This window comes from Streptomyces sp. NBC_00483 (genome assembly GCF_036013745.1).
Lineage (GTDB): Bacteria > Actinomycetota > Actinomycetes > Streptomycetales > Streptomycetaceae > Streptomyces.
In genome coordinates, this window is the sequence record NZ_CP107880.1 from 6,197,360 (window position 1) to 6,255,030 (window position 57,671).

Here is a 57,671-nt window from a genome sequence, read left to right on the forward strand (position 1 = left end):
GTCCGTCGTGGAGGCGAGCGCCGTGCGGACCGACTGCAACAGGGACTCGCAGTGCTGGTCGAGCAGCGCCAGGTAGAGCTCGAGCTTGCCGGGAAAGTGCTGGTAGAGCACCGGCTTGCTGACGCCGGCCCGCTCGGCGATGTCGTCCATCGCGGCCGCGTGGTACCCCTGCGCGACAAAAACCTCCTGGGCAGCTCCCAGAAGTTGATTGCGTCGGGCACGGCGCGGCAGGCGTGTGCCCTTGGGGCGCGCTGCCTCCGTCTGCTCGATGGCTGTCACGCCGCCTCCCAAGATTGTCCGTGCGCGGTGTGCGCCGCGACGCCATCGTACTTTTGGGTAACCCTGATGTGCGCGGTGCGAGCGCAGAATTTCACGGACCGGACTCCTGTGAAAACCGCATGTAGTGAGCCCGATGTCACATCTGTGGTCACAAATGGGTGGATCGTGGCACACCGCTCACCGGTAGTCGTCCTCGTCGATCACGACGACGCGGGCCTGCTCCGCCCGGTCCGCCTCGTTCGCGGTGTCCGGGTCGGCCGCCGCGTCGGGCTCGTCGTCCCGCTCGGGCGCGAGGTCCGTGTGCTGCTCCGCGGCGTCGGCCTCGGGTGTCTCCACGCCCGCCTCGGCGGGGCGGTGCTCCGCGAAGGTCTCGGGGTCGCTCGGGTCGACCGTCATCGATGGCTCCCTTCCTCACCTGTCCGTGCGTGGGCGGGTGCCCTGATTCGAGCGTAGGAGACACCTGATCGGGCCGCTATGCGACCTTTCGTGGATCCCTTGAGTGACGCGGGGGCCTCCTGGGCGAATCCGCCCGGCCGTGCGGCGTTTGGATCTGTGACAGCGAACACGCGATCCACTGCGTGATCGTCTCGTAACATATGTCGCATGTCTTCGACCGAGTCGCCGCGCGTGCCTGCCGTCATCGCCGCCGCCGCGACGCCCACGCCGGGCGCCGTCGAAGTCGCGGAGGGGGAGCGCTTGCGATCGGTCGGGCTCCCCGGCCTGACGCTGTCGGTCAGGGCCCGTCCCGGAGCGTACGAGGGGCTGCCGCCCGCGCTGTACGTGCACGGGCTCGGCGGCTCCTCGCAGAACTGGTCGGCGCTGATGTCGCTGCTCGACGACGCTGTCGACGGGGAGGCGGTCGACCTGCCGGGGTTCGGCGACTCGCCGCCACCGGACGACGGCGACTACTCGGTGACCGGGCACGCGCGCGCGGTCATCCGTTATCTCGACGCGCAGGGGCGCGGCCCCGTGCACCTCTTCGGGAACTCGCTGGGCGGAGCCGTCGCCACGCGCGTGGCCGCCGCGCGTCCCGATCTCGTCCGCACACTGACCCTGGTGTCGCCTGCGCTGCCGGAGATCCGGGTGCAGCGCACCGCCCTGCCGACCGGCCTGCTCGCGGTGCCCGGCGTCGCCCCGCTCTTCACGCGTCTGACGAAGGAGTGGACGCCGGAGCAGCGGGTGCGCGGCGTCATGGCCCTTTGTTACGGGGACCCGAACCGGGTGACGCCCGAGGGCTTCAGAGTGGCCGTGGGGGAAATGGAACGGCGGCTCCAACTGCCGTATTTCTGGGACGCGATGGCCCGCTCCGCGCGCGGCGTCGTGAACGCCTATACGCTCGGCGGGCAGCACGGCCTCTGGCGGCAGGCCGAGCGTGTGCTCGCGCCGACGCAGCTCATCTACGGAGGGCGTGATCTGCTGGTCTCGTACCGGATGGCGGCCCGCGCGGCGCGTGCCTTCCGGGGTTCGAGGCTGCTCACGCTCCCGGACGCGGGGCATGTTGCGATGATGGAGTACCCGGGGACGGTCGCGACGGCGTTCCGGGAACTCCTCGCCGACACCGAAGCGTTGAAGAAGAGGCGCGGGAGCGCCAATAGTGCCGGTGACGCCGCGAGTGACGCGTCCGGCACCGACGACCACACGACATTGGGGAGCTGAGGCGGCCTGTGGGACGGCATAGCCGCCGAGGATCGGCAGACGGCACAGAGGACGCTGTCGACGTACAGGTCGACGTACAGGTAGAGACTGAGGCGCATGCTCCGTCCCGGCCGGGCGTGGGTACAGGGCGCAGGCGAAGGGGGCCCTCCGAGGCGCCGCCCGAGTCGGCTCCGCCGTCGGCGCCCGGACGTTCCCCCTTCTCGGGGCACATGTCGGCGCGTCCGGGGGCCGGGCCGGTGCGTGGCGGCCACCCCGAGGCGCGGGAGCCGGGCGGCGGCTGGGGCGCGTCCGTGCCGCGGGTCGCGGGCCCCGTCGCGTCGGCGCGCGGGCCCGAGCACGGTGTGACGGCTCCCGCCGATTCGGCGCTGCCGGGGCCGCGGCCCCGGCAGGAGCGATCGGATCAGGGCGCATCGGATCAGGGTGCGCAGGGTCAGGGTGCTCCGGGTCGGGGTGCGCCGGGTCGGGGGCACCCGCGGCAGGACTACATCGATGCGTTCGATGCTCCTGCTCATGCTCCTGCGGGTGCGGGCTTCAACGCCCCCGTGGGTAATGCCTCCGCGAGTTTCGAGGCATCCGCGGGTACGGACCCGTACGCGCGCGTGAGTGAGTGGGACGCCGAGCCGCCCGCGCCGCCGGAGGACCAGGACCGGATGTCGGCCGAGTCCGGCGGCGGGCGCGAGAAGCGTGGCAGGGGTATGACCTTCACGGGCATCGCCGCCGCGGCCGTCACCACCGTGCTCGCCGTGGTCGTCGCGGGGCAGGTCGCCGACAGGGACGGCAGCTCCGCGCACGGCGCTCAGGCGCAGGCCGCCGAGGGCGGTCGCCCGGGCGGCGGCTCCACCTCGCGTACGGACGAACGGCCCGCACCGAAGAAGACGGCACAGGCCGCCCCGGCGACGTACGGGCAGAAGATGGCCAAGAAGTACCCGCTCGCGGCGGATCTGAAGGCCTCCGGTGCGTTCACGACGATCCCGGGGGACGACAAGGCGCCGGGCAGCGGGCAGAAGTTCCGCTACCGCGTCGATGTGGAGAAGGGGCTCGGGCTCGACGGGTCGCTGTTCGCTCAGGCGGTGCAGAAGACCCTGAACGACAAGCGGAGTTGGGCCCACGACAGTGCCCGCACCTTCGAGCGGGTCTCCTCCGGGACGCCGGACTTCGTGATCACGCTCGCGAGCCCGGGTACGACGGCCGACTGGTGCGCGAAGTCGGGCCTCGACACGACGGAGGACAACGTGTCGTGCGACTCCGCCGCCACCGACCGCGTGATGATCAACGCGTATCGGTGGGCCCAGGGCTCGAAGACGTACGACGACGTGCTCGGCGACACCGCCATCCACCCGTACCGGCAGATGCTCATCAACCACGAGGTCGGGCACCGGCTCGGTTTCAACCACGTGACCTGCTCGCAGGACGGCTCGCTCGCGCCGGTCATGCAGCAGCAGACCAAGTTCCTGAAATCCGGCGGGATCACGTGCAAGCCCAACCCCTGGGCCTTTCCCAAGGGTTGACGCTACGTAGCTATCCGTAGCCGTTCGATCTCTTAGCGCGACCAAACGTCGCGCGTGCGGGAAAGTTACGCCCGTTCACCCCTTTTGGTGGCGTGATGGACAACCGTCCATCACGCCACCGGCATGTCCGCATACGTTCGTCCCGCTGCGAGCCGCCAATCCAACGGCGGCTCCCTGTACGGGAGATCGGGGGTGTGCGCGTGCGCATCGGAATGCTTACCGAGGGTGGCTATCCGTATGTGAACGGTGAGGCCGGACTCTGGTGCGACCGGCTTGTGCGCGGGCTCGAGCAGCACGAGTTCGACATCTACGCGCTCGCCACCAGCCAGGAGCAGGAGGACGCGGGGTGGCTCGAACTGCCGCCTCAGGTCATGCGCGTGCGGACCGCGCCGATGTGGGCGGCCGGGAGCGAGAGCGGCGCGCGCGACGGCGTGTTCGGGCGGCGGGCCCGGCGCCGGTTCGCCGCGTTGTACCGGGAGCTGGTCGAGGCCGTGGTGTCGGCCGGCGCGACCTCGGATGACCTGGGGGTGAGCGAGGCGGACCGTTTCGCCAACGCGTTGTACGGGCTTGCCGAACTCGCCCGCGACGAGGGCGGTCTCGGCGTCTCCCTTCGTTCCGAGGCTGCCGTGCGCATCCTGGAGCGCGCCTGCCGTGCGCCGGGCGCGCTCCGGGCGGTACGCGCGGCCCGCGTGCCCGATCTGCTCTCCTTCGCCGCGCACGTGGAGCGTGAACTGCGGCCGCTGTCCCTTGACTGGTACGAGGACGGGTCCGGGTTCGATGCCTCGGCGTCGGCCTCGACCTCGGGCCACTCGGCGGGTTCGGCGTCGGTGGCGGTTGCCGGTTCGGCGGCGGGGGAGGCGTCGGGGGCCGGGGCGGGGTCAGGGTCGGTGTCGGGAGCTTCGGCGTCGGCATCGGGTCTGTCGTCGGGTTCTTCTTCGTCTTCGTCTGTGTCTTCGGGTTCGGCTTCGGGCTTCTCCGCGGGGCTGTCCGGAGGGGGCGGGCTCGCGTCCGTCGATCTCTGCCACGCGGCCTCCGGCGGCGCGGCCGCCCTGCCCGGCCTGATCGCCAAGCACTTCTACGGGGTGCCGCTGCTCGTCACGGAGTACGGGGTTCAGCTCAGGGCCCGGTACATCGCCGCGGGCGACGCCGAGTTGAGTGCGCCGGTGCGCGCGCTCCTCGCCGCCTTCCACGGCCGGCTCGCCGCCGAGGTCTACCGGCAGGCCGCCGTGATCACCCCCGGAAACGCGCACGCGCGGCGCTGGCAGGAGCGGTGCGGTGCCGACCGCGCCAAGCTGCGCACCATTCACCCCGGCATGGAGGCCGGCCACTTCGCCGAGGTGGGCGAGCGGGAAGGGCCGGGCGACCCGGACACCCTCGTCTGGGTCGGGCGTATCGACCCCTCCAAGGACCTGATCTCCCTGCTGCACGCGTTCTCCGAGATCCGCAAGGAAGAGCCGAAGGCCCGGCTGCGCATCGTGGGGGTGCCGGAGGCGGGATCGGTTCCGGGCGCCGGAGCGGGCGCGGGCGCGGGACTTGTGGACGGCGGCGGATGGCCGGCCGACGGGTTCGTCTCCGGAAGGCCGGTCGGTGGGCACGGCGGCGGCGCGGACGCCTCGGATCTCACGGCGGACCGCGAGGCCGCGCTGTACCTCGGGCATTGCAAGGCCCTCGCCGCGCAGCTCTTCCCGGACGAGGCGGAGGGGATCCACGCCGTGGGCGAGAACCCCGTCACCTTCGAGGAGCTGGGCGCCCCCGAGGCCCCCGACCTCGCCGATGTCTACGGCTCCTGTGGCGTCGTCGTCCTGTCCAGCGTCGTCGAAGGCTTCCCGATGAGCCTGGTCGAGGCCATGTTCTGCGGGCGCGCGACGGTGTCCACGGACGCGGGCGCCGTCGTCGAGGTGATCGGTGGCACGGGTCTCGTGGTGCCGCCGCGCAATCCGCGCGCGCTCGCCGAGGCGTGTGTGGCGCTGCTGCGCGACCCCGCACGGCGCGAACGGCTCGGTGCGGCGGCACGGGCGCGCGCCCTGGAGCTGTTCACCGCCGAACAGAACATCGCGGCATTTCACAGCATTTACCTGGAGATCGTCTCGCGCTGCCCGGTGCGCCGGGACGTCGTCGACGACGCGGGCGCCCCGTTGCCGTTCGCCTACCCGCCGGAGGCTCATGTGCCGGGCCGCTGGACCACGCAGAGCACGGGTGAGCGGGGCGGTGCGTGGCTGGCCGGGCGCTCGGGCAGTGCTGCCGGGACCAGTTGGGGAGCCGATGGCGGTGCGCGTGAGCAGTTGGCCGGGATGACACAGGGCTGCGGGGAGGCGGACGGATGACCGGGCGTATCAGCGAACGCACAAGTGAGCGTGCCGCGTTCGGCGCCACCGATACCGGGGGCGACGCCGATGCGCCCCGAGTGCCGGTGAGCGCCGGAGCGTGGGGCGCCGGGTCGGCGGAGGCGCTGGGCGGCGACCCGGCCTCCACGGAACAGGTCGACCTGGAGGTCTCGGAGGACTTGGAGGATCTGGAGGACCTGGATGTGGGATTGTTGCGTGATCCCGCTGCGTGGCGGTCGTCCGTTCTTGAGGACGGGGACGGGGACGGTGCCCGGGGTCGCCCCGGTGGTGCGGGTGATGCGGGTGGCGACGGAGCGGGTGGTGGTGCCGTTGCCGGTGTCGCCGGCTTCTTTGGCGCCGGGCCCCGCGACGTGGAGCGGAGTGGCGTCGAGCTCAGTGACGTCGAGCCGCGCGGCATCGAGTCCGGTGGTGCCGACACCAGTGGTACCGAAACCCGCAGCGCCGATTCCCGCAGCGCCGATTCCCGCAGCGCCGATTCCCGCAGCGCCGATTCCCGCAGCGCCGATTCCCGTGACGACGACTCCCGTACGGAGGCCGACCACCGTGCCGATGTCGCGCGGATCGTCGGTCCGCGCGGCGCCGACTCCCGTGACGCCGACTCTCGTGGCGCCAACTTCCGCCCCGCTCACCGCCGTTCCGGTGCCGACCCGGTCAAGGGGCTGATGCACCGGCACCATGAACTGTGCGAGCGGGCCGTCGACCCACTGGAGATCGCCGCGGGTCTTGAGGCCCACGGCGTCACCGACAGGACCGCCGCCCGCTTCCGCCACAAGGACGTGTTCTCGCTCGCCGAGGAGATGTACGCCCGTGCGTCGAGGGACGGCGACCCGTACGAGCCCGTCGTCGAGGTCTCCGGATCCGCCCCGGGCCGGCGCGGACTGTGGGCCGGACTCGCGCTGCTGCCGGGCGCCGTCTGCGCGCTCACGCTGTTCGGCCTGCACGCCACGGCGGGCACCGCACGCCTGGCCATCGGCCTCGCCGGGGCGCTCGCCACCCTCGTCGCCCTGCGCGCGACGCTGCGCCACGGGCCGCTGCGCGCGGTCGACGGCCCCTCCGCCCCCTCGGCCCGGCTCTGGTCCTGCTGGCTGCTCGCGTACGCGCTCCTCGGCGACGGCCTCCTCGACGCCGCGCTCGCGGGCGGGCCCGACGAGCCCTGGGCCCCCGCGACCGCGCCGCTGGTCGCGCTCGCCGTCGCCGTGGCACCGGCCACCTGGTGCGCCCAGCTCTTCTCGGGCGGAGCGCGGCGCCGCCTCGCCACGAGCCACGGGCTCGCCGAATTCGCCGCCTCCGTACGCCCGTTGCTCCTCGGGGCCGTGACCCTGTTCGCGCTCTCCCTCGTCGCGCTCCTCGTGTCGGCCGGGGTCGTACTCGACGAGAAGGTGGACTACGCCGGAGTGGGCGCCCTGGGCGTTCTGCTGCTGCTCGCCCGCCTCCTCGCCGCGCACCGACGTACGCACGCACCCGCTGTCGCGCTGGGCGCCGCCGTCGCCGTCGAAGTCCTGGCTGTCGCCACGGTCTTCGCCGCACGGCTGCCCGGTTGCGACGTCCTGGGCCTGCCCGTCGAGACCGCGGTCGACGCGGTCGGCACGGGCGTCGTGCCGACGGTCGCCTGCGCCGTCGCCGCCCTCGTCCTCCTCGTGCACGCCACCCGCACCCTGACCCGGGCCTCCGCCCACGCGAACGCGGGCGACCCGATCGGCTGGGCGCCATGACCGCCATCCCCGGCTTCGCCGCCTCCATCGAGCGCGCCGTGCCACCGCGTCCAGTACTCGCCAGATGACCAGGACCACCCGGGGCCCGCGGGGCCGACACCGCGGGCCCATCCGAAGACCCAGGGCAAACCCCATAAGGAGAACGCCAGATGACCACCCCTCCTCCCGGAGGCGCCGGATACGCCGGATACTCCGGACCTCACGGGCAGCGCGGAATCCACGACCGGTGCGCCCCGCGCGCGGCGCGCGGAGTGCGCGGCGCCCTCGGAGCGCACCGAGGGACCGGAGCGCGACCCCTGGGAGGCACCCGATGAGAGTTCTGCTGATCGGAGCCAACGGGTATCTGGGCCGCTTCGTCACCGACCGCCTGCTGGCCGACCCCGCCGTGCAGCTGACCACGCTCGGCCGGGGCGACGACGCCGACGTCCGCTTCGACCTCGCCACCGGCAGCCCGGGCGCCCTCACCCGCTTCCTGGACGCCGTCCACCCCGGAGTGGTCATCAACTGCGCCGGCGCCACCCGCGGCGGTGCCCGCGAACTCACCCGGCACAACACCGTCGCCGTCGCCACCGTCTGTGAGGCCCTTCGGCGCAGCGGCTGCGGTGCCCGTCTCGTGCAGATCGGCTGCGGCGCCGAGTACGGGCCCTCGCAGCCCGGCTCGTCCACTGCGGAGGACGCGGTGCCCCGGCCCGGCGGCCCGTACGGCGTCAGCAAGCTCGCCGCCACCGAACTCGTCCTCGGATCCGGCCTCGACGCCGTCGTCCTGCGCGTCTTCTCGCCCGCAGGGCCCGGCACCCCGGCCGGATCCCCGCTCGGCCGGCTCGCCGAGGCGATGCGCCGCGCCATGCAGGCCGGCGACGGCGAACTGAAGCTGGGCGGTCTCGGCGCACAGCGCGACTTCATCGACGTACGAGACGTGGCGCGCGCCGTGCACGCCGCGTCGCTCTCCGCCGCGCAGGGCGTCATCAACATCGGCTCGGGCCGCGCCGTGCGCCTGCGGGACGCCGCCGCCGTGCTCGCCCGCGTCGCCGGTTTCGGTGGATCCCTCCACGAACTCGATGGCCCCGCCGTCGGGATGAGGCCATCCGTAGGCCACCCCCGAACCGAATCAGACCACGGGATGCCTCCCGGGCCGAGCGCGTATCCGTACCCCGACGGCTGCGGCGGTTGGCAGCAGGCCGACGTGCGTACGGCCCGCGACCGGCTCGGCTGGCGTCCCCGCATCAACCTCGAAGAGTCCCTCGCCGACATCTGGATGGAGGCGGCATGCCGTATCTGACCCCGACCGCGACCGGCCTGGCGAGCACCGACGTACGACTCGGCTTCGGCATCCCCGGTTTCGCGCACCCCCTCGTCGCACCCGCGGAGTGGGCCGAACTCACCCGTCCCGCAACGCCTTTGCACTGGGTTGTTCTGAATGTCGCCAATGGCCCGGGATCCCGCCCCGACCAGCACTGCCTGGAAGCGGCGGGACGGCTCCGGCAGGCCGGGGTGCGTGTCCTTGGTCACTTGGACCTGATCCATGGCGCCCGCTCCTTCGGTGAACTCGTCTCCGACGCGCACCGCTTCCTCGACTGGTACCAGGTGGACGGCTTCTACTTCGACCGCTGCCCCACCGAGCGGGCCGCGCTCCCCGAGGTCCGGCGCGCCGGCACGACCCTGCGCGCCCTCGTCGACGACGCGCACATCGTGTTCAACCACGGCACCCACCCGTACCCCGGATACGCCGAGAGCGCCGACCAGTTGGTGACCTTCTCCGGCCCCTGGAGCGACTACCGCTGGTCCCAGGTCGCCGAGTGGACCGCCGACTATCCGCACGAGCGGTTCTGCCACTTCGTCCACGGAATGCCCCTCGGCCACCTCGAGGAGGCGCTGCGCATCGCGCGTTGGCAGGGTGCGGGCACGATCTACTTCACCGATCACACGGACCGGGGCGGCTCGACCGACCCCTGGGAGGCGATGCCCGGTTACTGGGACGAAATCGTCTCGCGCATCGGACGCGGTGTCTCGGAATGAAGGGGGGCGTGGCAGTGTTACAGACGGAACAACCGTACGTAGATACCGACCAACGGAGTCCCCGTGTCGCTGCCACCCCTGGTCGAGCCAGCTGCTGAGCTCACCGTAGACGAGGTCCGCAGGTACTCCCGCCACCTGATCATCCCGGATGTCGGGATGGACGGGCAGAAGCGGCTGAAGAACGCCAAGGTGCTCTGTGTGGGCGCCGGTGGCCTTGGCTCGCCGGCCCTCATGTACCTGGCCGCTGCTGGCGTGGGCACGCTCGGCATCGTGGAGTTCGACGAGGTCGACGAGTCGAACCTGCAGCGCCAGATCATCCACAGCCAGGCCGACATCGGCCGGTCCAAGGCGGAGTCCGCGAAGGACTCGGTCCTCGGCATCAACCCGTACGTGAACGTGATCCTTCACGAGGAGCGGCTCGAGGCCGACAACGTGATGGACATGTTCAGCCAGTACGACCTGATCGTCGACGGCACGGACAACTTCGCGACGCGCTACCTCGTCAACGACGCGTGCGTGCTGCTCAACAAGCCCTACGTGTGGGGTTCCATCTACCGCTTCGACGGCCAGGCCTCGGTCTTCTGGTCCGAGCACGGGCCGTGCTACCGCTGCCTGTACCCGGAGCCCCCGCCCCCCGGCATGGTCCCCTCCTGCGCCGAGGGCGGCGTCCTGGGCGTGCTGTGCGCGTCCATCGGCTCCATCCAGGTCACCGAGGCGATCAAGGTCCTGGCCGGCGTGGGTGACCCGCTGGTCGGCCGCCTGATGATCTACGACGCCCTCGAGATGCAGTACCGCCAGGTCAAGGTCCGCAAGGACCCCGACTGCGCGGTCTGCGGCCCGAACGCGACCGTCACCGAGCTCATCGACTACGAGGCCTTCTGCGGCGTCGTGTCCGATGAGGCGCAGGAGGCCGCCGCCGGTGCCACGATCACTCCCAAGCAGCTCAAGGAGTGGATCGACGACGGCGAGAGCATCGAGATCATCGACGTCCGCGAGCCGAACGAGTACGAGATCGTCTCCATCCCGGGCGCCAAGCTGATCCCGAAGAACGAGTTCCTCATGGGCACGGCCCTGGAGAACATGCCGCAGGACAAGAAGATCGTCTTGCATTGCAAGACGGGTGTCCGCAGTGCGGAAGTTCTCGCCGTGCTGAAGTCCGCGGGCTTCTCGGACGCCGTGCACGTCGGCGGCGGCGTCATCGGCTGGGTCAACCAGATCGAGCCGGACAAGCCGGTCTACTGAGCCTCGGCTCGGTCGCTGTGAGCTGATCGGACGGGCCTCGCGCACTGTGCGCGAGGCCCGTCCGCCGTTTCGGGACGGACGCTCGCGGTCAGGAGCACACCTTGCCGTCGCGCGGTATTCGCCCCTCCAGGAGATACGCGTCGACCGCCGAGTCGACGCAGGCGCTGCCGGAGCCGTACGCTCCGTGCCCCTCGCCCTTCCACGTCAGCTCGATGCCGACGCCTTTGCCCAGCTCATCGGCCATGCGGCGGGCTCCTTCGTAGAGAGTCGCCGGATCGCCGGTGTTGCCCACGACAAGGACCGGCGCCGCGCCCCGCGCGCTCACGTCCGGGTCGTCCCACTGGCCCGGAACCGGCCAGTCATGGCACCAAACTCCCGTGTCCCAGCCCATGTACGGCCCGAACACGGGCGAGATCTTCCGGAACTTCGCGAGCCGCTCCTTCGTCTCCCGCACCGTGGGACGCGCCTTGTCGTCGAGGCAGGAGATCGCCCGCTGAGAGTGGCTCGTCGTGTCGTAACGCCCGCTCGCGTCACGGTTGTTGTACGAGTCGGCGAGCGCGAGCAGGGTGGTGCCTTCGCCCCGCTCCGCGTCCCGCAGGCCTCGCGTCAGGGCGGTCCAGCTGGTCTCGCTGTACAGGGTGGTCGCGATGCCGGTCGTCGCGAGCGACTCGTTCAACTCGCGGCCGCCCGGGACCGGCAGAGGTTTCGCGTCGAGCTTCTTGAGGAGCGCGGCGACCTCACGCGTACCCTCCCGGGGGTCCTTGCCGCGTGACCTGAAGTAGCTGTCGAGGGCCCGCCGGAATCCTCGGGCCTGATTCTCGGCCTGGCCGATGCGTCCAACGGTCGGGTCGACCACGGCATCCAGGGTGAGGCGACCGACCTTGTCGGGGAACAAGTGGGCGTAGATTCCGCCCAGTTCGGTGCCGTAGGAGACGCCCATGTAGTGCAGCTTCTTGTCCCCGAGGGCCTGACGCATCAGATCCATGTCGCGCGCGGCCTCGGTGGTCGACACATGGGCGAGCAGTGCGCCGGCCTGCTCGCTGCAGCCCTTGCCGAACGCGACGGCATCCTGGAGATACGCCGTCTCCTCCGCTTTGGTGTCAGGGGTGAGGTCGAGGGACTCGGCGGCCTGCGTCTCCTTGTCGCTTCGACACCGCAGCCCGCGGCTTGCCGAGACGCCGCGCGGATCGAAGCCCACCAGGTCGTAGCGCTCGCGCAGCTTGGCGTACTGCGGGGCGAGGGCCGGCAGCAGATCCATTCCGGAGACGCCGGGGCCGCCGAAGTTGAACAGCAGGGACCCGATCCGCTCGCCCCGGTCGCCCCGAGCCTTGGTGCGGATGAGGGCGACGTCGATCGTGGGCCCGGTCGGCTCTGCATGGTCGAGTGGCGCCTTGAGCGTCGCGCACTGCCAGTCGGAGCCGGGCGCGGGCGAGCCCGCGTGCGCACGGCAACGGCCCCAGTCGAGGTGCTGGTCGGTGAGTGACGAGGGGAGGGCGGGGGAGTCGCCGTCGCCCGGTGCCACGTCGGCGGGGTGTGAGGCGGAGGCCGACGGTGGCTTCGCCTCGCCTCCGTCGGCGCTCTCGCCCGAACCGCTGCAACCCGCGACCGGACCGGCCGTCAGTACGACGGACGCGGCCAGGGCGAGCGCGCGGACGGCCCTTCCCCAGCGTGTGCGTGCGCCCGCGGGCGCACACGAATCCTGTGCCGCCATGGCACCTCCCCCCTCAACTGCCCCCGTTCGAAAGACAGTCAAGCCATCGTAGGAGCGCCCACGGGCATCCGGCTCGGCCTGTGGACAACTCCTGGATCACTTGCAGACCGTTCCCTCGTTCGGGGGCTTCCCGCTGAGGAGGTAGGTGTTCACGGCGCCGTGCACGCACTTGTTTCCGCTGTCGTAGGCCCCGTGCCCCTGGCCGTCGTACGTCAACTCGACGCCCACGTCCTTGCCGAGCGCGTCGACCATCTTCCGCGCCCCCTCGTACGGGGTGGCCGGGTCGCCGGTGTTGCCGACGACGAGGATCGGGGCGGAACCGGTCGCGCTGACGTCCGGGTGCTCGGCGGCCCCGTCGACGGCCCAGCCGGAGCAGTTGAGCATGCCCCAGGCCAGGTAGTCGCCGAACATCGAGGACGCCTCGCGGAACTCCGGCAGCTTCGCCTCGACGTCCTTCGCCGTGTAGCGGGGCTTGTCGTCGGCGCAGTTGATGGCGATGTTGGCGGCCTGCATATTGCTGTACCTGCCGTCCTCGTTGCGCCCGTTCATCGAGTCGGACAATGCCATGAGGATCTTGCCGTCACCGTTGTAGGCCTGCTGGAGGCCCTCGGTCAGGTACTCCCAGAAGTCCTGCGAGTACAGGGCCTGCGCGACCCCGTTGGTCGCCGCGGTCTGCGTGAGGTCGCGCGGGAAGATGCCCGGGATCGGCTTCTCCTCGAGCTCGTCGAACAGCTTGGCGATCTTGGTCTTGACGTCCTGCGGAGTGTCCCCGACGGGGCAGTCCTCGGCCTGGGAGGTGCAGTGCTTCGCGTAGTTGTCGAGGGCGAGCTGGAACCCCTTCGCCTGGCCGAGCGCCCCTTCCTCCGGGTCCTGGGTGGGGTCGACGACGCCGTCGAACACGGCGCGGCCCATCTTCTTGGGGAACAAGTGGGCATAGACGCCGCCCAGTTCGGTGCCGTAGGAGATGCCGAAGTAGTGCAGCTTCTTGTCGCCGAGGACCTGGCGCATGAGATCCATGTCGCGGGCCGCGTCCGTGGTGCGTACGTGGGGGAGGACCTTGTCGGAGTTCTTCTCGCACGTGCCGTTGAACGTCTTGATGTTGTCGACGAGCTTCTTCTGCTCCGCGGTGTCGTCCGGCGTCGAGTCCTGTTGGAAGTACTCGTCGAGCTGTTTGTCGTCCTCGCATGTGACGCCCGCGCTGCCGCCCACCCCGCGCGGGTCGAAGCTGACGAGGTCGTAGCGGGTGCGCAGCTTCGCGTACTCGGAGCCGAAGGCCGGGAGGGTGGTGACCCCGGAGCCGCCGGGACCGCCGAAGTTGAAGATCAGCGAGCCGATCCGCTTGTCCTTGTCTCCGCTCGCCTTGGCACGGATCAACGCCAGGTCGATCGTGTCGCCCTTTGGTTCGTCCCAGTCGAGTGGCGCCTTCATGGTGGAGCACTGCCACTCGGCGCCGCCGGGAAGCGGGGAAGGCGCGTCTCCGCCGCCCTGGGACTCCGCGGGCGCGGGGCAGTCCTTCCAGCTCAGCTCCTGGGACGGAAGATCCACGTCGTCCTCCGTGTCGCTGCTGCACGCCGCGAGCGAGACGGACAGCAGGGTGGCGGCGGTCAGGGCAGCGGTACGGGACCAGGACGGATTGGGCATGCGTCCATCCTGCGGCGGCGGGGTGCGGGGCGCTCGGGCTGCGGGCTGTGCGAGTGAGGTTCCTCGCCGCCCGGGGGATGTCCAAGTCCCCTAGAGAGCGCCCTTCCTTGTCAGGTGGTTGAAGAACAGCCATCCGGGGAGGACGGGGAGCCACAGAGTGAGTAGCCGGTACAGCAGCACCGCGGGTGCCGCCACTTCCTTGGGCAGGCCGACCGCGATCAGACCCACCGTCAGGGTCGCCTCGACGGCGCCCACGCCACCCGGTGTCGGGGCGGCCGAGCCGAGCGCGTTACCGGCGAGGAAGACCACAGCGACGCTGGCCAGGCTGATCGTGGTGGTTGTCTCGTCCCCGAAGGCGCGGATCGAGGCATCCAGGCACATCACGAAGCAGGCGGTCAGCAGCAGCATGCCGCCGATGCCGGTGAGCAGCTTCCGAGGCCGCTGCAGCACATCGAGCATGCGCGGCACGACACCGGCGAAAAGTGAGCGCACGCGCGTGACGACGAATTTCCGCAGGAACGGAATCGACGTCACTACAAGGACGAGCACAGCGACGGTCAACAGGCCCGCGATGACCGTGCGGGACGGCGACAAGGAAGGCGTCTTCTCCGTCCCTGTCAGGTAACCGAAGGTCAGCAGCAGCAGGATGTGGCTGCCCATGCCGAACAGCTGCGAGGCGCCCACACTCGCCACGGCGAGCCCCGGACGCACCCCCGCACGCTGCAGAAAACGTGTATTGAGTGCCACTCCGCCGACAGCCGCCGGTGCCACGATCTTCACGAAGGACCCGGCGACCTGGGCCGCGACGGCTCGCATGAAGGGGACGCGTTCCGGCACGAAGCCGAGCAGGCTCATCGCGGCGGCTACGTAGCTGAGCGCGGAGAACAGCACCGCGAGGCCGACCCAGCCCCACTCGGCCTCGCCCACGATCGCCCCGAAGTCGATGTGCGTGAGCTGCGACAGCAGGAAGTACGCGCCGATCGCACCGGCGATGAAACTGATCAGCGTGCGCGGCCTGATGCGCTCCAGGCGAGCCGGTTCGACGGGCGCCTGTGGCCGGATGCGCAGCACCTGGTGGCGGATCTGGGTCAGCAGATCCTCCTCGCGGGCCTCGTCCAGAGCCTCGTCGAGGGCCCGCTTCTCGGCCTGTCGCTCCGCCTTCTCGGATTTCTTCTCGGCGCGTACGGACGCCTTGCCGGTGTCGCCGTCGGTGGTCTCCTCGATGCGCGCCTGCTTGGCCTTGCTGGATGCCTCCAGGACGGCCTCGCGCTCGCGCTGGGCACGCTCACGTCCGAGCTTGCGCAGCGTCGCCCTGGTGGTGCGAGTGAGCGCGATCGGCTGCAGCAGCGGCAGACAGTCCGCGATGGTGTCCGGGCCGAGCACTCCCACGGCGGACGCGACGGTCCGCTCGGCGCCCGCCCGAAGGCCGAGCGTCGTGAGCAGCTGGGCGATGTCCATGCGGAGCACCAGGTCGCCCGCGGCGATCTCGCCGCCGCGCAGATCCGTGAGAATCACGGTGCCGGAACGATCCACCAGAATCGCGTCGCCGGCCAGCCTGCGATGCGCGATCCGCCGTGACTGGAGCGCCTGGACCTGGTGCCAGGTGTCGCGCATCAGCTCATCGGTGATCTCCTCGTCCGGCAGCGAGTCCAGGGACCGGCCGCCGACGTGCTCGTAGACGAGCATGACGGCATCGGGGCCGAGCTCGGACGTCGCGATCAGCTTCGGCGCGTTCGCCCCGGCGGCGATCGCCGCATAGGCGAGCAACGCTTCCTGTTCCAGGGCCTGGCGCAGCGACTGGAGGCTGCGGCGCTGCGTGATGCCGCGCAGCGTCAGGCGTCTCCACACGCGGTAGAAGAAGCCCTGCGCCTGCTGCTCCCGGTCCACCACGGTGACGTCGAGCGGTGGGCCGTCCTCCAGGGTGACGAAGTAGCGCCGCCCCCGGTCGCCGTTCTCCGTGGTGCCCTCATGGGCTTCCTCGCGGGAGGCGTTGACGGGGTGGAAGCCGACGTGGCGCAGGCCGGCGAGGAGCGTCTGCCCTGTAGGACGCACGTTCGGGGAGCCGACGGCGTACAGCGTTCCGTAGGCGACGGTCCAGCCGATGAGGACCGTCAGGATGATCGAGAACGGTGTCGTGTAGCCGGTGACGAGCATCGCGAAGGCGTCGAGCAGCAGCACCACCCACAGCACGACGCGCCACCGTGGTCGCCGGGACATGCCGACGGCCGTCATGTAGGCGATGACGGGCGCCAAGTAGCCGTGCACCGGGTCGGTCAGCGCGTGGATGTCGCCGGGCGACACCGTGGTGAGCGCTTCCTGGATGGACTGCGGGGCGGCCTTGGCGACCCAGAGGTCCGTCGCGAGCGTCACCCCGTGCGCGAGGACCGCGGCGAGCACTCCGTCGGCGATCCGTAGGCCGTCGCGTTTGATGAGCCGCTCGATGGCGAACGCGACCGGCACCAACAGGATGGCGATGCTCGACGCGAGACCCGCGAACTTGGTCAGCAGGTCGGGCGCCTGGCCGGTGCCCTTGTCGATGTCCTGGGCGAAGCCCGAGGTCGTGCCGTGCGCGAACGCCGCGATCGCCAGGATCACGACGACGGCGAGCAGGCCGACGAGGAGCCGCATGAGGTCCGAGGGGCGGTGCACGCGCGCGGGGAGCAACGGTTCGTCGCCGTCGACCTGCTCGGCGTGCGCGTCCCCCTCGGCACAGTCGGGGTCGTGCAACGGTTGCTCGTGCTTCGTTTCGGCGGCCTGATCGGCCGATTCGTCAGGGCGCGCCGGTGCCACAGAGGTGCCCTCCGCCTTGTCGGGGTGCACGCTCTGCTGCTCCGTGGTCTCTTCTTGATCTCGTATCACCAGTCACCGCCCGCACGATGGTGGCATGCCGCACCGTCATAGGGGGGCATCAGGGTGCATTCGAGGAGGCGGGAGTCCTCGGTAGGCGTCGCCGTCCGCCTCTGCCCGGGCTGCCTCCCGCACGTCCCTCCGCACTGTCGGTGCCGTGCGGCAGGATGGGTCGGATGAGCAAGGAGAGCGAACCGGCGGGAGAGCTTCCCGCGTACGCGGAGCGGGTCCTGGACGTCGCGGAACTGATTCCGCGCGGGCGGGTCATGACGTACGGGGACGTGGCCGAATGGCTCGAGGAGGGCGGGCCCCGCCAGGTGGGGAGAGTGATGGCTCTCTACGGAGGCGCGGTTCCGTGGTGGCGTGTGGTGCGCGCGGACGGGCAGCTCCTGCCGGGGCACGAGCTGCGTGCGCTCGACCACTACAGGGAGGAGGGCACGCCCTTGCGCGAGGCCTCCCGGGCCGCCGAAGGGCACGTGCCGCGCCTCGACATGAAGCGCGCGCGGTGGGACGGCCGGGCGGGTACGGAAGCTCACAATTGACAGCTTCGGCCATCCCGCGCGCGGGTGGGGTGCCGGTGGCCCGTATGGGGGAAACGGGGCATGCGGGGCACTTCGGAGCCCCCGTGTCCGTTGGTGAGACCGGGCACATCTGCGCCCGGAGGAGTGCGGGAGAGGCACCGGAAGCCCGGCTTCCGCCACACTCGACGGCGTAGCGTCGACGGCACCGTCGATGGCAGACACCTCCTTCACCCCACGGCCACCGCTTCGCGCGGACGGCTCTTCGACCACCAGCAAACCCACCAGGACCAGCGATCCACGTGAGCTCCTCCTCGTCCACCCGGCACCTGTCGCAGCACCAGGTTCGACAGGGGCTCCCCGGTGCGTACCGACTGGTGCGTACTCCGCCGGCTCAGGTGGACCCCCCTCGTCTGGACGCACATCAGCGTGCGGTGGTTGACCATGCCCACGGGCCGCTCCTCGTTCTGGCCGGTCCCGGAACGGGCAAGTCCACGACGCTCGTGGAGGCCGTATCGGCGCGCATCGCCAAGGGCACCGACCCCGAACGCATCCTGGTGCTCACGTTCAGCCGGAAGGCCGCGGTCGAACTGCGTGACCGCATGGCGCAGCGCATCGGCGCCGCACACGCCCCACAGGCCACGACGTTCCACTCGTTCTGTTACGCCCTGGTCCGCGCCCACCAGGACGCGGACCTCTTCGTGGAGCCCTTGCGGCTGCTGTCGGGGCCCGAGCAGGACGTCGCCGTACGGGAACTGCTCGCGGGGCAGATCGACCTGGAGCAGGCGGGGCTCGCGCATGTGCGCTGGCCCGACGAGCTGCGCGCGTGCCTCACCACGCGGGGCTTCGCCGACGAGGTGCGCGCGGTCCTCGCCCGGAGCCGGGAGCTGGGTCTGGGGCCGGCCGCCCTGGACGCCTTCGCTCGCCGCATCGGCCGCCCGGACTGGCGGGCGGCCGCCACCTTCCTTGCCGAGTACCTGGACGTCCTCGACGCACAGGGAGTGCTCGACTACGCGGAACTGGTCCATCGCGCCGTGCTCCTCGCGCGCCGCACGGAGGTCGCGGACCGGCTCGCCACGCAGTACGACGCCGTGTTCGTCGACGAGTACCAGGACACCGACCCCGCCCAGGTGCGGCTGCTGCACGCGCTCGCGGGCGGGGGGCGCACGCTCGTCGCCTTCGGCGACCCGGACCAGTCGATCTACGCGTTCCGGGGCGCGGACGTGAACGGCATCCTGGACTTCCGCGGGGACTTCCCGCAGGCGGACGGCGCCCCCGCCCCGGTCGAAGTGCTCACCACATCCCGGCGTTCCGGCGCCGGTCTCCTGGAGGCGACGCGCCGCATCACCCAGCGGATGCCCCTGACCCGGCTGCCCGCGCACAAGGTGCGTGCCCACCGTGAGCTGTCGCCCGTACGCGACGGAGGCAGGGCCGAGGTCTACACGTATCCGACGTCCGGTACGGAGCTCGACAACATCGCGGACATCCTGCGGCGTGCCCACTTGGAGGACGGCATCCCGTGGAGCGACATGGCCGTCCTGGTGCGCGCCGGCGCGCGCAGCATTCCGGGGGTGCGGCGCGCGCTCACGGCGGCTGGCGTCCCCCTCGACATCGACGGCGACGATCTGCCGCTGCGCCACGAACCGGCGGTCACGCCGCTGCTGACGGCGCTCAAGGTAGTGGCCCGGACGGATGGCCCGGACACCGAGGCCTCCCCGGACACCGAGGACGCCTCGGACTCCCCGGACGCCCCGGAAAACGAGTACCGGCTCGACACCGAGACGGCTCTCGAACTCCTGGCCTCGCCGCTCGCCGGGATGGACACGGCCGATCTGCGCCGCCTGGGGCGCGCGCTGCGCGAGGAGGAACGCGCGTCCGGGAACGCGCTGCCGCCGCCCTCGGACGAGCTGCTCGCGCGTGCTCTTGTCGAGCCCGAGCGGCTCGCCCTGCACGACCCGGCGTACGCCCGCGGCGCGCAGCGTCTCGGGGCGCTCCTCGCCACCGCCCGCCAGAAGCTCGCCGACGGCGGCACCGCCGAGGAAGCCCTCTGGGAGCTGTGGAACGGCACCCCCTGGCCGAACCGGCTCGAGCGCGCCGCCCGTCGAGGCGGCGCGGCCGGGCGCAACGCGGACCGTGATCTGGACGCCGTCTGCGCCCTGTTCGCCGTCGCCTCGCGCGCGGAGGAGCGCACCGGAGGCCGTGGCGCCCGCAACTTCCTGGAGGAACTGGAGGCCCAGGACATCGCGGCCGACACCCTCGCCGGACGCGCCGTGCGCCCCGACGCCGTGCGCCTGATGACCGCGCACCGCTCCAAGGGCCTGGAGTGGCGGCTCGTCGTCGTCGCGGGCGTCCAGGAAGGGCTGTGGCCCGATCTGCGGCGCCGCGGTTCACTCCTGGAGGCCGACCGCATCGGACGCGACGGCCTCGCCGAACCCCTCACCCCCGGGGCGCTGCTCACAGAGGAACGACGCCTGTTCTACGTCGCCGCCACGCGCGCGAGGGAGCGGCTCGTCGTCACCGCGGTGAAGGCGCCCGCGGACGACGGCGACCAGCCGTCCCGGTTCCTGACCGAGCTGGGCGTGGAACCCAAGGACGTCACCGGGCGCCCGCGCCGCCCCCTGGCGGTGGCCGCGCTCGTCGCCGAGCTGCGCGCCACGACGGTCGACCCGCGCGTCTCCGAAGGGCTGCGCGAGGCCGCCGCGCGCCGCCTCGCCCAGCTCGCGGCGCTCAGCGACGACGACGGAAGACCGCTCGTGCCGTCCGCCCACCCGTACCGCTGGTGGGGCATGTACGAGCCGACCGAGAGCAAGGTGCCGCTGCGCGACCGGGACAAGCCCGTCGTCCTCTCCGGAAGCGCCCTCGACCAGCTGGCCAACACCTGCGCCCTGCAGTGGTTCCTCGGCCGCGAGGTGAAGGCGGACGCCCCCGCCACAGCGGCGCAGGGCTTCGGCAACGTCGTGCACGTCCTGGCCGACGAAGTCGCCTCCGGGCGCACACCCGCCGACCTCGCCGTCCTCATGGAGCGCCTGGACTCCGTGTGGGACTCCCTCGCCTTCGACGCGCCCTGGAAGTCGGCCCAGGAGAAGGAGAACGCCCGCGCCGCGCTCGAACGGTTCCTTCAGTGGCACGTCATGGACCGCACGGGCCGCACTGCCGTCGCCAGCGAGCACGACTTCGACGTGACGCTCGAAGCAGGCTCCTACGAAGTGCGCATTCGCGGCTCCATGGACCGTGTGGAGCGGGACGCCGAGGGCCGCGCCTACGTAGTCGACTTCAAAACCGGCAAGCAGACACCGAGCGCCGCGGACGTCGCCCACCACCCACAGCTCGCCGTGTACCAGCTCGCCGTGAACGAAGGCGTGGTCGACGAGGTCTTCGACGGAGCTCGTCCGCACTCCGGAGGAGCGGAACTGGTGCAGCTTCGCCAGGGCGCCGCCAAGAAGGACGGCGGCGAGGCCCTGCCGAAGGTGCAGGCACAAGAGCCCCTCGAGGGGGAGTGGGTCGGTGACCTCCTCGCCACCGCGGCCGGCAAGGTCCTCGACGAGCGCTTCGTGCCGACCACCGGGCAGCACTGCGCGCACTGCGCCTTCCGTGCCTCGTGCAGCGCGCGTCCGGAGGGCAAGCACGTCGTCGAGTGACGTGTGCCTCCACTGGGCCGGAACAGGACGGCGCTGTCAGTGGTGCCCGTTAGCCTCGATGAGGTGACCACGCGCCTCACCGACCCCGAGCAGCTCAAAGAGCTGCTCGGCATCCCGTTCACCCCGGAGCAGACGGCCTGCATCACCGCGCCGCCCGCCCCGCAGGTGATCGTGGCCGGAGCGGGCTCCGGCAAGACGACGGTGATGGCCGCCCGCGTCGTCTGGCTGGTCGGTACAGGGCAGGTCGCCCCTGAGCAGGTCCTGGGCCTCACCTTCACCAACAAGGCGGCCGGGGAACTGGCCGAGCGGGTCCGCAAGGCCCTGATCAAGGCCGGCGTCACCGACCCCGACGCCATCGACCCGGACAACCCTCCGGGCGAGCCCGTGATCTCCACGTACCACGCCTTCGCGGGCCGGCTGCTGACCGACCACGGCCTGCGCATAGGGCTCGAACCCACGACGCGGCTGCTCGCCGACGCCACCCGCTTCCAGCTCGCCGCTCGCGTGCTGCGCGAAGCCCCCGGCCCCTATCCCGCTCTCACCCGCTCCTTCGCCGACCTGGTCAGCGACCTGCTCACGTTGGACGGCGAGCTGGCGGAACACCTCGTACAGCCAGGCAAGCTGCGCGCGTACGACCATGAGCTGCTGCGCGCCCTCGAAGGCGTCAAGCTCAGCAACGCAGACCTGCGGAAGGTGCCCGAGGCGGCCGCCGCGCGCCTGGAGCTGGCCGAGCTCGTGGGGCACTACAGGGAGGCCAAGCGCTCGCGGGACCTCCTCGACTTCGGCGACCAGATCGCCCTGTCGGCGACGCTGGCCGACACGCGGCCCGAGGTCGGCGAGATCCTGCGCGACGAGTTCCGCGTGGTCCTGCTCGACGAGTACCAGGACACCTCGGTGGCGCAGCGGATCCTGCTCGCGGGCCTCTTCGGCGGGGGAACGGGCCACGCGGTGACCGCCGTCGGCGACCCTTGCCAGGCGATCTACGGGTGGCGCGGAGCCTCCGTCGCCAACCTCGACGACTTCCCGCGCCACTTCGCGTACGCGGACGGGCGCCCGGCCACCCGCTTCTCGCTGAGCGAGAACCGGCGCAGTGGCGGCCGCCTGCTCGACCTCGCCAACGGGATGGCCGAGCCGCTCCGGGCGATGCACGCGGGCGTGGAGGCCCTGCGCCCCGCCCCCGGGGCCGAAGGGGACGGTGTCGTGCGCTGCGCCCTGCTGAGCACGCACAGCGAGGAGATCGACTGGCTCGCCGACTCCATCGGCCACCTCGTCGCCACCGGAACGGCGCCCGGCGAGATCGCCGTGCTGTGCCGCACTGCGACCGACTTCGCCGAGATCCAGGGCGCCCTGGTCGCCCGTGACATCCCGGTCGAAGTGGTCGGCCTCTCCGGCCTGTTGCACCTCCCGGAGATCGCCGACCTGGTCGCCATGTGCGAGGTCCTCCAGGACCCCGGTGCCAACGCCTCCCTCGTGCGGCTCCTGACCGGACCGCGCTGGCGCATCGGCCCGCGCGACCTCGCCCTCCTCGGGCGCCGGGCACGCTTTTTGGTCTCCCACGCGCGCGGGGGAGAGGACGACGACCCGGACCGGCGCCTGGCCGCGGCCGTCGAGGGGGTCGATCCCTCCGAGGTGATATCGCTGGCGGACGCGCTCGACACGTTCCTGGAGACCTCGACCGACACCGAGGAGGACGACGACGGGCTGCCGTTCTCCCCGGACGCGCGCGTGCGCTTCGCCCGGCTCGCCACCGAACTGCGCGAGCTGCGCCGCTCGTTGTCCGACCCCCTCATGGACGTGCTGCACCGTGTCCTGGCGGTCACCGGCCTGGAGGTCGAACTCTCCGCGTCCCCGCACGCGTTGGCGGCCCGGCGCCGCGAGACGCTGTCCAACTTCCTCGACATCGCCGCGTCCTTCGCGGCCAACGACGGCTCGGCGACGCTGCTCGCCTTCCTCGGATTCCTGCGCACCGCAGCGCAGTATGAGAAGGGCCTCGACAACGCGCTGCCCGGTGGCGAGGACACCGTGAAGGTGCTCACCGCCCACAAATCCAAGGGCCTCGAATGGGATGTCGTCGCCGTTCCCGGCCTCGTCAACGGCACGTTCCCGAGCACGCAAGGCCGTGAGAAGTGGACGGCACAGGCCAAGGTGCTGCCCCACGAACTGCGTGGTGACGGCGCCACGCTGCCCGAAATCGAGACGTGGGACTCCAAGGGCATGAAGGCCTTCCACGCCGACATGAAGGACCACCAGCACACCGAGGAACTGCGCCTGGGATACGTCACGTTCACGCGTCCGCGCTCCCTGCTGCTCGGCTCCGGCCACTGGTGGGGACCGTCCCAGAAGCGCACGCGTGGCCCTTCGGACTTCCTTCAGGCGCTGTACGAGCACTGTGCCGCCGGGTACGGCGAGATCGAGGCCTGGGCGGACGAACCGGCGGAGGACGAGGAGAACCCGGCCCTCCAAGAGAATTCGGCCGAGCACGCCTGGCCGCTGCCGCTGGACGAGGAGGCGCGGGCGCGACGCCGGGCCGCCGCCCACACGGTCCTCGCCCACCTGGAGCGCGCCGCGGGGCCCGAGGCCGCGCACGCCCACACGGAGACGCACCCCGCCGTCCTCGACGAGCCGCCCTTCGAGGACCCCGACTGGCCCCCGCCGCCCGAGGACGACGAACCGCCCTACGACCCTTACGAGGACGACTACGTCCCGGACGGGGGCGACCACGACCCCTACGAGGACGACCACGCCCGCTACGAAGACGACGCGTCCCCGGCCGGTGCCGTCGCGCGCGTGGCCGAGCCCGAGCGGGCGGCCGCGGTCGTGCCGCATCCCGCTCCCGCCCCGGAAGCGGAGCTCACCCCGGAGGAGGCGCGCACCATCGCCTCCTGGGACCGCGACCTCGACGCGCTGACGGGCGAGCTGTTGCGCGCCCGCGCCGCCGTGCGCGATGTTCCCGTCCCGCACACGCTCACCGCGTCCCAGCTGCTGCGGATGGCCGCCGACCCGGACGCCTTCGCCCAGGAACTCGCCCGCCCCATGCCCCAACCGCCGCAGCCGGCGGCCCGCAGGGGCACCCGGTTCCACGCCTGGATCGAGGCGCGCTTCGAAGAGCTGCGGCTGCCCATGCTCGACCCCGAGGAGCTCCCCGGCAGCGATGCCGAGATCGCGGACGAGCGCGACCTGGAGGAGCTCAAGGAGGCCTTCGAGCGCACCCCGTACGCCCATCGCTCTCCCTACCGGGTCGAGACGTCCTTCCAGCTGGCCATCGCGGGCCGCGTCGTTCGCGGCCGTATCGACGCCGTCTACAAGGAGGGCGACGGCGACGAGGCGACGTACGAGATCGTGGACTGGAAGACGGCCCACCGGAAGTCCGCCGACCCCCTCCAGCTGGCCGTCTACCGGCTGGCCTGGGCCGAGCAGCAGGGCGTGCCCCTGGAGGCGGTGAGCGCCGCCTTCCTGTACGTACGCACCGGGGAGACGGTCCGGCCGCGTCGGCTGCCCGGCCGGGAGGAGCTGGAGCGGCTCCTGCTGGAGGACCCGCAGCAGCCGGCGGAGCCCGTGGAGGAACCGCCGGACGAACACGTGAGGGCGGGCGGATAGGCTCGTGACCATGAGCAAGCCCGTTGACACTGCCGTCAGCACAGTCCGTGCGTATGTCGAGAACAACCGTGAGGCGTTCCTCGACGACCTCGCCGCGTGGTTGCGGATCCCTTCCGTGTCCGCCCAGCCCGACCACGCACCGGACGTACGGCGCAGCGCCGACTGGCTTGCCGCGAAGCTCGCCGGGACCGGCTTCCCGACCACGGAGGTGTGGGAGACGCCCGGCGCCCCCGCCGTGTTTGCCGAGTGGCCCTCGGGCGACCCCGAGGCCCCCACGGTCCTCGTCTACGGACATCACGACGTGCAGCCCGCCGCTCGCGAGGACGGCTGGGACACCGACCCCTTCGAGCCGGTCGTCGTCGGAAACCGGCTCCACGCGCGCGGGGCGGCCGACGACAAGGGTCAGGTGTTCTTCCACACCCTTGGCGTGCGCGCCCACCTGGCCGCGACCGGCCGCACCGCACCCGCGGTCAACCTCAAGCTCCTCGTCGAAGGCGAGGAGGAGTCGGGTTCCCCGCACTTCCGTGCCCTCGTAGAAGAGCGCAAGGAGCGCCTGGCCGCGGACGCCGTGATCGTCTCCGACACCGGCATGTGGTCCGAGGACACCCCCACGGTGTGCACCGGCATGCGCGGCCTCGCCGACTGCGAGATCGAGCTGTACGGCCCCGACCAGGACATCCACTCCGGCTCCTTCGGCGGCGCCGTCCCGAACCCGGCGACCGCGGCCGCCCGCCTCGTGGCCGCGCTGCACGACGAGCACGCGCGCGTGGCCGTCCCCGGCTTCTACGACGGCATCGTGGAGCTCACCGACCGGGAGCGCGAACTCTTCGCGGAGCTTCCGTTCGACGAGGAGCAGTGGCTGCGTACGGCGAAGTCCCGCGCCACCTACGGAGAGGCCGGGCTCACCACTCTGGAGCGGATCTGGGCCCGCCCCACCGCCGAGGTCAACGGGATCGGCGGCGGCTACCAGGGCCCCGGCGGCAAGACGATCGTGCCGTCCTCCGCGATGCTCAAGCTCTCCTTCCGGCTGGTCGCCGGGCAGGATCCGGACCTGATCGAGAAGGCCGTCACCGCCTGGGTCGCCGAGCAGCTGCCCGCGGGGATCCGCCACACGGTCACCTTCGGGGCTGCCACCCGCCCCTGCCTCACGCCGCTCGACCACCCGGCGTTGAAATCCGTCGTACGCGCCATGGGACAGGCCTTCGAGCAGAAGATCCGCTTCACGCGCGAGGGCGGCTCGGGTCCCGCGGCCGACCTTCAGGACGTCCTCGACGCCCCGGTGCTCTTCCTGGGCATCTCCGTGCCCTCCGACGGCTGGCACGCCCCCAACGAGAAGGTCGAACTCGACCTCCTCATGAAGGGTGTCGAAACAACCGCCTATCTATGGGGCGATCTCGCGGAGAGCTGGGCAGATGCACACTGATTGAGGCCCCGCGCACCCACCTCGCCGAACCGCCCGCCGAACCGCCCTTTCCACCCGGGGAGTTGGAAGCACTCGTGACCACCTGGACCGACCGAACCGCCGACCTCGCCGCAACGCGACCCCTCTCGCTCTCCGCGCCGAGCGGAATCGACCGCGCCGCGCACCACCGCCTCGACGAGGCCTGGCTCGCCGCCGCGTGGAGCCACCCCACCACCCGTGTCTTCGTGGTCTCGGGCGGTCAGGCGCTCATCGACGAGACACCGGACGGCACGACGGAACTGGTCATGACCCCGGCCTTCGAAGCGCCCCTCACGGAGGCGCATCGCTACTTCCTGGGCACCGACGAGGACGGCGTGAGCTACTTCGCGCTTCAGAAGGACACGCTTCCCGGGCGCATGGACCAGTCCGCGCGCCCGGCCGGCCTGCGCGAGGCGGGGATGCTCCTCTCGCAGCGGGACGCGGGCCTCATGGTGCACGCCGTCGCCCTGGAGAACTGGCAGCGCCTGCACCGTTTCTGCTCCCGCTGCGGCGAACGCACCGTCATCGCCGCCGCGGGTCACATCCGCCGCTGCCCGGCCTGCGGAGCCGAGCACTACCCGCGCACCGACCCGGCCGTGATCATGGCCGTCACGGACGATCAGGACCGCATCCTGCTCGGCCGCCAGGTGCACTGGCCCGAAGGGCGTTTCTCGACGCTCGCCGGCTTCGTCGAGCCCGGTGAGTCCATCGAGCAGTCGGTGCGGCGCGAGGTCTTCGAGGAGGCGGGCGTCGTCGTCGGTGACGTCGAGTACGTCGCCAGCCAGCCCTGGCCGTTCCCGTCCAGCCTCATGCTCGGCTTCATGGCGCACGCCACGTCCTTCGAGATCAACGTGGACGGTGACGAGATCCACGAGGCGCGCTGGTTCTCCCGCGAGGACCTGCGGGCCGCCTTCGACTCCGGTGAGGTCATGCCTCCCTACGGGATCTCGATCGCGGCCCGGCTGATCGAGCTCTGGTACGGCAAGCCCCTGCCGAAGCCCAGCGACGCGCTCTGAGTCATCTGCGGTCCCGCTGACCTCGTGCGAGGGTGGTCCCAGGAGCCCTGACGCAAGGGGGCAGGACAATGGCAGGCTCTGCGGAACAGCGCAGGCGCGAAGAAGAAGCGGCGGCCCGGCGGCGTGAGTGGGCGCTCAGGCGCCGGGGCAACCAGGACATCACCGGCAATCGAGCGGCGAACCTGCTGACGATGATCGTCCTGCTGGTCGTCCTTGCCGTGATGGTCGTGCTGCTGGTCGTCTGACCGCGGACAGCGGAAAGCCCCCGTACCCGTGGGCGGGCGGGGGCCATTCGCTCGGGACAGGTCGGCTCAGGCGGCCATGGCCTGCTTGACCTGGGCCAGCGACGGGTTCGTCATGACCGACTCGGAGCCGCTGTCGGACACCACGAGGAGCGTGGGGACCGTCTGGTTCCCGCCGTTCGCCTTCTCGACGAAGGCCGCGGACTCCGGGTCGTGCTCGATGTTGACCTCGGTGTACCCGATGCCCTCACGGTCCATCTGCTTCTTCAGCCGCTGGCAGTAGCCGCACCACGTGGTGCTGTACATCGTCACAGTGCCCGGCATTTCCTCGCGCTCCTTCGGTGGCTGGGGGTGCGTGTTCGCAATGAGTCGAACGTATGTGATCCGGCGACCATTCCCGCACGTCGAACACATTGGTACGACTAACGGTCGGCACCTGTGGACAACGCGACGCATCCGTCCCCGCGGACCTGGCAGCATGGCGGGGTGACACCAGCAACGCACTCCACCCTGTTCCCGCAGGATCCCGGCCGTGGCCAATATGCGGCTCCGCCGAGTGACGCCGACGCGGTGCTCGAGGGGCTCGACACCGAGCAGCGCGCCGTGGCGACGGCCCTGCACGGTCCGGTGTGTGTGCTCGCGGGCGCGGGCACGGGCAAGACGCGGGCGATCACCCATCGCATCGCGTACGGCGTCCGCGCGGGGATCCTCCAGCCCAATACGGTCCTCGCCGTCACGTTCACCAACCGTGCCGCCGGTGAGATGCGTGGCCGGCTCAGGCAGCTCGGCGCCGTGGGGGTACAGGCCCGCACCTTCCACTCCGCCGCCCTGCGCCAGCTCCAGTTCTTCTGGCCCAAGGCGGTCGGCGGGGAGCTGCCCCGGCTCGTCGACCGCAAGATCCAGCTCGTCGCCGACGCCGCGGCCGCCTCGCGCCTGCGTCTGGACCGCGGTGAGCTGCGCGACGTGACTGCGGAGATCGAGTGGTCGAAGGTCACGCAGACCGTCCCCGGTGACTACGCCGCGGCGGTGCACAAGGCAGGCCGTGAAGCGCCCCGGCTTCCCGCGGAGATCGCCCAGATCTACTCCGCGTACGAAACCCTCAAGCGGGACCGCTCTCTCATCGACTTCGAGGACGTCCTGCTGCTCACCGTGGGCATCCTCCAGGACCGGCAGGACATCGCCGAGCAGATCCGCGCCCAGTACCAGCACTTCGTCGTCGACGAGTACCAGGACGTCAGCCCGCTCCAGCAGCGCCTGCTCGACCTGTGGCTCGGCGAGCGCGACAGCCTCTGCGTCGTCGGTGACGCCAGCCAGACGATCTACTCCTTCACCGGTGCCACCCCCGACCACCTGCTCAACTTCCGCACGCGCCACCCCAGTGCCACCGTCGTCAAGCTGGTCCGCGACTACCGCTCTTCACCCCAGGTCGTGCACCTTGCCAATGGGGTCCTGACCAGGGCGAGCGGCCGCGCCGCCGAGCACCGCCTGGAACTGATCTCGCAGCGCGAGGCGGGCCCCGAGCCGACCTACATCGAGTACGCCGACGAGCCCGCCGAGGCCGAAGGCGCCGCAGGCCGCATCCGGGAGCTGATCGACTCCGGGGTGTCGGCCGGCGAGATCGCGATCCTGTTCCGGACGAACGGGCAGTCGGAGATCTACGAACAGGCACTCGCCGACGCGGGCGTGCCCTACCAGCTGCGCGGCGCCGAGCGCTTCTTCGAGCGGGCCGAGGTGCGCAAGGCGCACCACGAGCTGCGTGCGGCGGCCCGCTTCGGTGACAACGACGCGGGACTCGACGAGGCCGTCGATCTTCCCTCCCAGGTCAGAGCCGTTCTGTCCGGCGCGGGTTGGACCACGGAGCCGCCCGCGGGGTCCGGCGCCGTGCGGGACCGCTGGGAGTCGCTCGCCGCCATCGCCCGGCTCGCGGGGGACCTCGCGAGAGCCGAGCCCACCGCGACCCTGAGCGCGTTCGTGGAGGAACTCGACGCGCGGGCGAGCGCGCAGCACGCCCCGACCGTGGAGGGCGTCACCCTCGCTTCGCTGCACGCGGCGAAGGGCCTCGAGTGGGACGCGGTGTTCCTGGTTGGCCTCGCCGAGGGCATGATGCCGATCACCTACGCCAAGACCGACGAGCAGGTCGAGGAGGAGCGGCGGCTCCTGTACGTCGGGGTGACCCGCGCGCGGCGCCATCTCGGCCTTTCCTGGGCGCTGTCCCGCTCGCCGGGCGGCCGCCCGAACCGCAGGCCGAGCCGGTTCCTCGACGGGCTGCGGCCGGGGTCGACGGGCTCGGCGGGGCGCGGGGCGAGTGCGGGGCGCGGCGGCATCGAGTTCGGGACCCGCACGGGCACCCGCGAGTCCCCCGGCCCCACACGCCCCAGGGGTGACCGGAAGGTGGCCCGCTGCCGCGTGTGCGGGCGCACCCTTGAGGCCGCCGAGATGAAGCTGATGCGCTGCGAGGACTGCCCGTCGGACATGGACGAGGGGCTGTACGAGCGACTGATCGAGTGGCGGGGCCGCACGGCGGTGGACCTCGGTCAGCCCGCGTTCTGCGTCTTCACGGACAAGACCTTGATCGCCATCGCCGAGACCGCCCCCGAGGACGCGGCCGAACTGTCCCGCATCCCGGGCGTCGGGCGTCGGAAGTTTCGGACGTACGGATCCGACGTTCTGGCCATTTGTGCAGGTCAGACGATTGGTGATCAGGTCGACGAGGAGGCCGGGGACGACTGACGCAAACTCGTCGAAAAAATAGTTTGCGCATGCCCCAACAATCCCCATAGGTTCTTAAGCACGAAAGCAGCGGTCTTCTCGAAGGCCCTGGTTCCGTGTTGTACTTGAATGCCGTCGGGCCGGTTCGCACCGGTCCCCGAGACGCCGAGAGGAGGCGATTCCAGTGATCAGCATCAACGCCAGCTCCGTCAGCACCGCCAAAATGACCGATCTCTCGGTCGTCGCTTCCTGCCTGCTCGGCTCCTCGAACCTGGGCACCGGTCTGTCTGGCTTCTCCGCCATGCGTCCGGAGTCCGGCCTGTCCCTCGCGGGTCTTCCCATTCGCGAGCGCAATGAGCGACCGACCAAGGCACCGGAAGCAGTAGCGACGGCACAGGCTCAGGCCTATGCCTTTGCGGCGGCCGGTGCCGGATTCCGGAAGCAGACGACGCAGCACCACACGATGTGGGCCTTCCGTGGGCCTGAACCCTGGAGCGATCCAGCCTGACGAGATCAGGCAGGCGCCTTCAGGGCCGCGGAACCCCACCCGGGATCCGCGGCCCTTCTGTTTTCCCGGAAGATCCAGCGATCTTCCGAGGAACCAGAGAACAGGGGCCTCGGGACAAGAAAAGAACCCGGTACCACCGCCACCCGGCCCACCGGCCGGACGACCAGACGAGGAAAAAGACACCGTGCAACTCGAAGCGCACGCCCCGTCCGTACCGCCTTCAGACCCTCTTTCCCAGCCCGTGTCCACGGAGGACTCCACCTTGAACCCGCTGACCGCGCTCACCGCGCTCGACGACGCCATCGAGAACCTCGACGTGCCCGTCCCCTGCCGTGCCTACGACCCGGAGGTCTTCTTCGCGGAGTCGCCGGCGGACGTCGAGTACGCCAAGTCCCTCTGCCGTACCTGCCCGCTGATGGAGGCCTGCCTCGCCGGCGCCAAGGAGCGGCGTGAGCCCTGGGGCGTCTGGGGCGGCGAGCTGTTCGTCCAGGGCGTTGTCGTTGCCCGGAAGCGGCCGCGTGGCCGCCCGCGCAAGAACCCGGTCGTGGCATGAACACCCCCGGAACGATCGATCGCCCCCTGACGCACGACCCCAAGAAGCAGGCCCCGATGAAGCCGTCCACGAGCGAGCCCGCAGGTTCCGCAATCCCAGACTTCACCACCCCCGGCGCGCACGAGTCGCGCCAGAACAGGACCCGTCAGATGCAACTCATCCCAGAAGCCCTGGCTCGTGCGCATATGCACGAGCAGCTGCGGGTGGCCGAGAGCGAACGCCGGGCCGTGCGCCTGGCCACCGCCCGCCGGATGCAGCGCCGTGCCGAGCGCGCTTCGCTGCGCGCCCGGCGTGCGCTCGCCATGGCCGTCATGCAGTAACCAACTGAAACCGTCGACATCAGCTTCGTCGGCAGGAGCCGCGACAGAGCGGCTGCTCCCTCGGGGGCCGGTCCCAAGCGGACCGGCCCCCGAGGCGTGTGGCGCCCGGCGCTCATCGGTTCATCGAGTTATCGTCGCCGAGTGACGTCTCTTCCTGGCGGGGACTCCGCGCAACAGCCCGACCACCAGGCCCACGCGTGCGCGCGGTGTGGCACGACAGTCCGGGAACTGCCGCTGACCTGGACGTGTTCCGTCGAGGGCGGCACCCGGCGGTACTTCTGTGACGCCTGCTCCCGAGAGAACATCAGGGCCATCGAGGGACGGCTCGACTCCGACTGGTGGTGATCAGGCCTCCGCCGCCGGCCGGTCCTCGATCTCCGCCGCGTCCTCGGCGGCAAAGCCCGGCACCCAGGCCTCCAGTTCGTCCCGCAGCCGCACGGTGGCCCCGAGCTGGCACAGCACCCCGATCGTGCTGAGCGTCACCCGATGTATCAGCAGATACGACGGCGGCAGGTTGAGCTGCTTGCCCAGTTGATGGGCGGGGGAGCGGGGGTCGGCTATCCGGGCCGCCTGATGGCGCATCCAGGAGCGGGTGAACGTGAAGGCGTCGACGCGGGCCGGCTCGATGATCGGCAGCAAGTAGTCGAGCACCGCGTCCGGTTCGAGGTCGATCGACTCCTTGACGAAGCCCTCCTCGCAGAGCAGCTCGTAGACCCCTTCCGCTTCGCCGTCGAGCGTCCTGCGCAGGGAGGCACCGATCGGCTCGGGCAGGCCGCCGGGCAGTCGATCGACCGTGCCGAAGTCGAGGACGCCGAGGCGCCAGCCGCCCTTCTCGTCCGGCAGCAGCCGGAAGTTGCCCGGATGGGGATCCGCGTGCAGCAGGCCCGTGCGCGCGGGCCCCGAGAACAGGAAGCGGGCCAGTAGCTGACCTGCGCGATCGCGCTCGTCCTCGCTGCCGTTGTCGATGATCTCGGCGAGCGGTGTCCCGTCGATCCACTCCGTCACCAGCACCTGCTCGCACTGGTGCACCACCTGCGGCACCACGACATCGGGGTCGTCGGCGAACTCCTCCGCGTGTGTCTGCTGGGCCCGCGCCTCCAGCGCGTAGTCCAGTTCCTCGGAGACCCGGTCGCGCAACTCGGTGATGAGTGGCTTGATGTCCATGCCCGGGATCAGCGGGCCCAACAGGCGCGCGAAGCGGCTCAGTTGGCCGAGGTCCGACAGCAGGGCCTCGCCCGCGCCCGGGTACTGCACCTTCACGGCGACCTCGCGACCGTCGTGCCACACGGCGCGATGCACCTGTCCGATCGACGCGGCGGCCGAGGGTTTGTCCTCGAACTCGAGGAACAGCTCGCGCCATTGCTCGCCGAGCCGCTCGTCGAGAACCGCGTGCACGGTGCGGGTCGGCATCGGAGGCGCGGCCTCCTGAAGCTTCGTCAGGGCGGCGCGGTACGGGCCCGCGACGTCCTCCGGCAGGGCGGACTCGAAGACGGACAGCGCCTGCCCGAACTTCATGGCCCCGCCCTTGAGTTCACCGAGCACCTTGAACAGCTGATCCGCCGTGCGCTGCTGCAGTTCCCGCCCGACGATCTCGGCGGACTTGCCGCCGATGCGTCTGCCGATGCCCCAGGTCGCGCGACCCGCGAAGCCGATCGGCAGCGCTGCCAGCTTGGCGGTACGGGTAACCGCCTTCCGGGGAAGATCAGACATACACCCCTCCAAATGCCGAACAGCCATGCCGCGCATGCCCGGGTGCCGTGGTGCCGACAGCCATTGCCTACCCCGCCATTGTGTCGTGCGGCTCTTCTTCCACGGAGACCTCCTGCCCGTTACCTCTCTCACCCGCACCGCACGGGCACTGTGGATGTGGCCACACCGGTCGGGCGTGCCAGTCCAGGCCCGGCGCGGCCGCCTCCCAGCGTGCCCCCGTGCTCGACGGCAACTCCCCGTCGAGGAAGGTCAGTCCATGGGCCGCGGCGAGTCCCGCGACGGCGATGGCAAGGCCCAGGTCGCAGGCCTGCACCTGACGACCGGCCGGCCCCGAACTCCACTGGGCGAGCAGCCGGGGCCAGGTCGGATCGCGGTCCGTGCGCCCGAGGAGCAGGCAGTGCGCGCAGCCAGTCCCGCCGGGCAGCACCAGCGGCCCGACCACACCGGTGGCCTCGACAACGCCCGCGTACAGGTGGGGAATTCCGGTCTCCAGCAGGTCCTCGACGGCGGCCGGGTCGGGGGAGTGGACCGCGAGTCCGTCACGCGGAGCAATGATCACGAGGGAGAGCGGGGGCACTTCGGGATCCGGCTCCGAAAGGCGCTCGGGGGCCGGCCTGCGCCGGTCGGGGCGCGGCGGCCTGTTCGGCGCCATCGAGCGCACTACCCGCCGTGCGGACACGTCCCGGCGCTCGCCCGTCGCCTCCACCGGATGCCCGCCCGGTGCCACGTCCCAGGGTTCGACGCATCCGCCGTCCCGCACGTCCACATGGCCGACACCCGCGGATGCGAGCACCGAGGCGATCACCGTGCCCACCCGTCCGGCGCCTCTCACCTGGACCCGCATCGCGCGCCGGGCGGTCAACTTCAGTATCGCTTCGGCCGGTTCCGATGTCGTGACGGTCAGGGCGGCATGGTCGGGGCGGAGCCGATCCATTGCGCGCGTCTGTTTGCGCAGTTCCGCGCCGGGCCTGCCGCCGCCGGTCGCGTCGTCGACGAGTCCCGCTCCGCTCAGCCGCTCCAGGAGCGCGTCCACATGCCCGTCCGGAAGGCCCATTCTCTGGGCCTCCTCCCGCAGGAGCGGGACCCCGCGGGTGCCGTCGAGCAGTGTCAGGAAGCTGCCGGTGGCCGTGTCGACCGGGCCGAGTACGACCGCGTGAGCCGGCGTGAGCCCGAACTGCACCGTGTTCAGGTCGTGCCAGCCGCGCCGCAGGGCCGGCTTCAGGATCGGATGCATGGCTGTCCCCCGTACTGTGCCGACGGCTTCGTTCCCGTCGATCGACCGCCAGCATGCCGGGACGGCCGGAGTCGTGCGGAAAGTTGTCCACAGGCTGTGGGTGATAGTCGTACTAATCGAGAGGCGGATCGCGGGGCCGCACCGAAGACTTCCGGAGGCGGGACTTCCGCCCGGTCCAGCGGGTAACGTCGGGGCGTGTCCGCCGACCCACTGCACCGTGCCACGAACACAGCGCGCAGCACGACCAGCCCGCCCTCTGGCGGCCTGGGGGCGAGCGCGGTCGAGGTGCGCAGGAGCTCCCGGCGTCGCAGAACGGTCTCCGCGTACCGCGAGGGCGATCGCACCGTGGTGCTCATCCCGGCCCGCATGTCGGAGGCCGAGGAGAAGCGCTGGGTGGGCGTCATGCTCGACAAGCTCGCCGCGCAGGAGAGCAAGCGAGTGCTCGGCGACACCGAGCTGGCGGACCGCGCCGAGCGCCTGTCGGACCAGTACCTCGACGGGAAGGCCCGCCCCGCTTCGGTGCGGTGGGTCACGAACCAGAACACCCGGTGGGGTTCGTGCACTCCGGCGGAAGGCAGCATCCGGCTCTCCCACCGGCTGCAGGGCATGCCCGAGTACGTCGTCGACTACGTACTCATCCATGAGCTCGCGCACCTGCTGGTCCCCGGCCACGGGCCGCGGTTCTGGAGACTCCTGGAGGCGTATCCGCGCACGGAGCGGGCGCGGGGATATCTCGAAGGAGTGGTCGCGGCCGACCGGCTCCCGCATCTGCCTGCCACGCGCGGCGACTGATCGTCCTTCAGCGCGCCTTCTGTACCAGGGGTGTACCGACTTCTCCCACTGTCGGTGTTTGCGGATAGCCTGGCGCGACGCAATCACCATCGGGATGGGGGACGGTCGTTACGCATGGCCAGGGAATTCCAACGCGGCCACAAGGCCAAGATCAGTGACCTCACCGCTGGCACGGATCTGTACGTAGGTGTACAGATCACCGGCCCCGGACTGAGCTTCGACATCAGCTGCTTCGGCCTCGACGCCGACGAGCGGTTGTCCGACGACCGGTACTTCGTCTTCTTCAACCAGCCGAAAACGCCCGAGGAATCCGTCCAGCTGCTCGGCGCACAGGCCGGTGACACGGAGTCCTTCCGCGTCACACTCGAGAAGATCCCCGCGAACATCCAAAAGCTTTCGTTCACCGCGACCATCGACGGTGCCGGGCAGATGTCGCAGGTCGCTCCCGGATACATCCGTATCGTCGCCGGTGGTGAGGAAGTCGCGCGGTATTCCTTCCAGGGTGGTGAGTTCTCCACCGAGCGTGCGGTGATGCTGGGCGATTTCTATCTGAAGGACGTGTGGCGGTTCGCCGCTGTCGGGCAGGGCTTCGACGGGGGCCTGGACGCGCTGCTGAAGAACTTCGGTGGCGAGGTCGCGGAGGAGGAGCCCGCTGCCGCGCCAGAGCAGTCCGCGGCCCCCAGCTTCGCGCCTCCCGCCCAGGCCGCCGCACCGCCGTCCTTCGGGGCCCCGGCAGCGCCCGCTCCGGCACCCGCGCCTGCCCCGCCCGCACCCGCTCCGGCGCCCGAGCCGATGCCGCAGAACACCGCCACCCCGGCGGCGCCCCCGCCCCCGCCGGCCCCCGCGCCTTCGGTGCACGCGGCGCCCACCATCGCCGCCCCGCTCGCCACGCCGCCGGGCACGGTCCCGCCGCCCCCGGCGCCGACCGCTCCGAACCCGTACGGCCAGCAGCCACCCCAGCAGCCGCAGTTCGGCCAGGTCCCCGGCCAGGGCGGCGCATCCCTGCCGCCCGGCTACGGCCAGCAGCCCCAGACTCCGCCCGCTCCGCAGGGCTTCGGGCAGCAGCCCCAGACGCCCCCTGCTCAGCATGTCTTCGGCCAGCCCCCGGCCGCTCCCTCCCCGCAGGGTGCGCCGCAGGGCATCCCCCAGCAGGCAGCCTCGCCGGGCGTGGCCGCCGCCCTGGAGAAGTTCCGCGAGGCTCCGACGGGGCAGCGCTGGACGCTCCAGAACAAGAAGCTGATCCGGGTCGACCTCGGAGCCGGTGGCGACCAGCCCGTCCTCGCCCGCCAGGGCAGCATGGTGCTCTACCAGGGCAAGGTCGAATTCAGCTACAAGGGCGCCGGGTTCGCGGGCCGCATCGTGGGCAACGCCACCGGCCAGGAGATGCAGCTGATGCGCTGCTCCGGCCGTGGCCAGGTCTTCTTCGCGGAAGAGGCCACCCACGTGCACCCCGTCGAGCTCCAGGGCGACGCGATCTGCGTCTCCGCGGAGAACGTCCTCGCGTTCGACGAGAGCCTGCAGCACGAAGTCCGCAGGATCGAAGGGCACGGCATCCCCGGAGGGGCCCTGTTCGTGCTCCAGTTCCAGGGCACCGGAACGGTCGTCGTGAAGACCCACGGCACGCCCGTCGTGCTGCCGGTCACGCCCACCACGTTCGCCGACTCCAACGCCGTCGTGGCCTGGTCCGCGGCCTCGCAGGCGATCGTCTCCAACCAGGTCCGCATGCGCCGCAACGCCTATCCGGGCGACAGCGGCGAAGGCGTCAACCTGCAGTTCCGGGGCGCACCCGGCAACTTCATCGTCGTCCAGCCGTACGAGGTCTGAGGGAGCCCGTCATGAACCAGCCGCTCGCGGGCTTCGCCCCGACCCCGGTAGCCGCCCGCATGGAGAACCACGGCAGCAACATGCTGAAGGTCGCCATGCAGACCGGAAACGACCTCTTCGCGCGCGTGGGCTCGATGGTCGCCTACGAAGGCTTCGTCCAGTACGAGCCCAACCCGCCCGCCGTCCGCCAGATCGCCCGTGACTGGATGACCGGTGAGGGCGCGCCTCTTATGAAGTGCTCCGGTGACGGCCTGCTCTACCTCGCCGACTATGGCGCGGACGTCGTCGTCATCAACCTCGGTGGCGAGTCGATCTCCGTCAACGGCACCAACCTCCTCGCCTTCGACGCGCACCTCCAGTGGGGCGTCGAGCGGGTGAAGGGCCTCGCCAAGTTCACCGGGCAGGGCCTGTGGAACATCACGGTCAGCGGGCAGGGGCACGTCGCCCTGACCTCGCGCGGCACCCCCATCGTGGTCGACTGCGGCCGCGGCGAGGACGAGACCTACGTGGACCCCGACGCGCTCATCGCCTGGTCGCCGAGCCTGAAGGTGAAGGGCAAGCGCAGCTTCAGGGCCGGCTCGCTCATCGGGCGCGGCAGTGGCGAGGCCTACCAGATGGGCTTCTCCGGGGAAGGCATCGTCGTCGTACAGCCCAGTGAGGACAGCACCGACCGCCTCCGAGTCCGGGGCTGAGGGGGAGCGAAGAACACCATGCAGAGTCCGCTTTTCGCGCACACCGAGCAGCAGTCCCAGGAGCGCTACACGGTGCAGAACCCGCAGATGCTGCGGGTCGCCCTGGAAGGTCACGACGACATCCTCGCCCGCAAGGGCGCAATGGTCGCCTACCAGGGGCTGATGGAGTTCGACGGTGAGTACCAGACGTCCGGACAGCAGCGCGCCCGCGCGCACACCGGCGAGGGCCTCAGCCTGATGCGCTGCCACGGGCAGGGCACCGTCTACCTGGCGAACCTCGCCCAGTACATCCACGTAGTGGATGTCGAGCAGGACGGTCTGACCGTCGACAGCAGCTACGTGCTGGCGATGGATTCCTCGCTGCACCACGAAGTCGTCGCCGTGGACAGCCAGTTCGGGATCTCCGGCTCCGGCAAGTACCAGCTCAACATCACCGGGCACGGCAAGGTCGCGCTGATGACGTCCGGCCAGCCGCTGATGCTCCAGGTCACGCCCGACCGGTACGTCAATGCCGACGCGGACGCCATTGTCGCCTGGTCCACCGGGCTCCGGGTGCAGATGCAGGCGCAGACGCATTCGTCCGGCGTCTGGCGGCGCCGGGGCAACACCGGCGAGGGCTGGGAGCTCAGCTTCATGGGCAGCGGTTACGCGCTCGTCCAGCCCAGCGAGCTGCTGCCGCCGCAGCACGCGGCGACCGGCGGGGGCCTCGCCGCGCAGTACGGCATGGGGCAGCAGGGCGCCCGTGGCCAGAACCAGGGGAACGTCTGGAGCTAGGCAGGTATGCGTAAGGGGCGGTCACCATGGTGACCGCCCCTTACGCATGTCCTTCTAGAGCCGTGCTCGGGTGGCTTCCACCAGACGGACGACAGAGGTGTCGGCGACCTCTGCGACCTCGGAGTACGGGAACCAGCGCAGGTCCAGGGACTCGTCGCTGATGGCTTCCGTGGCGTCCGCCGGGGCGAGCGCCGCGTACTGCACGTCCAGGTGCTGGGTGCACGGCCCCGGAATCGGGTGCCGGTCCAGACGGACCGGGCCGCCCTCCAGGAGAGTGAGGCCGGGGATGCCCGACTCCTCCGTGGCCTCGCGCAGGGCCGCGGCCCGCAGAGTCGGGTCGCTCTGCTCGCAGTGGCCACCCATCTGAAGCCACATCTGCAGCTTCTTGTGGAGCGTGAGCAGTACGCGCCCGCGCGCGGGGTCGATGACAAGGGCGCTCGCCGTGATGTGCCCCGCGGTGCAGGGCTTCCACAGGCCGTCGGCGCCGTGCTCCGACAGATGGTCCAGGTAGGCCTGGCGCAGGTCCGGCTGGTCCTCGTAGCTCTTGAGCACGAGGACCGTGTCGTCGTACAGGCTCACTTGTCGGAGTCGCCCTCGCTCTTGTCGCCCTCGCCCTTGTCGTCCTCGTCCTTCTTCAGGTTCGGCTTCTCCACGGAGCCGCCGCTCGCCGCCTCGCCGAGCATCTTGTCGATCTCGGAGAAGTCCAGCTGCTCGTCGCGGTGCACGAAGCCGTCCGGGTCGTCCAGGTCGGACGCCGTCGGCAGCATGTCCGGGTGCGCCCACAGGCCGTCCCGCCCGTCCACACCACGCGCGTCGGTGAGCGAGGCCCACAGGCGCGAGGCGTCACGCAGGCGCCGCGGACGCAGCTCCAGGCCGATCAGCGTCGCGAACGTCTGCTCCGCGGGGCCACCGGTCGCACGGCGGCGGCGCAGCGTCTCGCGCAGCGCGTCGGCGGACGACAGGCGCGGCTTCGCGGCCGCGTGGACCACCGCGTCGACCCAGCCCTCGACGAGCGCGAGAGCCGTCTCCAGGCGGGCCAGAGCGGCCTTCTGCTCCGGGGAGTCCTCCGGCTGGAACATGCCCTGCTGGAGTGCTTCCTGGATCTGCTCGGGGTTCTGCGGGTCGAACTGGCCGACCACGTCCTCCAGCTTCGAGGTGTCGACCTTGATCCCGCGCGCGTATCCCTCGACCGCACCGAACAGGTGCGAGCGCAGCCACGGCACGTGCGAGAACAGCCGCTGGTGGGCCGCCTCGCGCAGCGCCAGGTAGAGGCGGACCTCCTCCTGCGGGATCCCGAGGTCCTTGCCGAAGGCCTCGACGTTCAGCGGCAGCAGCGCGGCCTTGCCGGCCGGGGCCAGGGGCAGGCCGATGTCCGTGGACCCGACGACCTCGCCCGCGAGCACGCCGATGGCCTGCCCGATCTGCTGGCCGAACATGGCACCGCCCATGGAGCGCATCATGCCGATCAGCGGGCCCGCCATGGCCTGCATCTCCTCGGGCAGCACATCGCCCATGGCCATGCCGACGCGCTCGGCGACCGGGTCGACGAGCTCCTTCCACACCGGGAGGGTCGCCTCGACCCACTCGGCGCGGCTCCAGGCCACCGCCGAGTGCGCGCCCGAAGGCAGCGACGTCGCGTCGTCCAGCCACAGGTCGGCCAGGCGCACGGCCTCCTGGACCGCGGTGCGCTCGGCGGGGCCCACGCTGGAGTCCTTGACGCCGTCCTGCGTGCCCTGCGAGACGGTCTGGCGGGCGATGTCCTTGGCCATGTCCCAGTTCACCGGCCCGCCCTCGTAGGAGAGCATCTGGCCGAGCTGCTGGAACGCGGCGCCCAGATCGTTCGGATTCATCGAGCCGAACATGGCCGCGAACGGGTTGTCCCCGCCCTCGCCGCCCGGGCCGCCCGCGCCGGGCAGGCCCGGGAACCCGAATCCGAACGGGCCGGCCGGTCCCTGACCGCCACCGCCCTGCTGGTCCTTCTTCTTGCCCTCGTCGCCGTCTTCCGGCTCCTCCGGCGGAAGGCCGAAACCGAATGGGGTGTCACTCACGGGATTCCTCGGCTGGTTGGGCCGCCGGCTTCTGGGCCCGGCGGCGACTGCCCGACTACACACCCAGCGTAGACACCATGGCCGGATCGGGCCTCAGTGCTTCGCCGACTCATTGCCTGCGGCAGGATGGATGCCTCCTGGTACGTACGCGTCATACACGTACGTACTGAAGACAACCGCTGGAGACGCCCGGTGAGTTCCCCAGATCCGCAGGTTCGCGCAGCGCGAAACCCTGCATCCAGTTCAGCCGTCCGCGGCCCCGTCGTCGCGGTCACCGGTGCCGCGTCCGGCATCGGAGCCCTGCTCACCGAGCGGCTCGCCGCTTCGGACGAGATCAAGCAGGTCCTCGCCATCGACGAGCGGCGCGGCGAGTGCACGTCCGCGACCTGGCACGTCCTGGATGTGCGGGACCCGGCCATCGCCGAGAAGCTGCGCGGCGCCGACGTCGTCGTGCACCTGGCCCTCGACCTCGACCTGGAGTCCGACCCCGCCGCCCGCACCGCCTACAACGTGCGGGGCACCCAGACGGTGCTCACCGCCGCGGCCGCCGCGGGCGTGCACCGCGTCGTCCTGTGCACCTCGACGATGGTCTACGGAGCCCTTGAGGACAACGAGCTCCCGCTCGCCGAGGACGCGGAACTGCGCGCCACCGCGGAGGCGACCGGAGTCGGCGACCTCCTGGAGGTCGAGCGACTCGCCCGCCGCGCCCCCCGCGCGCACCCCGGCCTGAACGTCACGGTGGTGCGCCCGGCGGTGCTCGTCGGCGGTACGGACACGGCGCTCACCCGGTACTTCGAGTCGCCGCGCCTCCTTGTAGTGGCCGGTTCGCGGCCCGCCTGGCAGTTCTGCCACGTGGACGACCTGTGCAGCGCCCTGGAGCACGCGGCCCTGGAGAAGGTCGACGGAGAGCTCGCGGTCGGCTGCGACGGCTGGCTGGAGCAGGAGGAGGTCGAGGAGCTCAGCGGCATCCGGCGCATGGAGCTGCCCTCCGCCGTCGCCCTGGGCGCTGCGGCCCGGCTGCACCGGATCGGCCTGACGCCCTCCCCGGCGGGCGACCTCGCCTACACGATGTACCCGTGGGTGGTCAGCGGGAGCCGGCTCCACGATTCCGGATGGCGACCCCAGTGGACCAACGAGGAGGTCCTCGCGGAACTGCTCGAGGAGGTCGCGGGCCGGCGCACCGTCGCGGGCCGACGCCTCGGCCGCAAGGACGCGACGGCGGCCGGTGCCGCGGGCGCGACCGTCGCTCTCCTGGGCACGGCGGCCGTAGTGCGGCGCGTGCGGAAGGCGCGGCGGCGCATCTGAGGCTCGCGCACCTGTAGGAGGCTCCAAGCCGGTAGGCGCGCGTGCCGGTCGAAAACGCTATTCACGGTTGTCGGCGGCGTGCGGCACGATGAGGGCATGGCACCCACTGAGCACGACCACCCCGGCGAGCTGAGGGCACAGGACCCGATCCAATTGCTCGCCGTCCGAGAGACGCCGCTCTCCATCGACGAGGTCTTCCGGGCCGTCGGTGACGACGCGGCGGGCGGCACCGCGCTCTTCGTGGGGACCGTGCGCAATCACGACGGCGGGGCCGACGTGGACAAGCTGGGCTACTCCTGCCACCCGACCGCCGAGGCGGAGATGCGGCGTGTCGCGGAGAAGGTCGTCGCCGAGTACCCCGTGCGCGCCCTGGCGGCCGTTCACCGAGTCGGCGATCTGACGGTGGGCGATCTCGCGGTCGTCGTCGCCGTGTCCTGCCCGCACCGGGGCGAGGCCTTCGAGGCCTGCCGCAAGCTCATCGACGACCTGAAGCACGAAGTGCCGATCTGGAAGCACCAGACGTTCTCGGACGGCACCGAGGAGTGGGTCGGCGCCTGCTAGGGCCCGTCTTCAGACTCCCTGGGCCCTGTCTGGCCGACTCCGGTGGGGCTTAAGGGGGTTCCGGTTGCGTAACCGCCCCCCGGCGGCGAGCGTTGGGACAGCGGATGGTTAATCTGCTGATACGTCAGTGGCAGTCGCTCATGGGGTCGGGAGGTCGGCATGGCAGCGCTCCTGTGGTTGCTCATCCCGGTTGTCGCTGCGGTGGCTGCCGGATTCTGGGGCATCTGGGCCGGCCGTCAGCGCCACAAGACCGGTGACGTCACCGAACTCAGTGGTTACGCGCGTTTCCGTGAGGCGATGGAGAAGTCGCACCAAGGGACCTGACGAGCCCGGCCCCACAGGTGCGTCGACAGGGTCGTCCCGTACTGTCGTTCCATGCCACGCCGCACTGCGACGATGCTCGCCTCGACCCTGATGCTGATCGCGCTCTTGTGCGCGGGGGTGCTCATCAAAGTGCCCTACGCGGAGATGTCGCCGGGACCGACGGTGAACACCCTCGCGGACCACGGCGGCGAACCCGTGATCCAGATCTCCGGACACAAGACGTACGACGCCTCCGGCCACCTGAACATGACGACGGTCCGCGTCACCAGCGCCGACTACAACATGAACCTGGTGTCGGCCGTCTACGGGTGGCTCGCGCACGACAGCATCGTGGTGCCGCACGAGACGCTCTACCCGGACGGCCAGACCGAGCAGCAGTCCTCGCAGCAGAACGCCGAGGAGTTCAGCCAGTCCCAGGAGAGCGCCAAGGTGGCGGCGCTGCACGAGATGGGCATCCCCGTGAAGTCCTGGGTGATCGTCTCCAGTGTCGTCAAGGACAGCCCGGCCCAGGGCAGGCTGCACGCCGGTGACGTCATCAAGTCCGTCGACGGCACCAAGGTCACCAAGCCCACCGACGTCGCCAAGCTCGTCACCAAGCACAAGCCGGGCGAGAACGTCGTCTTCACGGTCGTGCCCGTCAAGGAGGCGGCCGCAGCCGAAAAGGCCGGCAAGGAAGCGACCCGCACGAAGAACGTGACGATCAAGACGGAGAAGGCCGAGGACGACCGCGCGATCGTCGGCATCCAGGCGGGGACCGACCACACCTTCCCGTTCGAGATCGACATCAAGCTCGCCGACGTGGGCGGTCCGAGTGCGGGTCTGATGTTCTCGCTCGGCATCGTCGACAAGCTCACGTCGGACGACCTGACCGGTGGCAAGTTCGTGGCCGGCACCGGCACCATCGACGACGACGGCAAGGTCGGCCCCATCGGCGGCATCGGCATGAAGACCGTCGGCGCGCGCGACAAGGGCGCGCAGTACTTCCTGACGCCGAAGGACAACTGCGCCACCGCGGCGAAGGACACCCCGGACGGCCTCACGCTCGTCAAGGTGGACACCATCGACGACGCGATGGACGCCCTGAAGGACATCCGCAGCGGCAACACGGCGGACCTGACCACCTGCACGGCCAAGGGCTGAACAGGCGCAAACACCGCACTACGTAGAGGGGCGCCACCGGAGACTTCCGATGGCGCCCCTCTACGTAGACGAAGAAAAGGTCACTCGGCGAACGTCACCGACAGGGCCTCCGCGAGCCCCGGTACGAGATTCGAGCCCGTGAGGACCTCCGTCGTCGCGTCCTTCTCGCGCAGCCGCAGCGCCGAGTCGCGGGTGCCGTCGCGCAGCACGCCGACCGTCATACGGACCTCCTGGCGGTCCGGGTGCTCGGCCACCCACTTCGTGAGCTTCGCGTTGCTGAGGCCCTCCGGGACGGACGCCTCCGCGGACGGCGGCAGCATGAGCCGCTCGACCGTCAGCGCGCAGCCCACGACGGCGTCGGGCCACGCGATGGTGCCGAGGAACTCGTCCAGCGGCTTTCCGGCAGGGATCTCGTCCTGCTCGATCGGGGTGAGGCCAGGGGCCTCCTGCTCGCCCTCGAGCCCGAGCTGGGCGGCGAGAGCGGGTTCCTGGGCGCGCAGCGCGGCGGTGTCGACGAGGGCGAAGAGGCGAGCGGGCTGGTCCCAGCCAAGCCCGGCGGCGTACTCATCGATCTCGAGTACGGCTCGGGTGAGGGGGCTCGCTGCCATGGGAGTGTTGGACATGGTCACAATCCTGCCTCGTTCGTCGCCCGAACCGGGAACTGAGTAAAGCGTGAGTAAGTTGCATAGGTGATGGGTCCGCGTTCTCGGGGGCCCGACCGACCGACCGAATACCGAACTTCGAGGTGCACACCTTGGCTTTCCAGATGCCGGACCGCGGCGGGGGCCCGACGGGACCGCGGATCAGAGTCGGCCGACCCTCCCGGCGTGCCCGAACACTGTTGTTGACGCTGGGCGTCCTGGCCGTGCTCGGCATGGCCTTCGTCATGTTCGCCGGATTCTGGACCGATTGGCTCTGGTACCGCTCGGTCAAGTTCTCGTCCGTCTTTACGACTCAACTGTGGACGAAGATCGGGCTCTTCTTCGTCTTCGGACTGCTGATGGCGCTCGCCGTCGGCGTGAACGTCTGGCTGGCGCACCGGTTGCGTCCGCCGCTGAGCGCCATGTCGATGGAGCAGCAGAGCCTCGATCGCTACCGGATGGGCATCGCGCCCTTCAAGCGGTGGCTGCTCGTCGGTATCACCGCCCTTGTGGGTCTGATCGCGGGAGCCTCGGCCGCCAGCCAGTGGCGTACATGGCTGATGTTCGTGAACGGCGTGCCGTTCAACCAGAAGGACCCGCAGTTCCACATGGACGTGTCCTTCTACGCGTTCGATCTGCCCTGGTACCGCTTCCTGCTCGGCTTCGGGTTCGCGGCAGCCGTCATCGGCCTGGTCGCCGCTGCGCTGACGCACTACCTGTACGGCGGCCTGCGGATCACCAGCCCGGGCGCGCGGGCCACGGCCGCGGCGACGGGGCACCTCTCCGTCCTGCTGGGCGTGTTCGTCGCCCTGAAGGCGGTCGCGTACTGGCTCGACCGGTACGGGCTCGCCGTGAAGCAGAGCGATTTCAAGGCGACGGACAACTGGACGGGCCTCAGGTACGTCGACGCGAACGCGTATCTGCCGGCGAAGACGATCCTGTTCTGCATCGCCGTCATCTGCGCGATTCTCTTCTTCGCGACCCTGTGGCGGCGCACCTGGCAGCTGCCGGTCATCGGCTTCGGCCTGATGGTGCTCTCGGCGATCCTGATCGGCGGCCTGTACCCGGCCATCGTCCAGAAGTTCCAGGTCCAGCCGAACGAGCAGTCCAAGGAAGCCCCGTACATCAAGAAGAACATCGAGGCGACCCGTAAGGCCTACGGCATCGACAACGCCAAGCCCGTGGACTACAAGGGCAAGGGTTCGGACGACGCCGCGAAGCAGCGGACGGAGTCCGACTCGGCGGCCAGCTACCGGCTCAACGACCCGAACATCGTCTCGCCGACCTTCCAGCAGCTCGAGCAGCAGCGGAAGTACTACCAGTTCCCGACGACCCTGGACGTGGACCGCTACAACGGCCAGGACACCGTCGTCGGCCTGCGCGAGCTGAACCTGAGCAAGCTCGACAAGCGCAACTGGATCAACGACCACTTCGTCTACACGCACGGCTACGGGGCCGTGACGGCGAAGGGGACGGCGACGTCCCAGGGCGCCCCGCAGTTCACCGAGTCGGGCCTGCCGACCACCGGCGACCTCGGCGACTACAACCAGCGCATCTACTACGGCGAGAAGACCTCGCAGTACTCGATCGTCGGTGGGCCGCAGAAGGAGCTGGACTACGAGCAGGACGACGGCACGCAGAAGACGACCAGTTACAAGGGCAAGGGCGGCGTCAATCTGGCGAACCCGCTCAACCGCGCCGCGTACGCCGTCGCCTTCAGCGAGCCGCAGATCCTCTACTCGGGGGCCATCGGTGAGGGCTCGCGGATCCTCTACAACCGCACTCCCAAGGAGCGCGTCGAGGCCGTCGCGCCGTGGCTGACGATCGACGGGGACCCGTATCCGACGGTCGTGAACGGCAAGATCAAGTGGGTCATCGACGCCTACACGACGTCGAACGGCTATCCCTACGCGTCCCGTACGACGCTGGGCGACAGCACCGCCGACTCGCTCAACGAGGCGGACAGTCAGCGTGCCGTGGTGGCCCAGCAGAACCAGGTCAACTACATCCGCAACTCGGTGAAGGCGACCGTCGACGCGGGCACGGGCGAGGTCAAGCTCTACACGTGGGACGACAAGGACCCGGTCCTCAAGACCTGGAAGAAGGCGTTCCCCGGCACGGTCGAGCCCAAGAGCGCGATCCCGGCCTCCTTGAAGGAGCACCTGCGCTACCCGCAGGACATGTTCAAGGTCCAGCGTGAGCTGCTGAGCCTCTACCACGTGACGAACTCGAACCAGTTCTACAACGCGTCCGACGCGTGGCAGGTGCCGAACGACCCGACCAAGAAGGACAACAGCGCGGTCCCGCCGTACTACCTGTCCATGAAGATGCCGGGTCAGACCAGCCAGCAGTTCTCACTGACGACGACGTTCACGCCGAGCGGTCGGCCCAACCTGAGAGCCTTCATGGCGGTCGATGCCGACGCGACCAGTAAGGACTACGGCGCCATAAGGCTGCTCAGAGTCACCGAGGACAAGGTCGCAGGACCCGAGCAGGTACAGAACACGCTCAACTCCTCGGGCTCCGTGGCCAACTGGGTGCGCGATATGAAGGGCGCCGACTCGACGGTCCTGTACGGCAATCTGCTGACGGTGCCGCTCGACAAGGGCTTCCTCTACGTAGAGCCGATCTACGCCCAGGGCCGCAATGCCGAGTACCCACTCATGCGCAAGGTCGCGGTCTCGTACGGCAACAAGATCGGTTTCGCGGACTCGCTGTCCGAGGCGCTCAACGAGGCCTTCGATGTGGACGCGGACACGCCGGCCGAGCCGGAGAAGCCCGGCGGGGACACGAGCGAGACGCCGGAGAACTCGACGGTGAAGGAAGCGCTCGCGGACGCCGACGAGGCCTTCAAGGACGGCCAGGAGGCCCTGAAGGACAACGACTGGACCGCCTACGGCAAGGCCCAGGACCGGCTGCAGGACGCCTTGGAACGCGCCGAGGACGCGCAGAGCAAGGCCGACAAGGCGGCAGGGGACAACAAGAACGACAAGAACAGCGGCAACGGGGACAACAAGGAGGCGGCCGGCGGCTGACCGGTCAAATGACCCCTCCGCGCCGTGGTACGGTTTGAACACAACGGCGCGGGGTGGAGCAGCTCGGTAGCTCGCTGGGCTCATAACCCAGAGGTCGCAGGTTCAAATCCTGTCCCCGCTACTGATGATCGAAGGCTCGGAAGCTAAGGCTTCCGGGCCTTCGGTGCGTCGGGGCCCCTGCTGTCATGAGCCCCTGGCATGTGCGAAGCGTGTGCGAACGATGCTCCCCTCGGGGGGAGTTGAGCAAACTGTGTTTCACTTGTCTCCCTGTGGGCATGTCGACAAAACGCTGAAGTGACCTCACTGGCTGCGGTATTCCAGGTGTACCCAGGTTGCAGGTGGTGCGACGATGGACGTTATGGGGGACAAGGCAACTCTGTTGGAGACAGGGCGGTTTGTGCAGTCGACAGATCGGGACGAACCCGGCGAGGCTGCGGAAGAAGCACGCCAGCGGCTGGCCGCGGAGGCCGGCGACGTCGAGGCGATGAGCGTCCTCGGCGCCATGCTGCTGCGCCGCGGAGATCTCGACGGAGCCGAGCCCCTTCTTCGTGCTGCCACCGGCGCCGGTGACCGGGCCGCGGCCAACAACCTCGGAGTCCTGCTCCACACGCGCGGCTACGCGGAAGAGGCCGCGGGCTGGTGGCGTGTCGCCGCCGTCGCGGGCTCCGCTCCCGCCGCGCACGCCCTGGGCCGTTACTTCCGCGAGCGTGGCGACGAGCCCGCCGCCGAGTACTGGCTGCGCCAGGCCGCCGAGCACGGCCACACGCTGGGCGCGTACGCGCTCGCCGATCTTCTGGAGCACCGCAGCGACGTCGGCGCCGAGCGCTGGATGCGGGTCGCCGCCGAGCGCGGGCACCGTGAGGCCGCGTACCGGCTCGCCCGCGCGCTCGACCGGAAGGGCGGCGCCGATGTGCTCGTCTCCGGCGACGGCAGGAACCCGGCAGAGGAGGCCGAGCAGTGGTACCGGCAGGCCTCCGCGCGCGGGCACCGGCGGGCCGCGCTGCACCTCGGTTCGATCCTGGAGAAGCGCGGCGAGCTGAAAGAGGCCGGGCGCTGGTATCTGACGTCCGCCAAGGACGGTGAGGCGCGCGCCGCGTGCGCTCTCGCGTTCCTGCTGCGCGACGCGGGCGACGAGGAGAGCGCCGCCGTGTGGTGGCTGCGTGCCGCCCAGGACGGCGACGGCAACGCGGCGAACGCGCTGGGCGCCCTGCACGCCGAGCGCGGCGAGACGCAGACCGCCGAGCGCTGGTACCGCGCGGCCATGGACGCGGGCGACAACAACGGCGCGTACAACCTCGGCCTGCTCTGCGCCGAGCAGCAGCGCACCGCGCAGGCCGAGGGCTGGTACCGCCGCGCCGCCTACGCGGGTCACCGCGAGGCGGCCAACGCGCTGGCGGTCCTGCTCCTGCAGAACGGGGACGCGGTCGGCGCCGAGCCCTGGTTCTCCAAGGCGGCGGAGGCCGGGAGCGTCGACGCGGCGTTCAACCTCGGGATCCTGTACGCGAGTCGGGACGACGAGGCGGCCGCGCTGCAGTGGTACGAGCGGGCCGCGGCCGGCGGGCACACCGAGGCGGCGCTGCAGGCCGGCATCGCGCGGCAGCGTGAGGGCGACGAACAGGCCGCCGAGCGGCACCTGCGGTGTGCGGCCGGGGGCGGCAGCGCAGAGGCCGCGTATCGGCTGGCCTCGCTGCTCGATGTGCGCCGGCCGCCCGCCGTTCGGCACGAGCTGGGGGAGCCCGTCACCGAGAAGAGCGAGTGCGAGGAGTGGTACGAGCGGGCTGCCGAGCACGGGCACCGTCGGGCGCAGGTGCGGGTCGGGATGCTGGCCGCCGCGCGGGGCGATGTGGTGGAGGCGGCGCGGTGGTACCGGGAGGCCGCGGAGGCCGGGTCGCGCAACGGGGCGTTCAACCTTGGGCTGTTGCTCGCCCGTGAGGGGAGTGAGCCGGAGGCGGCGCTGTGGTGGACGCGGGCGGCCGATGCGGGGCACGGGCGTGCGGCGCTGCGGCTCGCGCTGCTGTCTGCGCGGCGGGGTGACCTCGCCGAGGGGCAGAAGTGGGCGTCCCGGGCGGTCGAGTTGGGCCCTGCGGAGGTTGCGGAGCGGGCGGGGCGGTTGCGGGATGCGTTGCGGCAGGAGTTGTCGGCGTAGCGCTGCGCTCGGCCGTACCGGGGGTTCCGGCTGCACCGGGGTATCCGGCTGTGCCGGGGTATCCGGCTGTGCCGGGGTGGGGGTCGATCGAAGGCGCTGCCCGCGCCGGGGTGCCGCCTTGCCCACCCTGCCGCCCTTGGCGGCAGATTGCCCAAGGCGGCGGGGGTACCCCGTGAGGCTGAGGCCCCCCGCAGGGAGTGGTTTGCGCTGGTCGGGGGGCATGCCGTAAGGTTGTGAACACAACGGCGCGGGGTGGAGCAGCTCGGTAGCTCGCTGGGCTCATAACCCAGAGGTCGCAGGTTCAAATCCTGTCCCCGCTACTGAAAGTCCGAGGCCCGGATCCAATTGGATCCGGGCCTCGGGCGTTTTCACGGCTTGTGGCCGACCGCCTCCTCGTACAGCTTCCTGTTCACCGTCTTCGACTCCGGCAGCGGATCGCCCTCGGAGACGCCCGCCGCCTTGTACGCAGCCTGAAGCCGGTCCGTCGTGCCGGAGCGGATCTCCCAGTCCATCCGGAGGGACGGCGTCTCCTCCAGGACCTTCTTGTCCGTCTTCAGGAGACGGGCCAGTTCGGTCACGAAGGCGGGGTCCTTCTTGTAGTCGTCCCGGAAGTACGTGTTCACGGTCCGGATGTACGCGCGCAGGAACGCGACGCCCGCGTCCGGGTCCTTGCTGAGGAGGTTCGGCCCGTACAGGAGGCCGCCGAGCGGCTCGCCCTGAGGCTGTCCGCCGAGGAACGCGTAGCGCTTGTCGCCGTCGACCTTGCGCCAGATCGGGTCGAGGAGCCAGGCCGAGTCGACCCCGCCGTTCTGCAGCCCGGTCAGCACGTCGGCCGAGCCGAGCTGCTGGAACTGGACCTTGTTCAGGCCCCCGTCGTGCTTCTTCAGGGCGATGTTCATCGGGTACGAGGCGACCGAGCCCTTGCCGATCAGCGTGCCCATCTTCTTGCCCGCCATCCGGACCTGGGACGCGCTCTGCCCCTTCTTGAGGCGCACCCACAGCCCGCTCTTGGACTTGGGGTCGGGGGAGAAGTTGCCGGACACCCACTTGATGTCGAAGCCGCCGAGGATGCCGTTCATGACCGCCGCCTCCGGGGCGGCCCACTGGGCGTCGATCTCGCCCTTGGCGAGGAGGGGGAGGGCGTCGGGCGTGGGGAGGACCTTCAGCTTCACATCCAGGCCCTCCTTCTTGAACTCGCCCTTCTTGACGGCCATTTCGAGCGGGGCCACATACTCGGCGCTCAGCGTGCCCGTCGCGATCGTCAGCTTGCGCGGCTTGCTGAGCTTCACCGGGGCGGGGGCGCCCTTGTCGCAGCGGGCCGGCTTCCGGTCGGGGGAGCGGTCCGCCGGATCCGTCCAGGAGCCCTTGCCGCAGCCGGCGACCGCCTTGATCGCGCGGGGCTTGGCCGCGGCGTCGGACGAGGTGTCGTTCTTCGCGCAGGACGTCGTGCCGAGCAGCAGGGCGCCGGTCGCGAGCAGGGTCGTACCTACGTATCTGGTGCGCATGGAGCCTCCGTACACAAGAGCAGGCAAGGGCAGAGAGGAAGAGTCAGGACTGGCTGCGGCCGCGGTCGCGTGGGGCCCACGGCGTGAGGAAACGGCCTGCCAGGCGCACCAGTTCGGAGAAGAGGACGCCGAGGGCGGCGACGCAGACGATGCCGACGAACATCACGTCGTTCTGGAAGAGGGCGCGGGCGTCGAAGATCAGATGGCCCAGGCCGTCGTTCGCGGCGATCTGCTCCGAGGCGACGATGACCAGGACCGCGACGCCCGCCGCGATGCGCGCGCCCACCAGGACGGCGGGGAGCGAGGCGGGCAGCAGGATGTGCCGGAACATCTGCCAGGGGGACGCGCCGAAGACCTGGCCGGCGTCCCGGTGGCCGGTGGGGACGGAGATGACCGCCGCCATCGTGGAGATCCACACGAAGAAGAAGACCGTCGCCGCGACGAGCGCGATCTGCGGCCCCTCGCCCAGGCCGAACATGTTCAGGAAGATCGGCAGGAGGGCGAGCTTCGGCACTACGTAGAGGGCGTCGAGAAGGGGTTCGAGTGCCGCGCGGACCAGGGAGATCGACCCCATGAGGAGGCCGAGGAGGTAGCCCGACACCGTGCCGATGACGTAGCCGGCGAGGACCCGCTTCAGGGTGGCCCAGACGTCCGGCCACAGTTCGCCGTCGGCCGCGCGCTGCCAGCCGTCGGCGAGGATCGTGGACGGGGCCGGGTAGATGCGCTCGTCGATCCAGGACTGCGAGGCCGCGAGCTGCCAGAGCAGGATCAGGACCACGGGGACCGCGATCGCGAGGGAGAGTTCGAGGGCGCGGCGTTTGCGCCGGGCGCGGGTGGGGTGGAGCTCCTGGGGGCCCGGGGCGCGGACCAGGAGGCCGTCGTCCGTGGCCTTGGCCGGAATCAGGTTGGTCATGGGCGCAGCCCATTCGTTGAAAGGGCGGTGGTGGGTGACGGGAGGGAGGTCATGCCGGGACCGCCTCCTGGTGCACCTCGCCGCGCAGCAGATCCCACAACTCGCCCTTCAGGGAGGTGAATTCGGGGGTGTCGCGGATGTCTCCGGTGCGCGGGCGCTCGAACGGCGGCCTGCGCTCGGCGATCACGCGGCCGGGGCGGGCCGACATCACCAGGACCCGGTCGCCGAGGACGATCGCCTCCTCCAGGCTGTGCGTGATGAAGAGCGTGGTGGTCCGCGTCGTCTGCGTGAGCGCCAGCAGCTCGTCCTGGAGGATCGTGCGGAGCTGGGCGTCGAGGGCCGCGAAGGGCTCGTCCATGAGGAGGATCTCCGGCTCCACCGCCAGCGCCCGCGCGATCGCGACGCGCTGGCGCATGCCGCCGGAGAGGGCGGACGGGTAGGCGTCGGCGAAGTCGGCGAGGCCCATCCGGGCGAGCCAGTCGCGGGCGCGGGCGTTCGCCTCCTTGCGCGGGGTCTTCTGGATGTCGAGGCCGAAGCGGACGTTGGCCAGGACGGTTTTCCAGTCGTAGATCCCGTAGTCCTGGAAGATCATGGCCGCCGGACGAGGGCTCGTCGTACGGATCTCCAGGGTGCCGCCGGAGGGGCGGGTGAGGCCCGCGGCGATCCGGAGCAGGGTGGACTTTCCGCAGCCCGAGGGGCCGACCACGCAGACGAACTCGCCGGGAGTGACCGTCAGGTCGAGCGGTCCGAGGGCGTGCGTGGTGCCGAAAGTCCTGGTGAGTGCGCGGGCTTGGAGCTTGGGATGCATGGGCCCTCCGGGGTGCGGCGGATTCTCGTGGGCGACCGCGAGAATATGACGACCCGTCAGATTGCGGAAGGGGGTGCGTGGTTGACGCATGCACAGTGGGGACCGGTGGCCTGTGGCCGGTGGTCGCACGGCAAAAGGCCCGCACCGTGAGGTGCGGGCCTTTCGGGGTTGAGGGTTCCGGGTGAGGAGCTACGCCTTCGCGGCGCAGTTCGGGCACAGTCCCCGGTAGGTGACCTCGACGTCCGAGATCGTGAAGCCGAAGCGCTCGTCGGACGGCAGGGCCGTCAGCGGATTGCCCGTCGGGTGCACGTCGCGGATCTGGCCGCACACGTCGCAGACCAGGTGCTGGTGCGGGCGGTGCGCGTTCGGGTCGTAGCGCTTGGCGCGCTTGTCCGTCGCGACCTCGATCACCTCTCCGAGCGAGACCATCTCGCCCAGCGTGTTGTAAACGGTGGCCCGTGAGATCTCCGGCAGCCTCGCCGTCGCGCGCGCATGCACCTCGTCAGCGGTGAGGTGTACGTGGTCCCCGTCGAGGACCTCGGCCACGACGCGTCGCTGCGCGGTCATCCGCCAGCCGCGTCCGCGCAGCCGTTCCAACAGGTCACTCATAAGGACCAGCCTAACAGTCAGGGGACCTTGGCCCCGAACGGATGTGACTTTGGAGCTTTCCTTGACTTAGACATTGTCCATTGTAGGATCAAGCTCGGCTATAGCCAAGCGACAGGACGACTCGGGAAGGGCACCCAATGTCCGAGAAGCAAGAAGCACCGCCGGTCACGGACCCGAAGACGGAGGAGGCGGGCGGTTGTCCGGTCGCGCACGGCCGGGCCGCGCACCCGACGCAGGGCGGCAGCAACCGTCAGTGGTGGCCGGAGCAGCTCAATCTGAAGATCCTTGCGAAGAACCCGGCCGTGGCGAACCCTCTTGGTGAGGAGTTCGACTACGCCGAGGCTTTCAAGACCCTCGACCTGCCCGCCGTGAAGCGGGACATCGCCGAGGTGCTCACCACTTCCCAGGACTGGTGGCCGGCCGACTTCGGCAATTACGGCCCGCTGATGATCCGCATGGCGTGGCACTCCGCCGGTACCTACCGCATCAGCGACGGCCGCGGTGGCGCCGGTGCCGGGCAGCAGCGCTTCGCGCCGCTCAACAGCTGGCCGGACAACGGCAACCTCGACAAGGCCCGCCGTCTGCTGTGGCCGGTGAAGAAGAAGTACGGCCAGAGCATCTCCTGGGCCGACCTCTTGATCCTCACCGGCAATGTCGCCCTGGAGACCATGGGCTTCAAGACCTTCGGCTTCGCCGGCGGCCGCCCCGACGTGTGGGAGCCCGACGAGGACGTCTACTGGGGTCCTGAGCAGATCTGGCTGGACGACCAGCGCTACACCGGCGACCGCGATCTCGAGGACCCGCTCGGCGCCGTCCAGATGGGCCTCATCTACGTCAACCCCGAGGGTCCCAACGGGAACCCGGACCCGATCGCCGCGGCCCGCGACATCCGCGAGACGTTCCGCCGCATGGCGATGAACGACGAGGAGACCGTCGCCCTCATCGCCGGTGGCCACACCTTCGGCAAGACCCACGGTGCGGGTGACGCGGACCTCGTCGAGGCCGAGCCCGAGGGCGCCCCGATGGAGCAGATGGGCCTCGGCTGGAAGTCCGGGCACGGCTCCGGCAAGGGCCGTGACTCCATCACCTCCGGCCTCGAGGTGACCTGGACCTCCACCCCGACCAAGTGGTCCAACGAGTTCTTCAAGAACCTCTTCGGGTACGAGTGGGAGCTCACGCAGTCCCCGGCCGGCGCCAACCAGTGGGTGGCGAAGGACGCCGAGGCGACCATCCCGGACCCCGAGGACGCCTCGCAGAAGCGTCTGCCGACGATGCTGACGACCGACCTCTCGCTGAGGTTCGACCCGATCTACGAGCCGATCTCGCGGCGCTTCTACGAGAACCCCGAGGAGTTCGCGGACGCCTTCGCCCGCGCCTGGTACAAGCTGACGCACCGTGACCTGGGTCCGGCCGTCCGCTACCTCGGCCCGGAGGTTCCCTCCGAGGAGCTGCTGTGGCAGGACCCGCTGCCGGAGCGCGAGGGCGCGGTCATCGACGCCGCCGACATCGCCACGCTGAAGCAGCAGATCCTCGGCTCGGACCTCACGGTCCCGCAGCTGGTGTCCGCGGCCTGGGCCTCGGCCTCCTCCTTCCGCGGCGGCGACAAGCGCGGCGGCGCCAACGGTGCCCGCGTCCGCCTCGAGCCGCAGCGCGGCTGGGAGGTCAACGACCCGGAGAACCTCGCGCAGGTGCTGCGCACGCTCGAGGGCATCCAGCAGTCCTTCAACGCCGGCGGCGGCAAGAAGGTCTCCCTGGCCGACCTGATCGTGCTCGCGGGCTCCGCGGCCGTCGAGCAGGCCGCCAAGGACGGCGGCGTCGAGGTCGAGGTGCCGTTCACGCCGGGCCGTGTCGACGCCTCGCAGGAGAAGACCGACATCGAGTCGTTCTCCGCGCTGGAGCCGAAGGCCGACGGCTTCCGCAACTACGTGGGCAAGGCCAACCGCCTCCCGGCGGAGTTCCTGCTCACCGACAAGGCGAACCTGCTCACCCTGAGCGCGCCCGAGATGACCGTCCTCGTCGGCGGTCTGCGTGTCCTCGGCGCCAACACGGGCAAGTCGAAGCACGGCGTCTTCACCGACCGCCCCGGCACGCTGACGAACGACTTCTTCGTCAACGTGACCGACATCGGCACGGAGTGGAAGTCCACGTCCGAGGCGCAGGACGAGTTCGAGGGCCGCGTCGGTGGCGCGGTCAAGTGGACCGGCACCCGCGCCGACCTGGTCTTCGGCTCCAACTCCGAGCTGCGCGCGCTCGCCGAGGTCTACGCGAGCGACGACGCCAAGGAGAAGTTCGTGAAGGACTTCGCCGCGGCGTGGAGCAAGGTCATGGACCTGGACCGGTTCGACCTGCGCTGATCGAGAACCGTTGAGCAAAGAGGGCCGGCTCCCTTCGGGGGGAACCGGCCCTCTTTGTCGTGTCCGAGCGGCGTCGTGTCCGAACGTCGTGCCCAGGCGCCGTGCCTAAGCCGGGAGCGGGGCGGGCTGGCGCCGGGCCGGGGCCCAGCGGCGGATGATGTCGCGGACCGAGACGATGCCGACCGGCTCCTGTCCGTCGAGCACGATGAGATGCCGGAAGCCGCCGTGCGCCATGGCGGCGGCGGCCTCCTCCACGGTCCACGACGGGGCGGCGAAGACGACGTCCGTGGTGGTGTGGGTGCCTGCGGTCTCCAGGTCCGGATCCTGGTTCTGGCCCAGGGCGTTGAGGACGTCGCGCTCGGTCAGGATGCCGACGCCGATGCCGTCCGGGTCGAGGACGACGGCGGCGCCGACGTGCCGCGCGGACATCAGCCGGGCGGCCTGGCGCAGGGTGTGGTTGGGGCCGATGGTGAGGACCATCGTGCTCATGGCGTCACGGACGAGCATGGATGGAGCCACCTTCCTGTGTGAGGTACTTGTGGCACCGGGCCCGTAAGGAACGAGAACCGGTTCACAAGTTCACAAGTGGGGGGACTCTCAGAGTTGCAGGTAAAGGGAGTGCCAACAAGGGGGCGCGAGAGGTGAGTTCAGGGGCGTGAGGAGTTCAACCCGCACTCACACCGAAGCGCGCAGATAGCTCAGCAGTTGGTCGTGGAGCAGGCCGTTCGAGGCCGCCGCGTTGCCACTGTGCGGGCCGGGGCGTCCGTCGAGCCCGGTGTAGCTGCCGCCCGCCTCGGAGACGACGATCGACGGTGCCGCCATGTCCCAGAGGGAGAGCTCCGGTTCGGCGCACATCTCGATCGATCCCTCGGCGACCATCATGTACGGCCAGAAGTCCCCGTAGCCGCGCGTGCGCCACACGGCCCGCGTCAGGTCGAGGAACCCGTCGAGCCTGCCCTGCTCCTCCCAGCCGGTCAGCGAGGAGTACGCGAACGAGGCGTCCTCCAGGCGGCCCACCTTGGAGACGTGGATGCGCGACGCGGAGGTGAGGCTGCGGCCCGTGTACGCGCCCGCTCCCTTCGCCGCCCACCAACGGCGCTGCAGTGCGGGGGCGGAGACGACGCCGACGACCGGCTGGTAGCCGCCCTCGCCGGCCTCCATCAGGGAGATCAGCGTCGCCCAGACCGGGACGCCGCGCACGTAGTTCTTGGTCCCGTCGATCGGGTCGATGACCCAGCGGCGCGGGCCCGTGCCCTGGATCCCGTACTCCTCGCCCAGGATCGCGTCACGCGGCCGTGCCCGTTGAAGGTTGCCGCGGATCAACTCCTCGGCAGCCTTGTCCGCCTCGCTCACCGGAGTCATGTCCGGTTTGGTCTCCACCTTCAGGTCGAGAGCCTTGAACCGGTCCATCGTCGCGGCATCGGCGACGTCCGCGAGGACGTGGGCGAGCCGCAGATCATCTTGGTAGTCGGGCATGAGTGAACAGTATCGATCGTGGTACGCCGACTGCTACAGGGACCGATCCGACGCCGGGCCCTGTGCGCTCGACGCGGGGGATTGACACCGCGTACGAGCGCGTCAACTCTGGCCACACAGGCCTGACGAAACCCGGCGAACCGGGGAGGCGACGATGCCTGCAGCGCGGGAATCCCTACTGGAAGCGGCCTATACGGCGCTCGGGCGACGGCCGTGGGGCGGGGTGCGGATGGTCGACGTGGCAGCGGTCGCCGGGGTCTCCCGGCAGACCCTCTACAACG

General features: G+C 70.5%; 47 protein-coding genes and 2 tRNA genes (2 of these 49 running past the window's edge). 32 read left to right on the forward strand and 17 right to left on the reverse strand.

The annotated features are described in order from the left end of the window. Both OHA73_RS27945 and OHA73_RS27950 read right to left on the reverse strand, forming a co-directional pair. On the reverse strand, nucleotides 1-279 hold the beginning of the coding sequence (locus OHA73_RS27945; protein ID WP_266713810.1) for a TetR/AcrR family transcriptional regulator. The gene continues 363 nt to the left of window position 1, outside the view; the window shows 279 of its 642 coding nt (coding positions 1-279); it begins with the start codon at nucleotides 277-279; its stop codon lies off the left edge, out of view. A 177-nt stretch (nucleotides 280-456) separates the two neighbouring features. Continuing rightward, nucleotides 457-675 (reverse strand): hypothetical protein, encoded by a 219-nt coding sequence (locus tag OHA73_RS27950; protein ID WP_266713812.1) that lies wholly within the window; start codon nucleotides 673-675, stop codon nucleotides 457-459. A 207-nt stretch (nucleotides 676-882) separates the two neighbouring features. Here OHA73_RS27950 and OHA73_RS27955 point away from each other — a divergent pair, with 207 nt between their 5' ends. The 7 genes from OHA73_RS27955 (at nucleotide 883) to moeZ (ending at nucleotide 10,758) form a co-directional block, all read left to right on the forward strand. Further along, a complete protein-coding gene (locus tag OHA73_RS27955) occupies nucleotides 883-1,935 on the forward strand; it encodes an alpha/beta fold hydrolase (protein ID WP_327656421.1) in 1,053 nt (350 codons plus the stop codon). 8 nt (nucleotides 1,936-1,943) lie between these two features. Next, nucleotides 1,944-3,443, forward strand: coding sequence for a DUF3152 domain-containing protein (locus OHA73_RS27960; RefSeq protein WP_327656422.1), 1,500 nt, complete (start codon nucleotides 1,944-1,946; stop codon nucleotides 3,441-3,443). Between the two features lie 200 nt (nucleotides 3,444-3,643). Continuing rightward, nucleotides 3,644-5,767, forward strand: coding sequence for a DUF3492 domain-containing protein (locus tag OHA73_RS27965; RefSeq protein ID WP_327656423.1), 2,124 nt, complete (start codon nucleotides 3,644-3,646; stop codon nucleotides 5,765-5,767). Next, a complete protein-coding gene (locus OHA73_RS27970) occupies nucleotides 5,764-7,500 on the forward strand; it encodes a hypothetical protein (protein WP_327656424.1) in 1,737 nt (578 codons plus the stop codon). Before OHA73_RS27965 ends, OHA73_RS27970 begins: the two co-directional genes overlap by 4 nt. 310 nt (nucleotides 7,501-7,810) lie before the next feature. Beyond that, complete coding sequence (locus OHA73_RS27975) at nucleotides 7,811-8,779, forward strand: NAD-dependent epimerase/dehydratase family protein (protein WP_266713818.1); 969 nt, start codon at nucleotides 7,811-7,813, stop codon at nucleotides 8,777-8,779. Beyond that, nucleotides 8,767-9,516 carry a spherulation-specific family 4 protein gene (locus OHA73_RS27980; protein ID WP_327656425.1) on the forward strand — a complete coding sequence of 250 codons (750 nt, stop codon included), beginning with the start codon at nucleotides 8,767-8,769 and terminating at the stop codon, nucleotides 9,514-9,516. Before OHA73_RS27975 ends, OHA73_RS27980 begins: the two co-directional genes overlap by 13 nt. 63 nt (nucleotides 9,517-9,579) lie before the next feature. Continuing rightward, nucleotides 9,580-10,758 carry an adenylyltransferase/sulfurtransferase MoeZ gene (gene moeZ / locus OHA73_RS27985; RefSeq protein ID WP_266713822.1) on the forward strand — a complete coding sequence of 393 codons (1,179 nt, stop codon included), beginning with the start codon at nucleotides 9,580-9,582 and terminating at the stop codon, nucleotides 10,756-10,758. Nucleotides 10,759-10,846: 88 nt separating this feature from the next. Here moeZ and OHA73_RS27990 read toward each other — a convergent pair whose 3' ends face one another. The 3 genes from OHA73_RS27990 to OHA73_RS28000 form a co-directional block, all read right to left on the reverse strand. Continuing rightward, complete coding sequence (locus tag OHA73_RS27990) at nucleotides 10,847-12,469, reverse strand: alpha/beta hydrolase (RefSeq protein ID WP_327656426.1); 1,623 nt, start codon at nucleotides 12,467-12,469, stop codon at nucleotides 10,847-10,849. A 96-nt stretch (nucleotides 12,470-12,565) separates the two neighbouring features. Continuing rightward, on the reverse strand, nucleotides 12,566-14,110 hold the full coding sequence (locus OHA73_RS27995; protein WP_327656427.1) for an alpha/beta hydrolase: 1,545 nt from the start codon (nucleotides 14,108-14,110) through the stop codon (nucleotides 12,566-12,568). Between the two features lie 90 nt (nucleotides 14,111-14,200). Next, the gene (locus tag OHA73_RS28000) at nucleotides 14,201-16,969 is read right to left on the reverse strand and encodes a lysylphosphatidylglycerol synthase domain-containing protein (protein WP_266713828.1); all 2,769 of its coding nucleotides are present in this window, start codon (nucleotides 16,967-16,969) and stop codon (nucleotides 14,201-14,203) included. A gap of 164 nt (nucleotides 16,970-17,133) precedes the next feature. Between OHA73_RS28000 and OHA73_RS28005 the strand changes: the two genes are divergently transcribed. The 6 genes from OHA73_RS28005 to OHA73_RS28030 all read left to right on the forward strand — a co-directional run bounded on the left by OHA73_RS28005 (nucleotide 17,134) and on the right by OHA73_RS28030 (nucleotide 27,412). Next, complete coding sequence (locus OHA73_RS28005; protein WP_323179574.1) at nucleotides 17,134-17,499, forward strand: MGMT family protein; 366 nt, start codon at nucleotides 17,134-17,136, stop codon at nucleotides 17,497-17,499. Nucleotides 17,500-17,777: 278 nt separating this feature from the next. Next, on the forward strand, nucleotides 17,778-21,113 hold the full coding sequence (locus OHA73_RS28010) for an ATP-dependent helicase (RefSeq protein WP_267069312.1): 3,336 nt from the start codon (nucleotides 17,778-17,780) through the stop codon (nucleotides 21,111-21,113). 63 nt (nucleotides 21,114-21,176) lie between these two features. Next, on the forward strand, nucleotides 21,177-24,710 hold the full coding sequence (locus OHA73_RS28015) for an ATP-dependent DNA helicase (protein WP_327656428.1): 3,534 nt from the start codon (nucleotides 21,177-21,179) through the stop codon (nucleotides 24,708-24,710). Nucleotides 24,711-24,720: 10 nt separating this feature from the next. After that, complete coding sequence (locus OHA73_RS28020; protein ID WP_327656429.1) at nucleotides 24,721-26,133, forward strand: dipeptidase; 1,413 nt, start codon at nucleotides 24,721-24,723, stop codon at nucleotides 26,131-26,133. Between the two features lie 74 nt (nucleotides 26,134-26,207). Beyond that, the gene (gene nudC, locus OHA73_RS28025) at nucleotides 26,208-27,167 is read left to right on the forward strand and encodes an NAD(+) diphosphatase (RefSeq protein ID WP_266713838.1); all 960 of its coding nucleotides are present in this window, start codon (nucleotides 26,208-26,210) and stop codon (nucleotides 27,165-27,167) included. Nucleotides 27,168-27,235: 68 nt separating this feature from the next. Next, nucleotides 27,236-27,412, forward strand: a complete 177-nt coding sequence (locus OHA73_RS28030; RefSeq protein ID WP_266713840.1) for a hypothetical protein — start codon at nucleotides 27,236-27,238, stop codon at nucleotides 27,410-27,412. A 66-nt stretch (nucleotides 27,413-27,478) separates the two neighbouring features. Here the strand turns inward: OHA73_RS28030 and OHA73_RS28035 are convergent, their stop codons facing one another. Next, nucleotides 27,479-27,733, reverse strand: coding sequence for a mycoredoxin (locus OHA73_RS28035; RefSeq protein WP_266713842.1), 255 nt, complete (start codon nucleotides 27,731-27,733; stop codon nucleotides 27,479-27,481). Between the two features lie 162 nt (nucleotides 27,734-27,895). On the opposite strand from OHA73_RS28035, the gene OHA73_RS28040 reads away from it, so the two are divergent. From OHA73_RS28040 to OHA73_RS28060, 5 genes are all read left to right on the forward strand, one after another. Beyond that, nucleotides 27,896-30,139, forward strand: a complete 2,244-nt coding sequence (locus OHA73_RS28040; RefSeq protein WP_443063134.1) for an ATP-dependent DNA helicase UvrD2 — start codon at nucleotides 27,896-27,898, stop codon at nucleotides 30,137-30,139. Between the two features lie 163 nt (nucleotides 30,140-30,302). Then, complete coding sequence (locus OHA73_RS28045) at nucleotides 30,303-30,626, forward strand: hypothetical protein (RefSeq protein WP_327656430.1); 324 nt, start codon at nucleotides 30,303-30,305, stop codon at nucleotides 30,624-30,626. A 184-nt stretch (nucleotides 30,627-30,810) separates the two neighbouring features. Beyond that, a complete protein-coding gene (locus OHA73_RS28050) occupies nucleotides 30,811-31,179 on the forward strand; it encodes a WhiB family transcriptional regulator (RefSeq protein WP_266713846.1) in 369 nt (122 codons plus the stop codon). Then, nucleotides 31,176-31,499, forward strand: a complete 324-nt coding sequence (locus OHA73_RS28055; protein WP_266713848.1) for a hypothetical protein — start codon at nucleotides 31,176-31,178, stop codon at nucleotides 31,497-31,499. Before OHA73_RS28050 ends, OHA73_RS28055 begins: the two co-directional genes overlap by 4 nt. A 141-nt stretch (nucleotides 31,500-31,640) precedes the next feature. Beyond that, entirely contained in the window at nucleotides 31,641-31,844 is a 204-nt protein-coding gene (locus OHA73_RS28060) for a hypothetical protein (RefSeq protein WP_327656431.1), read from the forward strand. On the opposite strand, the gene OHA73_RS28065 is transcribed toward OHA73_RS28060, so the two are convergent. Beyond that, a complete protein-coding gene (locus tag OHA73_RS28065; protein ID WP_327656432.1) occupies nucleotides 31,845-33,209 on the reverse strand; it encodes an ABC1 kinase family protein in 1,365 nt (454 codons plus the stop codon). It lies immediately after the preceding gene. 67 nt (nucleotides 33,210-33,276) lie between these two features. Then, entirely contained in the window at nucleotides 33,277-34,443 is a 1,167-nt protein-coding gene (locus tag OHA73_RS28070) for a TOMM precursor leader peptide-binding protein (protein ID WP_267069306.1), read from the reverse strand. 195 nt (nucleotides 34,444-34,638) lie between these two features. Between OHA73_RS28070 and OHA73_RS28075 the strand changes: the two genes are divergently transcribed. From OHA73_RS28075 to OHA73_RS28090, 4 genes are all read left to right on the forward strand, one after another. After that, a complete protein-coding gene (locus OHA73_RS28075; protein ID WP_266713856.1) occupies nucleotides 34,639-35,235 on the forward strand; it encodes a M48 metallopeptidase family protein in 597 nt (198 codons plus the stop codon). Between the two features lie 114 nt (nucleotides 35,236-35,349). Continuing rightward, entirely contained in the window at nucleotides 35,350-37,059 is a 1,710-nt protein-coding gene (locus OHA73_RS28080) for a TerD family protein (protein ID WP_327656433.1), read from the forward strand. An 11-nt stretch (nucleotides 37,060-37,070) separates the two neighbouring features. Next, the gene (locus OHA73_RS28085; RefSeq protein WP_266713860.1) at nucleotides 37,071-37,751 is read left to right on the forward strand and encodes an AIM24 family protein; all 681 of its coding nucleotides are present in this window, start codon (nucleotides 37,071-37,073) and stop codon (nucleotides 37,749-37,751) included. 18 nt (nucleotides 37,752-37,769) lie between these two features. After that, nucleotides 37,770-38,525, forward strand: a complete 756-nt coding sequence (locus OHA73_RS28090; RefSeq protein ID WP_266713862.1) for an AIM24 family protein — start codon at nucleotides 37,770-37,772, stop codon at nucleotides 38,523-38,525. Nucleotides 38,526-38,579: 54 nt separating this feature from the next. Here OHA73_RS28090 and OHA73_RS28095 read toward each other — a convergent pair whose 3' ends face one another. Together OHA73_RS28095 and OHA73_RS28100 are read right to left on the reverse strand one after the other, a co-directional pair. After that, nucleotides 38,580-39,104 (reverse strand): NUDIX hydrolase, encoded by a 525-nt coding sequence (locus tag OHA73_RS28095; RefSeq protein WP_327656434.1) that lies wholly within the window; start codon nucleotides 39,102-39,104, stop codon nucleotides 38,580-38,582. Beyond that, the gene (locus tag OHA73_RS28100) at nucleotides 39,101-40,573 is read right to left on the reverse strand and encodes a zinc-dependent metalloprotease (RefSeq protein ID WP_266713866.1); all 1,473 of its coding nucleotides are present in this window, start codon (nucleotides 40,571-40,573) and stop codon (nucleotides 39,101-39,103) included. Before OHA73_RS28100 ends, OHA73_RS28095 begins: the two co-directional genes overlap by 4 nt. A 192-nt stretch (nucleotides 40,574-40,765) precedes the next feature. On the opposite strand from OHA73_RS28100, the gene OHA73_RS28105 reads away from it, so the two are divergent. From OHA73_RS28105 to OHA73_RS28120, 4 genes are all read left to right on the forward strand, one after another. Further along, nucleotides 40,766-41,878 (forward strand): SDR family oxidoreductase, encoded by a 1,113-nt coding sequence (locus tag OHA73_RS28105; RefSeq protein WP_266713868.1) that lies wholly within the window; start codon nucleotides 40,766-40,768, stop codon nucleotides 41,876-41,878. Between the two features lie 96 nt (nucleotides 41,879-41,974). After that, nucleotides 41,975-42,439: a molybdenum cofactor biosynthesis protein MoaE gene (locus OHA73_RS28110; RefSeq protein ID WP_266713870.1), complete on the forward strand. Its 465-nt coding sequence runs from the start codon at nucleotides 41,975-41,977 to the stop codon at nucleotides 42,437-42,439. 159 nt (nucleotides 42,440-42,598) lie between these two features. Continuing rightward, nucleotides 42,599-42,763, forward strand: coding sequence for a hypothetical protein (locus OHA73_RS28115; protein ID WP_266713872.1), 165 nt, complete (start codon nucleotides 42,599-42,601; stop codon nucleotides 42,761-42,763). 51 nt (nucleotides 42,764-42,814) lie between these two features. Continuing rightward, nucleotides 42,815-43,903: a YlbL family protein gene (locus OHA73_RS28120; protein ID WP_266713874.1), complete on the forward strand. Its 1,089-nt coding sequence runs from the start codon at nucleotides 42,815-42,817 to the stop codon at nucleotides 43,901-43,903. An 80-nt stretch (nucleotides 43,904-43,983) separates the two neighbouring features. On the opposite strand, the gene OHA73_RS28125 is transcribed toward OHA73_RS28120, so the two are convergent. After that, on the reverse strand, nucleotides 43,984-44,526 hold the full coding sequence (locus tag OHA73_RS28125; protein WP_266713876.1) for a PPA1309 family protein: 543 nt from the start codon (nucleotides 44,524-44,526) through the stop codon (nucleotides 43,984-43,986). A gap of 143 nt (nucleotides 44,527-44,669) precedes the next feature. Here OHA73_RS28125 and OHA73_RS28130 point away from each other — a divergent pair, with 143 nt between their 5' ends. The 4 genes from OHA73_RS28130 to OHA73_RS28145 all read left to right on the forward strand — a co-directional run bounded on the left by OHA73_RS28130 (nucleotide 44,670) and on the right by OHA73_RS28145 (nucleotide 50,045). Beyond that, nucleotides 44,670-47,579, forward strand: coding sequence for a UPF0182 family membrane protein (locus OHA73_RS28130; protein WP_266718850.1), 2,910 nt, complete (start codon nucleotides 44,670-44,672; stop codon nucleotides 47,577-47,579). Between the two features lie 47 nt (nucleotides 47,580-47,626). Continuing rightward, nucleotides 47,627-47,700, forward strand: a tRNA-Met gene (locus OHA73_RS28135). Nucleotides 47,701-47,928: 228 nt separating this feature from the next. Beyond that, on the forward strand, nucleotides 47,929-49,725 hold the full coding sequence (locus OHA73_RS28140; protein ID WP_327656435.1) for a tetratricopeptide repeat protein: 1,797 nt from the start codon (nucleotides 47,929-47,931) through the stop codon (nucleotides 49,723-49,725). Between the two features lie 246 nt (nucleotides 49,726-49,971). Beyond that, nucleotides 49,972-50,045 (forward strand) — tRNA-Met (locus tag OHA73_RS28145). Nucleotides 50,046-50,093: 48 nt separating this feature from the next. Here the strand turns inward: OHA73_RS28145 and OHA73_RS28150 are convergent. The 4 genes from OHA73_RS28150 to OHA73_RS28165 all read right to left on the reverse strand — a co-directional run bounded on the left by OHA73_RS28150 (nucleotide 50,094) and on the right by OHA73_RS28165 (nucleotide 53,560). Continuing rightward, nucleotides 50,094-51,230 (reverse strand): ABC transporter substrate-binding protein, encoded by a 1,137-nt coding sequence (locus OHA73_RS28150; protein WP_327656436.1) that lies wholly within the window; start codon nucleotides 51,228-51,230, stop codon nucleotides 50,094-50,096. Nucleotides 51,231-51,273: 43 nt separating this feature from the next. Beyond that, nucleotides 51,274-52,143 carry an ABC transporter permease gene (locus OHA73_RS28155; RefSeq protein WP_327656437.1) on the reverse strand — a complete coding sequence of 290 codons (870 nt, stop codon included), beginning with the start codon at nucleotides 52,141-52,143 and terminating at the stop codon, nucleotides 51,274-51,276. Nucleotides 52,144-52,192: 49 nt separating this feature from the next. Continuing rightward, nucleotides 52,193-52,951, reverse strand: a complete 759-nt coding sequence (locus OHA73_RS28160) for an ABC transporter ATP-binding protein (RefSeq protein WP_266713884.1) — start codon at nucleotides 52,949-52,951, stop codon at nucleotides 52,193-52,195. Nucleotides 52,952-53,140: 189 nt separating this feature from the next. Continuing rightward, a complete protein-coding gene (locus OHA73_RS28165; protein ID WP_266713886.1) occupies nucleotides 53,141-53,560 on the reverse strand; it encodes a Fur family transcriptional regulator in 420 nt (139 codons plus the stop codon). A 137-nt stretch (nucleotides 53,561-53,697) separates the two neighbouring features. Here OHA73_RS28165 and katG point away from each other — a divergent pair, with 137 nt between their 5' ends. Further along, nucleotides 53,698-55,914, forward strand: coding sequence for a catalase/peroxidase HPI (gene katG / locus OHA73_RS28170; protein WP_266713888.1), 2,217 nt, complete (start codon nucleotides 53,698-53,700; stop codon nucleotides 55,912-55,914). Between the two features lie 105 nt (nucleotides 55,915-56,019). On the opposite strand, the gene OHA73_RS28175 is transcribed toward katG, so the two are convergent. Further along, nucleotides 56,020-56,421, reverse strand: coding sequence for a CBS domain-containing protein (locus OHA73_RS28175; RefSeq protein WP_327656438.1), 402 nt, complete (start codon nucleotides 56,419-56,421; stop codon nucleotides 56,020-56,022). 168 nt (nucleotides 56,422-56,589) lie between these two features. Next, nucleotides 56,590-57,390, reverse strand: coding sequence for a histidinol-phosphatase (gene hisN / locus OHA73_RS28180; protein ID WP_266713892.1), 801 nt, complete (start codon nucleotides 57,388-57,390; stop codon nucleotides 56,590-56,592). Nucleotides 57,391-57,544: 154 nt separating this feature from the next. Here hisN and OHA73_RS28185 point away from each other — a divergent pair, with 154 nt between their 5' ends. Then, nucleotides 57,545-57,671, forward strand: partial view of a TetR/AcrR family transcriptional regulator gene (locus OHA73_RS28185; protein ID WP_266713894.1) — the 5' end (the start) only. It continues 455 nt past the right edge of the window; 127 of the gene's 582 nt are visible here — the first part of the coding sequence; the start codon lies at nucleotides 57,545-57,547; the stop codon falls past the right edge of the window.

Bases quoted from the DNA above. Each gene is read 5' to 3' on its own strand.
- OHA73_RS27950 (WP_266713812.1), bottom strand. From the start codon at position 675: ATGACGGTCGACCCGAGCGACCCCGAGACCTTCGCGGAGCACCGCCCC.
- OHA73_RS28085 (WP_266713860.1), top strand. From the start codon at position 37,071: ATGAACCAGCCGCTCGCGGGCTTCGCCCCGACCCCGGTAGCCGCCCGC.
- OHA73_RS28115 (WP_266713872.1), top strand. From the start codon at position 42,599: ATGGCAGCGCTCCTGTGGTTGCTCATCCCGGTTGTCGCTGCGGTGGCT.
- OHA73_RS27995 (WP_327656427.1), bottom strand. From the start codon at position 14,110: ATGCCCAATCCGTCCTGGTCCCGTACCGCTGCCCTGACCGCCGCCACC.
- OHA73_RS28070 (WP_267069306.1), bottom strand. From the start codon at position 34,443: ATGCATCCGATCCTGAAGCCGGCCCTGCGGCGCGGCTGGCACGACCTG.
- OHA73_RS28165 (WP_266713886.1), bottom strand. From the start codon at position 53,560: ATGAGTGACCTGTTGGAACGGCTGCGCGGACGCGGCTGGCGGATGACC.
- OHA73_RS28175 (WP_327656438.1), bottom strand. From the start codon at position 56,421: ATGCTCGTCCGTGACGCCATGAGCACGATGGTCCTCACCATCGGCCCC.
- OHA73_RS28035 (WP_266713842.1), bottom strand. From the start codon at position 27,733: ATGCCGGGCACTGTGACGATGTACAGCACCACGTGGTGCGGCTACTGC.
- hisN (WP_266713892.1), bottom strand. From the start codon at position 57,390: ATGCCCGACTACCAAGATGATCTGCGGCTCGCCCACGTCCTCGCGGAC.
- OHA73_RS27975 (WP_266713818.1), top strand. From the start codon at position 7,811: ATGAGAGTTCTGCTGATCGGAGCCAACGGGTATCTGGGCCGCTTCGTC.
- OHA73_RS28030 (WP_266713840.1), top strand. From the start codon at position 27,236: ATGGCAGGCTCTGCGGAACAGCGCAGGCGCGAAGAAGAAGCGGCGGCC.
- OHA73_RS28160 (WP_266713884.1), bottom strand. From the start codon at position 52,951: ATGCATCCCAAGCTCCAAGCCCGCGCACTCACCAGGACTTTCGGCACC.
- OHA73_RS28125 (WP_266713876.1), bottom strand. From the start codon at position 44,526: ATGTCCAACACTCCCATGGCAGCGAGCCCCCTCACCCGAGCCGTACTC.
- OHA73_RS28020 (WP_327656429.1), top strand. From the start codon at position 24,721: ATGAGCAAGCCCGTTGACACTGCCGTCAGCACAGTCCGTGCGTATGTC.
- OHA73_RS28005 (WP_323179574.1), top strand. From the start codon at position 17,134: ATGAGCAAGGAGAGCGAACCGGCGGGAGAGCTTCCCGCGTACGCGGAG.
- katG (WP_266713888.1), top strand. From the start codon at position 53,698: ATGTCCGAGAAGCAAGAAGCACCGCCGGTCACGGACCCGAAGACGGAG.
- OHA73_RS28150 (WP_327656436.1), bottom strand. From the start codon at position 51,230: ATGCGCACCAGATACGTAGGTACGACCCTGCTCGCGACCGGCGCCCTG.
- OHA73_RS28140 (WP_327656435.1), top strand. From the start codon at position 47,929: ATGGACGTTATGGGGGACAAGGCAACTCTGTTGGAGACAGGGCGGTTT.
- OHA73_RS28055 (WP_266713848.1), top strand. From the start codon at position 31,176: ATGAACACCCCCGGAACGATCGATCGCCCCCTGACGCACGACCCCAAG.
- OHA73_RS27955 (WP_327656421.1), top strand. From the start codon at position 883: ATGTCTTCGACCGAGTCGCCGCGCGTGCCTGCCGTCATCGCCGCCGCC.
- OHA73_RS28120 (WP_266713874.1), top strand. From the start codon at position 42,815: ATGCCACGCCGCACTGCGACGATGCTCGCCTCGACCCTGATGCTGATC.
- OHA73_RS28090 (WP_266713862.1), top strand. From the start codon at position 37,770: ATGCAGAGTCCGCTTTTCGCGCACACCGAGCAGCAGTCCCAGGAGCGC.
- OHA73_RS27990 (WP_327656426.1), bottom strand. From the start codon at position 12,469: ATGGCGGCACAGGATTCGTGTGCGCCCGCGGGCGCACGCACACGCTGG.
- OHA73_RS27970 (WP_327656424.1), top strand. From the start codon at position 5,764: ATGACCGGGCGTATCAGCGAACGCACAAGTGAGCGTGCCGCGTTCGGC.
- OHA73_RS28130 (WP_266718850.1), top strand. From the start codon at position 44,670: ATGCCGGACCGCGGCGGGGGCCCGACGGGACCGCGGATCAGAGTCGGC.
- OHA73_RS28065 (WP_327656432.1), bottom strand. From the start codon at position 33,209: ATGTCTGATCTTCCCCGGAAGGCGGTTACCCGTACCGCCAAGCTGGCA.
- OHA73_RS27980 (WP_327656425.1), top strand. From the start codon at position 8,767: ATGCCGTATCTGACCCCGACCGCGACCGGCCTGGCGAGCACCGACGTA.
- OHA73_RS28155 (WP_327656437.1), bottom strand. From the start codon at position 52,143: ATGACCAACCTGATTCCGGCCAAGGCCACGGACGACGGCCTCCTGGTC.
- OHA73_RS28110 (WP_266713870.1), top strand. From the start codon at position 41,975: ATGGCACCCACTGAGCACGACCACCCCGGCGAGCTGAGGGCACAGGAC.
- OHA73_RS28080 (WP_327656433.1), top strand. From the start codon at position 35,350: ATGGCCAGGGAATTCCAACGCGGCCACAAGGCCAAGATCAGTGACCTC.